Source organism: Thermosynechococcus sp. HY596, from assembly GCF_030518715.1.
Taxonomy (GTDB): Bacteria; Cyanobacteriota; Cyanobacteriia; order Thermosynechococcales; family Thermosynechococcaceae; genus Thermosynechococcus.
On record NZ_CP130346.1, the window covers coordinates 114,394 to 170,941 of the forward strand.

A 56,548-nucleotide genomic window follows, 5' to 3' on the forward strand; every position below is an offset into this window, starting at 1 on the left:
CTTTAGCACTTTTGAGAAAGGGCAACAGCCCCGGCAACAGTTCCAAATTGGGTGCCAGCAATTCCCGAAAGACAGCCTCTTTGCCGGCGCCCCAGCGTTCGACTTCCGCTTCAGTGACCGATCGCCCCAAGAGTTCTGGCAGGAGTTCGGCATTGCGTTTGCCCCCCATTTGCCGCAACTGTTCCAGATTGATCTGCTGCCGCAGTTCAGGGGTGCGATCGACATAGACCCGCCAAGCTTCAAGGTGGTAGGGCATGGTATGGCAGATCACCCCATCCATATCAAAAATCAGGGCACGCTGCGAGGGTTCAACGGCAAGAAACTGGGAAAAATTAGCCATTGGCGAAAAAGTTGGGCATCAGCAAGTGTAGTCTATCGTCTTTTGAGACTAAAGAGGCTGGCCAATCGATCAATGGAATTTTGCCGCAGGCTAGCCCCCAAAATCTCAATTAAAATACGGGCAACCACACCTGCAAAAAAATGAGTCAACATCTACAGTAGGAGTACAGCCCTTTATCTAAGCTATAGGGTACGTCAAGGGACGTTGATCCTGTTTAAGAGTGGATTTGACGGTTCTGGGTCTGTTCCATCTTTTGGGAAGAGGGCTGTAAATTGGCATACAAAAACACGCCAAAGTGGACGTGTTAAGATGAGTGTTACCAGCACGCAGGAGCCATTAGGGGAAGGGTCATGTTTGAACGGTTTACAGAAAAAGCCATTAAAGTCATCATGCTGGCACAGGAAGAGGCTCGCCGCCTCGGCCACAACTTTGTCGGTACCGAACAAATTCTCCTCGGATTGATTGGTGAAGGCACCGGTGTGGCTGCGAAGGTGCTACGTTCCATGGGCGTGAACCTCAAGGATGCCCGCATCGAAGTGGAAAAAATTATTGGCCGTGGGTCTGGTTTTGTAGCGGTGGAGATTCCCTTTACCCCCCGTGCCAAGCGAGTGTTGGAACTCTCCCTCGAAGAAGCCCGCCAACTGGGACACAACTATATTGGTACTGAGCACCTTCTTTTGGGTCTGATTCGCGAAGGGGAAGGGGTAGCAGCACGGGTTCTTGAAAATCTCGGCGTTGACCTGTCGAAAGTGCGCACTCAAGTGATTCGTATGCTGGGTGAAACCGCAGAAGTGGCTGCCGGTGCCAGCCAAGGGCGTACCAAAACACCAACGCTGGACGAATTTGGTGCCAACCTCACCCAGATGGCCATTGATGGCAAGCTAGATCCCGTGGTGGGTCGGCAAAAAGAAATTGAGCGGGTGATTCAAATCCTCGGCCGCCGCACCAAAAATAACCCTGTGCTGATCGGTGAACCGGGGGTAGGTAAAACCGCTATTGCTGAAGGCCTTGCCCAACGCATTGCCAATAAAGATGTCCCCGATATTCTAGAAGACAAGCGGGTGGTCACCCTCGATATTGGCCTGTTGGTGGCGGGCACGAAGTACCGAGGTGAGTTTGAAGAGCGGCTGAAGAAGATCATGGATGAGATCCGCCAAGCCGGTAACGTGATCTTGGTGATTGACGAGGTACACACGTTGATTGGGGCTGGGGCTGCTGAGGGTGCCATTGATGCGGCGAATATCCTCAAACCCGCCTTGGCTCGTGGTGAGTTGCAGTGCATTGGTGCCACCACGTTGGATGAGTACCGCAAACACATTGAGCGAGATGCCGCCTTGGAGCGCCGCTTCCAACCGGTGATGGTGGGTGAACCCTCCGTTGAGGAAACCATTGAGATCCTCTACGGCCTGCGGGAACGCTACGAGAAGCACCACAAGCTGAAAATTTCCGATGAAGCCCTTGAGGCGGCAGCGAAGCTGTCTGATCGCTACATTAGCGATCGCTATCTGCCCGACAAAGCCATTGACCTCATTGACGAAGCCGGCTCACGGGTGCGCCTGATTAACTCGCAACTACCGCCTGCGGCCAAGGAACTGGATCGCGAATTGCGGCAAGTGCTCAAAGAAAAAGACGATGCCGTGCGTGCCCAAAACTTTGACAAAGCGGGTGAGTTGCGCGATCGCGAGATGGAACTGAAAGCGCAAATCCGTGCCATTGCCCAGCAGAAAAAATCCGAAAGCGCCAATGGTGAAGAGGAAACCCCCGTCGTTACCGAAGAGGACATTGCCCACATTGTTGCCTCTTGGACGGGTGTGCCTGTCAGCAAGCTCACCGAAAGCGAATCGGAAAAACTGCTGCACATGGAGGAGACCCTGCACCAGCGGGTCATTGGCCAAGATGAAGCGGTGAAAGCCATCTCCCGTGCCATTCGCCGTGCCCGTGTCGGTCTAAAAAATCCCAACCGTCCCATTGCTAGCTTTATCTTCTCTGGGCCAACCGGTGTGGGTAAAACCGAGCTAACGAAAGCCTTGGCCGCCTACTTCTTTGGTTCTGAAGAGGCGATGATCCGCCTAGATATGTCCGAGTACATGGAGCGGCATACCGTCTCCAAGCTCATTGGTTCGCCCCCCGGCTATGTCGGCTACAACGAGGGCGGTCAACTGACCGAAGCCGTGCGGCGGCGTCCCTACACGGTGGTGCTCTTTGACGAAATCGAGAAAGCCCATCCCGATGTCTTTAACCTGCTGCTGCAAATCCTTGAGGATGGTCGCCTCACTGACTCTAAGGGGCGTACCGTTGACTTCAAGAACACCCTCTTGATCATGACCTCGAACATTGGCTCGAAGGTGATTGAGAAAGGCGCTGGCGGTCTTGGCTTTGAGTTTGGCACTGAGGATGCTGCTGAATCGCAATACAATCGCATTCGCTCCTTGGTGAATGAGGAACTGAAGCAGTACTTCCGTCCAGAGTTCCTCAACCGCGTGGATGAGATTATTGTCTTCCGCCAGCTGACCAAAGACGAGGTCAAGCAAATTGCTGACATCCTCTTGAGGGAGGTCTTCTCACGCCTGACCGAGAAAGGAATCACCCTAGAAGTGACGGATCGCTTCAAGGAGCGACTCATTGAAGAAGGCTACAATCCCAGCTACGGTGCGCGACCCCTGCGGCGAGCCATTATGCGCCTCCTAGAGGATACCTTGGCTGAGGAAATGCTCTCTGGCCGCATTCGTGAAGGGGATACTGCCCTCATTGATGTGGATGAATCGGGTCAAGTGAAGATCCAAGCTCAACCTCGGCGTGAGCTACTGCCCCAAGCGGTTGAGTAGGGTATTGACTTCCTATGCCAGACACACCGCAAGAGGTTTATGGGGACTCCCTCAGCTCCCGAGCGCTGGATCACGACTGGCGCACCATTTATCCCTTGGGTGCTTACCAAATCCACGGTCTGGCATGGGTCGATCCCCAAGCCCTGTGGCTACGTCAATTGCCCCGTTTGCCCTTTTGCCAAGCAACCCTTGGCGCCAGTTTTTTGGCCTTGGATCGGGTGCGGGGCTTTATTTTGCTCATCAATGGCGAAAATGACCACAGTGAGATTCTCAATCCCTACGATCTAGAGGCATTTCTCGATGCCGATGGCCTCTGTCTCCATCGCCAAACCCTCTGGTTTTGCCGGGACACATGGCTCTATCGCTGTCATCTGCCTGACTGGCATGTAGAAAAGGTGCTGGAGTGCCGCTATCCCATTTACGGTGTGGCGGTGGATGACACAGGCATCTATGTGGCCTGTCAAAAATCGGGTTACATCCACTGTTTTGATGAAACAGGTCGAGAGCAGTATCGCCTCAGCGCGCCGGGCATTGGCTGTGAAAATTTAGCCCTCAAGGATGGCTATCTGTGGGTGAGCGATCGCCTAGAGCAATCTATCTATTGTCTCGATCGCCAGAGTGGCCGTGTTGAATGGGTGGCCTTGACGCCCTTTGCCCAGCCAACGGCGTTTACCTTTGATGCAACGGGGCGACTGTGGGTGGCCTATGGCGGTGAAGAACCCTATTTGCGGGATAACCCCAACAACCGCGAAGCCCCCCTCGAAATTGATCATCGCGATATTTGCCTGATTCATCCTCTGCTCTATCAGACCCACAAAGAGCAGTATTACACGGTCTCCAATGGCTATCTGATTGAGATGGCCTACGTGGAGGAAATGTCTCCCCTCGATGCGCTGCACCTAGATAACCTAGAGTGGCGAATTGCTCTGCCCGCCAATTCCCTGCGCCAAAAATTGCTGCGGGTTGAACCCGTCGGTACCCCCTTTCGCTTGGAAACCGTGGGTGATCAGCAGGTGGCGGTGTTTGATTTTCCTGAAGTGCGTCCCTACGAAGCCCGTCTTTTTGGTTGGCGTGCTTGGCTAGAAGTGAGAGGTATCAAGTACCATCTCAGCTTTGACGACATTGATGAGACGCTACCGCTGCCGCCAGAATTTGCAGCACAGTATCTAGTGGATAACGATGAGTTGGCGATGGATCAACCCATTGTCCAGGAGGTGGCACGGCAAGCTGTGGGCACAGAGACCAATATCCTGCGCAAGATGCTCAAGATTCGTAACTATGTGTACGATCGCCTGAGCTATGCCATGCGACCCACGATTGAAACGCCCGATTTGGTTTTGAAACGGGGAACGGGGTCCTGTGGTGAGTACGTGGGGGTGCTCCTTGCCTTGGCGCGATTAAATGGCATTGCCTGCCGTACGGTGGGTCGCTACAAATGTCCCCCCCATCCCCAAAAGCGGGGCATCCCCCTTCAACCCACCTATAACCACGTTTGGTTGGAGTTTTATGTGCCGGGGGTTGGCTGGTTGCCCATGGAGTCCAATCCCGATGATGTCGTAGAGCGCGGCCCTTATCCAACACGGTTCTTTATGGCACTGCCTTGGTACCACGTGGAAGCGGGTAAAGGGATTCGCTTTGAGAGCACGAATTATCGCGATCGCGGGCTACGCCTTGGAGATTTAGCCCTCAATCATGTGCGCTTTACCATTCATGGTGAGCTGCCCCCAATTGCCTAAATAGTTCTAAAACAGGAGCACTCGCAGTAATCCCAAAGGAGCCGGCTGCCAATCGCCGCGCCAATCCAAAAGCTGTACTAACACCAAGTAGCCAATTCCCAATAACAGGGAAATGACACCGGTGACGATCGCCACCCATTTGCCCGATGACCGTTGAGACACCCTGAGCCTCCTATTCATTCTTGAGTCGCAATACCGCCATAAAGGCCTCTTGGGGGACATCCACCCGCCCGATCGCCTTCATCCGTTTTTTACCCGCTTTTTGTTTTTCGAGGAGCTTGCGTTTACGGGTCACATCGCCGCCGTAGCACTTGGCCAAGACATCTTTGCGTAAGGCGGGAATACTTTCACTGGCAATCACCCGTGAGCCAATGGCCGCTTGAATGGGAATTTTGAACTGGTGGCGTGGGATCAAATCCTTGAGTTTGCTGACAAGGGCACGTCCCACATAGTAGGCCTTATCGCGGTGAACAATCGCTGCCAAGGAATCCACCGGGTCGTTATTGATCAGGATATCCAGTTTCACCAGATCATTAGGACGGTAGCCAATCAGGTGGTATTCCATACTGGCATAGCCGCGCGATCGCGACTTCATTTCATCGAAAAAGTCCGTCACAATTTCCGCCAAGGGCATTTCATAGACCAATGTGGTGCGCCCTTGGGTGAGGTAGCGCATATCCTTAAAGATGCCCCGCCGCGACTGCGCCAATTCCATCAGCGTTCCCACATAGGTTTCGGGGGTAATCATTTCCAGTTGAACGTAGGGTTCCTCAATTTTTTCGCGGTATTGGGGTTCCGGTAGCAGGCTGGGGTTATCAATCGTCAGCACTTCCCCTTTGATGGTGGTGACGCGATAGACCACCGAAGGGGCGGTAATGATTAAGTCCAGATTGTATTCCCGCTCTAGCCGCTCTTGGATAATTTCCATGTGCAGCAGCCCCAAAAAACCACAGCGGAACCCAAAGCCCATGGCACTGGAGGTTTCCGGCTCGTAGTGGAGCGAAGCATCGTTGAGCTTCAATTTTTCAAGGGCCTCCCGCAGATCCTCAAACTGATCGGCATCCGTGGGAAAAAGACCACAAAAGACCATCGGTTTGGCCTCAGTATAACCCGGAAGAGGTTCCTTGGCTGGGTTTTGTGCCAATGTAATCGTGTCGCCGACACGGGCATCGCCAACGGCTTTAATGGCGGCTGCGAGGTAGCCCACTTCCCCAGCATGGAGACTGTCCACGGGTTTTTGGTTGGGCGCGAGAACGCCGAGTTCATCAATTTCGTACTCTTTGCCAGAGGCCATCAAGCGAATGCGATCGCCCTTGCGAACCACACCATCCATGACCCGAAAATAGACAATCACCCCTCGGTAGGCATCGTAGTAGCTATCAAAAATCAATGCCCGCAGGGGTTGATCTACCGTATCCCGAGGCGGCGGCACCAAATGCACAATCGATTCCAGAATTTCCTCAATGCCAATCCCTTCCTTGGCGGACGCTAGAACCGCTTGGGAGCAATCGAGACCAATAATCTCTTCAATTTCGGCCTTGACGCGATCGGGTTCAGCACCGGGTAGGTCAATTTTGTTGAGGACCGGAATAATCTCTAAATTATGCTCCAATGCCAGATAGACATTGGCCAGTGTTTGCGCTTCTACCCCTTGGGAGGCATCCACAACGAGGAGTGCCCCTTCACAGGCAGCCAGCGATCGCGACACCTCATAGGAAAAATCCACGTGGCCGGGGGTGTCAATCAAGTTCAAAATGTACGTTTGGCCATCGCGACTGGTGTAGGTCATGCGGGCCGCTTGCAGCTTAATCGTAATTCCCCGCTCCCGCTCCAGCTCCATATTGTCAAGAAACTGTTCCTTCATTTCACGGGGATCCACCGTGCCTGTAAATTGCAGCAGGCGATCGGCAAGGGTCGATTTGCCGTGATCAATGTGGGCAATGATCGAGAAATTGCGAATGTGGGAAACGGGGACGTCGGTCATACCAGCGAGGACAACCTTAACAAAATGAAAAACTCCTTTCTTGATTCTAAGCGTCCCTGTCCGATTGTGCTGAGAATTCGGTGGTAGGATAGAAATTAACTGCCGGGATGTAGCGCAGCTTGGTAGCGCATCTGCTTTGGGAGCAGAGGGTCGCAGGTTCAAATCCTGTCATCCCGATTCGGAACCGTAAACCTAGAACGATTGTTGCCCATACAATCCTGCGGTAGATTAGCCTCAGGCCTTTTGGATACGTATTCATTGATGCTGACGGTTCCACGGACAATTTGCCTTGGATTTTTGGCGGTGATTACGCTGGGGACGCTGCTGTTGTGGCTGCCTTGGTCCACTAGTAATGGGGAATGGAACCCCTTTATCGTTGCGCTATTTACCGCAACATCGGCCGTTTGTGTGACCGGCCACATTATTGTCGATACGGGAACCCACTTTTCTCCCTTTGGTCAACTGGTGATTCTGCTGTTGATCCAAGTGGGTGGTCTGGGGTACATGACGGCGACCACCTTTTTGATTATTTTGCTGGGACGCAAGTTTAACCTGCGGCAGAAGATAGCGGTACAGCAAGCCTTGGATCGGCGGGGCATGCAGGGGGCACGGCAATTGGTGCGCTCGATTTTGGGTCTCACGTTTCTCTTTGAACTGACGGGTGCCTTGTTGCTGTGGCTGATTTTTCGCCAAGACGTTAGTGATCCACGGGCACTGTGGCTGGCGGTGTTTCACAGTATCAGTGCTTGGAATAATGCCGGGTTTAGTCTGTTTAGTGACAGCTTGATGGGGTATCAAACCTCTGTGCCCCTGAATTTCGTGATTTCACTGCTGATTATTTTTGGCGGCATTGGCTATGAGGTGATCTTTGAATTTTATCTTTGGCTGCGGGAGCATCTGCGCCACTGGGGTAAACCCGCCTATCTAATCCGCAAGGCGAGCCAGATGACGTTTAGCCTCAATTTCAAAATTGTGACGAGTACAACGGCGATTCTCCTCATCTTGGGAACGGCGATGCTGTTTGCGACGGAGATGCGATCGCCAGAACGATTTGGTCTTTTTTCCTTTGATCAGAAGCTCCTCTTGGCCTGGTTTCAGTCGGTGACAGCGCGGACGGCGGGCTTTAATACCGTCAACATTGGTGAATTCAATAATGGCGGGCTATTTATTATGATTGCCCTGATGTTTATTGGCGGTAGCCCCGGTGGGACGGCAGGGGGCATTAAAACAACCACGTTGCGGATTTTGGCAGGGATTACCAAGTCAGCTCTGCAAGGGAAAGAGGTGGTGCTGCTCTACCGCCGTCAGGTGCCCCCCTCGCTGATCATGAAAGCGGTCGCTGTCGCCTTTGGCTCAATGTTTACGGTGCTGGTTTCCACTACCCTCATCGCGATCGCTGACCCCGAAGAGAATTTCATCAATATTCTCTTTGAAACCGTTTCCGCCTTTGCCACCGTTGGTCTTTCCACCGGTATTACCAGTGGGCTAAGCGTCTTTTCCAAGTTGGTCTTAATTGTAACAATGTATGCCGGACGGGTGGGTATCCTGCTGCTGATGGCGGCAATTATCGGCGACCCCCAGCCTTCTAGCGTCCAATATCCTGAGGAAAACCTGTTGGTGGGTTAGGGGGCGGCGTACTCGGCAATGGCGGCAGCCATCTCTTGGGTACCCACGGGTTCTTTGCCCGCTGCAGCCAAATCATAGGTGACAAAGCGCCCCTCAGCAATGACTTTTTCCACAGCTGCCTGAAGACGCCGTGCCGCTTCCATTTCACCCAAGTGTTGCAGCATCAACACACCAGAGAGAATCAATGCCGTAGGATTGGCTTTATTTTGGCCGGCATATTTAGGTGCTGAACCATGAATCGCCTCAAAAACGGCATATTCATCGCCAATATTGGCGCCGGGAGCCACCCCAAGGCCACCAATCATCCCTGCACAAAGGTCGGAAAGAATATCACCGTAGAGGTTGGGCATCACCATCACATCATAAAGTTCGGGCTTCTGCATCAACTGCATGCACATGTTATCGACGATGCGATCTTCAAAGGCAATGTCGGGGTAACGGGTAGCAATTTCGCGGGCACGTTCAAGGAAGAGGCCATCGGTAAATTTCATGATGTTGGCCTTGTGAACGGCAGTCACTTTCTGGCGATGGTTGGCCTTGGCATATTTGAAGGCAAACTCAATGATGCGATCGCTCCCCAGCACAGAAATCGGCTTGACACCAATGGCAGCATCCTCACGGATCGGCTTACCCGCTAGATCACTCAAAAAGGCACGGGCTTTGGCCGCCTCGGGACTGGTGTATTCAAACTCAATCCCGGCATAGAGGTCTTCGGTATTCTCGCGAACAATGACAAGGTCAATGTTTTGAAAATAGCTTTTCACCCCAACAATGGATTTAGCCGGCCGTAGGTTCGCATAGAGATTGAGCCGCTTGCGGATCTCGACATTCACAGAACGAAAGCCCGTACCTACGGGGGTGGTAATCGGCCCTTTGATGGCAGTTTTCGTGCTTTTGATCGCATCGAGAACGTGTTCGGGCAAGGGGGTACCGTAGCGTTCCATCATGTCCACACCGGCATCCACCACCACCCAATCAATTTTGACGCCCGTAGCATCAATGGCAGTGCGAGTGGCAGCGGCAACCTCAGGACCAATACCGTCGCCGCGAATTAAGGTAACAGCGTGGGACACGAGTTCTCTCTCCCTATGCAGAACTGAAAGACAAAGGTATTAGGAGGGTATGATGCCGCTAAATGAGCTTCACCGTACGTAGCGTGTGAAACAAAATTGTCGCCAAGGCGATCGCGCCCGCAACAATGACAAAGTACAAAACAATTCCCATCATGTTTCTCCTCAACAGGTAGTGATTTACCTCGGGATTCAGAATACCCTAGGCTGTGCCTACAAAACTAACATCACTAAAGCGCTTTTGTGCCTCGCTGACGGGACGATTTTTGCCTTCCTCTTGCCAGTAGTTAATGATTTCGGTGGCACGGTTGAGGAGTTCAATCCGCTCGGCTTCCGTAATCCAAGATTTCTTCTCTAACTCCGCCTTCAGGAGTTCCCAAGCATCGGTGCGCGGCCAAAAGAAGTAGGAGGTGAGGGGGCTTGTCCCTTTGCCAACAATTTGATCGACAGCGATCGCCACGTCTTTTTCTAACCAAAGTACTCTCAGGGTAAAGCGGGACAATTCTAACCTCCTAAAACTCGTTTTTCACAAAAAGCCATCCTTTATAATAACCAATCAGGCCAACTGCATACAAGTTTCTGGAGAGCTACGGTTGAGTACCCCCTGCGCCTGTGTCTTTTTTGATATTGATGGGGTGATTCGCGATGTCAGTCGTTCCTATCGCCGTGCCCTAGCGGATACCGTCGAGCATTTTACGGGGGGTGCCTATCGTCCCAGTCAAAAGGAAATTGACAACCTCAAGGCGGAAGGCTGCTGGAATAACGACTGGGAAGGGTCGCGTGAACTCATTTATCGCTACTTTGAACGCCAAGGGAAACCCCGCTGCCAAGTGCCCTTGGACTATGAACGCCTAGTGATCTTTTTTGAGGAGCGCTATAGTGGCGAAAATTGGTGCGGCTATATTCAAGATGAGCCACTGCTGGTGGATGTTGCCTATTTTCAGGCTTTTGATCAGGCACAAATCCGCTGGGGGTTTGTCAGTGGTGCGACGCGGGACTCGGCAGAATATGTTCTGAAACACCGCTTGGGTCTCGATCAGCCCCTTTTGATCGCCATGGAAGATGCCCCCGGCAAACCCGACCCCACAGGACTCCGCATGGCCTACCGTCAGGCCGCGGCTCAGGAAACCATTCCTGCCTTTTATGTGGGGGATACAGTGGCGGATATGCAGACCGTTGTCAATGCCCGCAAAGAACAAGCAACAACGCCGTGGATTGCCTTAGGGGTGATTCCTCCCCATGTCCAGCCCGAAGATCGGCAACGCTATGGCGATCGCTTGCGCTCAGCGGGAGCCAGTGCAGTTTTTGAACACACGCGCGACATTACCCCAGCGATGGTGGCAGCGTTCTTAGGGCAATTGGCTGCCCACGACTCAAACTGCGGGCAATAAGATCACAGCGTTCATTGCCGACATCGCCACTATGGCCACGCACATGGTGCCACTGGACTAAGGGATCATTGAGGGCATCTAGCTCCTGCCACAGGTCTTGGTTGAGAACAGGCTTTTTGGCGGCTGTTTTCCAGCCCCGCCGTTTCCAGTTGTGGATCCACTCCGTAATTCCCTTGAGGACATATTCGCTGTCGGTGTAAAGGGCGATCGCGCTCCCCGGAGCCAGTTGGCGCCATGCCTTGAGGGCTGCAATGGCCGCCTGCAATTCCATGCGATTATTTGTGGTCGCGGGGTGATGTCCCCCCAGTTCCTGCACAGAGCCGTCGGTAAAGTAAATGACCACGCCCCAGCCCCCCGGTCCCGGATTGCCTTCGCAGGCACCATCGGTATAAATGGCACGAATCTCGGTCATGAGTCTCTATGCCCTCCAAAGGTTGCAAATAAAAAAGGGGGGGCCACAAGACCACCCCCGAAACAAATGGATACCAAAGACTACTTGATGCTGACTTTGGCGCCGGCTTCCTCGAGTTCTTTCTTAGCGGCTTCGGCGTCTTCTTTGGTGGCACCTTCTTTCACGGGTTTGGGCGTGGATTCCACCACTTCCTTGGCTTCCTTGAGACCCAAGCCGGTCAAAGAGCGCACCACTTTGAGCACGGCAATCTTCTTGTCGGCGGGGACTTCTTCGAGAATGACATCGAAGGCGGTTTTCTCTTCGACTTCTTCTGCGGGAGCAGCAGCACCACCACCCACAGGAGCGGCGACCATCATGCCACCGACCGGCGCAGCGGCACTGACACCAAAGGCCTCTTCAATTTGCTTGACCAGCTCAGCGGCTTCCAGCAGGGTCAAGGATTTCAACTTTTCGAGAATTTCATCGGTTGCAGCAGACATTGTCAACTCCTATCGTTTCAAGGTTAGAAAACAAGAACAGGTGGCTTCCCAAGGGAAACCGAAAACAGGATCGATCTATGCCGCACCTTTGTCGGCGATCGCCTGTGTTGCCCGCGCCAAGGAAGCGGGAACCTCCTTGATGCCAATGGCAATCTTCGCTGTGACGGCATTGAGGGCACCGGCAATCTGCGCCATGAGTTGTTCTTTTGAGGGCAGATCACCAATAGCCTTCACTTGCGCTTCGTCAAGGGCCCGTCCCTCCATGACCCCACCGCGTAGGGTGGTTTTTTTCGTGGCCTTTTGGAATTCTTGGTAGGCCTTGATCGTGCCACCAATGTCATCCTTGACCAAGAGGAACGCCGAAGGTCCTTTGAGGAATTGGGTCATGGGTTGCCAAGTGTCACTTTCTTTAACCGCCAATTCCATCAGCGTATTTTTAGTGACCTTGCAACTGGCATTACACTTGCGCAAGCGTTGCCGCAAATCCTTCATCTCAGCATCGGTGAGACCTTGGTAGTCAATCACCAGTGCCATTTGTGACTCGCTCAGGCGTTCCTTTAGCTCCGCCACAATTTCTTTTTTGTTTGCTAGCGTGCGTCCCACGCGCATCACCTCCTGTAGTCAGTGCAAGAAAAACCCCAGCAGTGGTGCCGGGGCGATCGCCCAATCCCAACGGATGGACTTCGCAAACCTCGGCAGGAAGATTATGTCTGAGCCAGACCCCTGCGGTCTTCGGTTTCAGTCTTGAGTTGTCCAGTATTGGGCAATAGGCAAGTCCTCCTTAGGCGGCTTCGGCCAGTTTTAGCTCCCGCAGGGCGTTGATGTCCACTTGAATGCTCGGCCCCATCGTTGCGGCCACATAGACACTGCGCCAGTAGCGACCCTTGGCACCACTCGGGCGGTTGCGGTCAATACTCTCTTGTAGTGCCTTGAGGTTGACGAGCAAGTCTTCGGCGCTGAAGCTAGCTTTGCCAAAGAGCACATGGACAATCCCGGTGCGATCGGCGCGGAATTCCACTTTCCCCGCTTTGAACTCCTGAATCGCTTGGGGCAAGTCAAAGGTCACTGTACCGGCTTTGGGCGACGGCATTAGCCCCCGCGGACCCAAAATCCGACCCACTTTGGCTACTTGGGGCATCATATCGGGGGTGGCAATGAGGAGATCAAAGTCCATCCGCCCCTTTTGAATTTCGTCAATGAGTTCCTCTGAACCCACAACATCGGCACCGGCGGCACTGGCTTCAGTCACTTTTTCACCCCGGGCAATGACCGCCACGCGAATCGTTTGACCGGTGCCTTTGGGGAGCGCCACAGTGGTTCGCAATTGTTGGTCGGTATATTTGGGATCAATGCCCAAGCGGATGTGGGCTTCTGCCGATTCAGGAAATTTGGCTGTGGCCGTTTCCTTCAGCAGTTGCAAGGCCTCAAGGGGGGCGTAGGGACGATCCTCCACCTTGGCATAGAGTTCACGCAGTCGTCGCGAGAGTTTACGCATCAGAATTTACCTCCACGGGGTACTAACGAAACGCAGTTTCTCCCCCCAACACAACAACGGACTCAACAGGAACACACGAAGGAAAGCTTTAGTCAGCAATGGTCACGCCCATATTGCGAGCAGTACCTTCGATAATCCGCATGGCCGCTTCAATATCGTTGGCGTTGAGATCTGGCATTTTCTTCTCAGCAATTTCCCGCAGTTGGGCACGGGTGATGCTGCCCACTTTTTTCTTGTTGGGTTCGCCGGAGCCTTTTTCAATGCCCGCAGCTTTTTGAATCAGCACGGAAGCGGGCGGCGTTTTCAGAACAAAGGTGAAACTGCGATCTTCATAGACCGAAATTTCAACGGGAACCACCATCCCCACTTGATCGGCGGTGCGAGCATTGTACTCTTTGCAGAACATCATGATGTTCACACCGTGCTGACCAAGGGCTGGACCAATGGGGGGAGCAGGGTTGGCTTTACCCGCTTGAATGGCAAGTTTGATAACTGCGACGACCTTTTTCGCCATAGTGAGTTAGCGTCCTAATCTACTTTTTCCACTTGAGTCACTTCGAGTTCGACCGGCGTTTCGCGGCCAAAAATCGAGAGTAATGCTTTCAGTTTGCTGCGCTCAGCACTGACTTCAATCACCTCTCCCTCAAAGTCCTTAAAGGGACCATTGAGAACTTTGATCTTATCACCACTATTGAGATCAATGCGGTGCACCGGTTCTTGTTCTTGGGCTTTGCGGAAGATGCGATCCACTTCGGCCGGACTCAGGGGCATGGGCTTGACGTGACCGCGGCCGCGGCCTGTACTGCGGCGTTGCTCGGCACCCACAAAGTTAATCACATTGGGGGTGTTTTTAATCACCTGCCAAGCTTCATCATCAATTTGCCATTCACCTGTTTCGGGGGACTGCTGTGCCCGCACTTGGACAAGAACGTAACCCGGAAAAACTTTTTCCTCAATGGTTTGCCGCGAGCCATCTTTTTTAATTTTGATGACGGGGGTTTGGGGAATTTCAATGCGAAAGATGCGATCGGCCACATCCAGCGTATGGAGCCGCTGCTCGATGGTGCTTTTCACTTTTTTTTCGCAGCCAGAGGCCACCTGCACGGCATACCAAAACCGTTTGACCTTACCCGCTTGATCCCCTTCGGCCACTTCAACGGTGTCGTCAAGAGGATCGTTCAGATCAGAATGATCAGTAAATTCACTCACCATAGGCGCGTACTCGTAGGAATCTTTGGCTGTCTAGAAAATCAGTGTGGCCAGCCAACGAAAGAGTTCATCCACTAGGTAGATGACCGCAGCGGAAAGGGAAACGATGAGAATGACTGCCGCAGATTCGCCAATCAGACGCTGGCGATCAGGCCACACCACTTTGCTGAGTTCTTCCTTGGTTTCGCGGAAAAACTCGGTTAGATTAAAGCCACTAGTGGGCTTTTCGCCTTCGGTACTCTTGGTCACGGCGGCACTCCTTAGGGCGGGGGCAGCCCGTTGCTACCCGTTTAATTCAGCGCGATTTATTATCATAGCAGGTTTCTTCTTTTTAGGAAATCCCGATGTTTGATTGCTTGCAATCGCGCACCCTCACGACCGCCATGGGGGAGGTGGCCTACGTTACAAATGAGTTCAGCACTACGCCCTATGCCCGCCCGCCCCTGTTTTTTTGGCATGGCTTTGGGGGCGGCTCTAGTCGCTATGAATGGTCAGCGGTTTACCCAGCCTTTGCGGCGGCGTATCCCCTTTTTGCGTTGGATTTGCCCGGTTGGGGAGTCTCTGAGCATCGCGATCAATCCTATACGGTGGCGGCTTATGTGGATCACTTGCTGGAGTGCCTTGGCCAATTGACGGCAGAACCAGCAGTGGTAATCACGTCGTCACTGACGGCAGCCTTTGCTATTCAAGGGGCGATCGCCCATCCCCAACGCTTCTGTGGCCTGATTCTCACCTGTCCAACGGGGCTGAGTGATTTTGGTCAAGATTACCGCCAGACCCCCCTTGCCCAGATTGCCCGCCAGCCCTATGTGGATATCGCCTTTTATCGCCTCGGCGTGGCCAATGTCCTGAGTGTGCAGTCCTTTATGGCCAATCAACAGTTTGCCCGACCTAGCCGCATCAGCCCGGAAATGGTTGCCACCTATACCGAAGTAGCGCAGTCGGCGGGGGCAGAATTTGCTGCACTGGCTTTTGTGCGGGGTGATCTCTGCTGCGACCTCAGTCGCTTCTTGCCCCATTTGACGGTGCCGACCTATATCGTTTGGGGAGAGCAGGCAAAACTCCCTCCTGTGGCCGTGGGTCAACGCTTGGCACAGTTAAACCCCGAGGCGATTCGTGCCTTTGATGTGATGCCAGGGGTGGGACTAACGCCGCAGTTGGAGTGCCCTGCGGTGATGATTGGCTGGATTGATCGCTACCTTGGCCAGTTGCTGGCCTCCCCCTGAGGTGATCTAACGCTGGGCATTGGCAGTGGCGGGTAGGGTTGTGCCATAGACACGGGGGCGATCGCCCTGGGCCAATTGGGTGCTGCCTTGAGTATCCACTGCCCAGATCGTGGCCTTGGGATTTCCTAGGGTTTGGGTTTGAAACAGCACCCGCTGCGGATCCGTGGTGCTCCAGCCCAAAAGGGTGGCAAAGTCGTATTCATCAGCGGTGGGATAAACCGTGGCCACATGACCCATCCCCGCCTGCCAAATCCACGCGCTATCACTAATTAAATCGGTGGCAAACAAACCGCTAAGCTGGCGCACCAAGAGACGATTGCCCGTTTCTGACCAGCCGACCGGAACCAGTACTGCAATCAGACCTTGACCTTGGGGCACCTCTGCCAAAAATTCAGGCGGCATTTCCTTGAGGCTTTCAATGCGCTGCTGACTGCCGCTCTGGCGATCGCGAATTTCCAAAACACTCACCAGTTGTTGCCGATGGGCTTCTGGATGGGCCGTGAAGTAGAGGGTGGCCTGTGCCACATAGCGGCCATCGGGAGAGAGATATTGGGGCGTCTGCTGAGTCAAGCGGAGAGATTTCTTAGCCTTTAGAGCAGCGGCGTGGCCGTCGTCAATCCATTTCCAAGGGAGGGGGAAAGGACTCTGAAGCGGATCCGTGACTACTGTTTCTACGGGTTGATCGGGGGCTGAGGGTCGCTGGGCTTGGGCAGGCGTTACTGGGGCGATCGCAAGGGCTGTCAATATCCCACAGACTGAGGAGATCAAAAAGCCCCGCCACGGCGCAAATCGGGTTACCATGAGGTCACTCCTCTGAAATAAAGTTTGCTTATTTTATTGACAGTTTGGTTAAACGAATGATGACGGCTCCTCACACCTCCAGCATAGCAATTGGCCTAGGCCGATCGCAGGAAAATTAACGAAGTTTTATGATCTTGACAGAATTAGTTAAAAAATCTCGTGACTATTTGCAGTCATTGGCAGTCATTGAGATTCATTCCCAGTGGTTTCCCCTCAGTTCCCCCTCGCTCAAAGATGCGGCGACGACCCCCTATGCAGTGAATGCTAAAGGGCATTTGGCGTGGCCCAAGGGTCGGCACTCCCTCTGGTTGGGGCAGCGAATCACGGTACCCGCGACGGTTCAAGGCTATAGTGTGGCGGGTTTAACTCTACACCTTGATCTCACGTGGTGGGCGGATCAGGCAACGGTGTATGTCAATGGTCAGGCGGTGCATCAGGGGGATTTATTTGATCATTCGGTGAGTCTGTGCCTAGGGGAGGCAGTGACCCCCGGCCAAGCATGGGAGGTGGTGTTGCATCTTGTGAGTCCCGGCCACGATGACGGTGCTTTGGTGAGATCAGGCCTGCGGTTTGAATTGCCAACGGGAGTGAATCCGGACTTTGTTGCCACTGAGTTGGACATTTTGGCGATCTTTGGTGAAACCCTCAACCTGCAACCCCTTGAACCCCTGCTGAAGGACGTTTTAGAAAGTCATGGACAGCGCCCCATCTTAGATCCGTTGCTGGCGGAGATCCACGAGAAAATGCAGGCGATCGCCACCCCCTTGCGGGACTTCACCATGCACCTGTGTGGCCATGCCCATCTGGACTTGGCGTGGCTTTGGCCGATCGCCGAAACCTGGCAAGTGGCACAGTCCACTTTTCGATCCGTCTTGCAGCTAAAGGAACGCTATCCCGAACTCACCTTTACCCACTCCACCCCCGCCCTCTATGCCTATTTGCAAACCCATGCCCCGGCACTCTTTGGGCGGATTCAGGAAGCCGTGGCAGCGGGTTGGTGGGATGTAGCGGCAGGCCTTTGGGTCGAACCGGAACTGAATCTGATTAACGGTGAATCCATTGCCCGCCAGATTCTCTATGGCCAGCAGTACGTGCAGCAGGCCTTTGGTGGCATTAGCCCCATTGCTTGGTTGCCCGATACCTTTGGCTTTCCGGAACGGCTCCCCAGTTTCTTGGCTCAGGGGGGCATTCGCTACTTTGTCACTCAAAAATTGCGCTGGAATGACACCACGCGCTTTCCCCACGGTTGGTTTGTCTGGCGGGATGTGGCGGGGGCGGAGGTGAATGCCCTGATGTTGGCGCCCATTGGCGAGGGCATTGATGCGGTAAAAATGGCTGCCTATGCCCAAGAGTGGTGGCAACAAACGGGATCGCGGCGCAGTCTCTGGCTCCCCGGTGTCGGCGATCATGGCGGTGGACCAACGGCGGCAATGCTGGAACGGGTGCGACGCTGGCAACACCTCGGTGGTATTGGGCCGCAGTGGCAATGGACAACGGTGCAGCAGTATCTGGAACAATTAACCCAAGAAACACCCCCCACAACCGTCTGGCACGGGGAACTCTACTTGGAATTCCATCGCGGCTGCTACACCAGCCATGGCGATCAAAAGGCTGCCCACGATCGCGCCCAACGCCAACTGCAAGAGGCGGAACGCTGGTGTGCCCTCGCGGCAATCACAACTTCTTTTTCCTACCCCAGAGAAGAACTCAAAGCCTGTTGGCAACAACTTCTCTTTAATCAGTTTCATGATATTCTCCCCGGCTCCTCGATTCCAGAGGTTTATGCGGAGGTGAACCCAACATGGCAGCAACTCCTGACAACAACAGAAACGTTACTGGGTGCGGCGCAAACGGCTCTGTGTGCGTCTATAGACTACGGCGACCCCCCCGTGGCAGGGGCAATGCCTGTGGTTATTTTCAATAGTGGGGTGGGCGATCGCGCCGGGGTTGTCCACATTGACTTGGCACAGCTCCCTGAGGAGGTTTCCTCTTGGCGGGTTTATTGTCCACGGGGCGACTACGATTTACCAGCGCAGTTGAATGCTCCCCAAGGTTGCTTGACGTTTCGTACCCCTGAGGTGCCGGGAATTGGCTACACACTGCTGTGGCTCTGCCCGCGATCGCGCCCTGATACGTTACCAACCCCACCCTTGGGCTATGTCTTAGAAAATAACTATCTCCACGTTGAAATTGATCCGGCAACAGGGGAAATCACTAACCTGTATGACAAGTTGAATCATCGTCCCTGCTTGGGCGATCGCGGTAATCAACTGCAATTTTTCCGTGATCAGGGGCAATACTGGGATGCTTGGAACATTGACCCCAACTATGGGCAGCAGCGACTGCCGGGGGCGACCCTAGAGGCCATTGAATGGGTGACGTGGCATCAACTGGAGCAGCGACTACGGGTCAGATGGCGCTTTCAGTCCTCGCGGATGCAGCAGGAGTATGTGTTGCAGTATCAAACCCCGTGGCTGCGCATTGATACGGTGATTGACTGGCAGGAGGAACATATTCTCCTCAAGACGGCTTTTCCCTTGGCAATCAGGGCTGAGCAGATCACCTGTGAAACTCCCGGCGGCGTTACGCTGCGCCCGACCCTTCCCAATCCCCACCTCAGCGCCCATGAGCAAACAAAATGGGAGGTGCCCTTTTTAACGTGGGTGGATCTGAGTACCCCAGAGTATGGGGTGAGTCTTTTCAGCGACTGCAAGCATGGCCTTGATGCCCAAGCGAATCAATTGCGATTAACCCTGTTGCGATCGCCCACTTGGCCAGATCCGACGAGCGATCGCCGCCACCACCGCTTTAGTTATGGCGTGTTTCCCCACAGTGGCTCATGGCAAGCGGCTGCTGTCTCCCAATGGGCGGCTCAGTTTAATCATCCCCTCCGCAGCGCGATCGCCCCTGTCAACTTGTCAGGCACCTTACCCCCCCACGCTCACCTGCTCCATTGGTCGGATGCCCACATTCAATGTTTGGCCCTGAAACAAGCGGAGGATGGACAGGGTTGGCAATTGCGAGTCGCTGAAGTGGTTGGTGAAGGGGGCACCTTGGAGCTGCACTCAACGTTTATTCCATGGCAAGTCAAAGAGCAGCAAACGCTCCTAGAGACGCCCGCAGGGGACACAGACTCAGTAACCCTCAGCCCGTGGCAAATTCAAGCCTTTCGGCTGCACCCTTGACCTGCAATTGCGCCTTGAGGATTCTTGGCGATTCTGAGACAAATCTCGCTTAGCCAAGCAAATTGATCCCTCACTGCATGGCAGTTCACTACCCATACTCTATTGATGAGTGCTCATTTTTTGCCTTATAGCTATTCCAATAAAGAATGAGACATTATCCAGCACAATAATTGCGAATCACCTCATCAATAGAACTGTTTGACCCTGCATACATCCGCGCTCGCTTCAGCGCACTAAAGTCGTGCTCAATCACATTCAAATCACAAACCCTACCGCATTCAAATATCCGCAAAACAGCATTGGGGCGATGAAGTCTTTCTGGTGTCTATACCGTCCTGCTACTAATACCAATTCAATTTGAAGATAGGGTTAATAAAGGCTGTGTAATGAATGACCAGCCCGTCAAAGAACGAATCACCTCCGCCGTCAGTTGTGACAATACAGCTTGCAGCTTTTGACGCAGGGCTTCCAGCGTCTCGAAGGACTGCCATGCTCATGCTGCTCGCAGATGTTGCCACAACCGCTCAATGGGATTGACCTCGGGGGCAAACACAGGCACGACATTGCGCACAATGCGATGCACCGTCGGGTAGGCGACCTCAAGCTGATGCTCCTGTCGCAGCCACTGCACAATGGCCTTGTAACTGTGGGGTCTTGTAGGCGTTCCTGCAACTGTGCCATCACTGCTGGAGTCCTCCTTGGCGATAGGCGTTCAGCCAGCGAGTAATGGTGGACTCGTTGCCATGGAGCAATTGGGCAATTTGTGGACGGCTAATGTTACAAAGAGCTGGTATAATCTACAGCATGCAGCAATCTTTCTGTCATCTATCATCTAAAAAACCATATTATTTGCTTATTATGGCCAATACTACAACAGATAGTACAAACTCAGCCAATATGCTCCCATGAAACAGCCGTACCCCGCTCAATGGCTTGATTCACTCGCTTGCCTAGCAGTACCTCATAGTATTTAGGAGGCAACCCATACCCGGGGCGAATTGAACGAATACACTCTGGCGTAATCACTTCCCCTGCCGCCTCTTTAATAGCTTGTTTTACCCACTACCTGTGGTCTCTTTCAAGGTCTAGAGTGGTGCAATGCAAACCACCTAGCATTGTGTAGCAATGACGCATTCTGACAGGAATAACAGTAAACCTTTTGGTTTCGAGGGCTTTAATTAGGGGGAGTTGCTGGTCATGAACCAAGACTGTATCAGGAGCGATGGAAAACACATTCAATCCTGCCCAAGGAGAACTCATGGTATTTAAATGAGAAATAACACCCATGGATAATAATTCTTCATATATAGGAAGGCGCACCTCATTATGAAAGGAGACTTCAGTTTCAGGCACGGGTACAACCTCTGTAAAGTATATTTTTTCCCACTTACTAAATACTTCAGGACATGTAGACTCTTTTACTCTAAAACCATTCAAGAGAACCACTCCTTCACAAAGAGGTAATATAGTTGAATCTAAGTGAGAGGATCGATAGGTATACGTCAAATGAACTTTATACTCATTACCTAACACATCAGCAAGCCATTTGGCTCCTTTATGATTTCCAGTCGAAGAAACTAAGTATAAGATATCTTTTCCGAGTCTAATTATGTTAGCAGCATCAAAAATAATTTCATCCTCAGACAGGCGGTGAAATGTTTCATTTATTCCACCGCTTAGCTGCTGGTGTACTTGATCTTCCACGCTTTCTAGATCAGTTAAAGGACGTTGCAATAGCTGACGATATCCCCCTCTTAACTTTGGTGGTGGTGCAAATATCCATCTAAATCCTTCATCAAAACAATACTTGTAGAGTAGGTCTTGAAAGGCATAAAACTCAAATAATCTAAATCTAGATGATGGAGCGCTGACAATTAAAGTATTTCCAAAAACAATGTGAATGTCTCTAACATTATATATATCAAAACCAGATGCCGACCAATTCGGAGTGCTAAAGGTGTGGTATTCTTCATGCCATGAAGGACGTAAAACCAGAGCTCCAGCTTCTCGTAGGATACTACACAATACCTCTAAATCTTCAGCTACTTCATCTAAATACCATTGGGGGTAGGCTTTACGGGCAATAGTTTCAGCCTTTGTCAAAAGCTCAAATGATCTTGAACCATCTATAACTTCTAATCCCGGAGAGAAATTGTCAACTGTGCCAACGACGACTGTCCTAAGTTTATCCCATTCATTATTAGATTTTATTTTCATTGCTAATTCACTCCTTTACACCAAAGAAAGTATATCTCAACTCGCTCCCTTCTTCACGAAAGGAGTAGTCATAGTAATCTAGATACACAGGCCTAAACAAGGAAAATTTCTTCGCCATTTCTTCTTTATCTCTCACAAAGTTAAGGTAAAGATCATAGTCTAAACGGTCAGTCTTAAATTGGACATGCCACAAACCGTCCCCAACATAAGTTGCGTGATTTCTATAGTAGTGCGCCCATCCATTCATAGAAGCATAAATTTTGGAACCAACTTTCATATTGTCATAAAGACACCTAATTGCTAAATCAAAATCTGTATTCGACAAAAAGTCTAAGGTCTGAATCGATATAACTATATCAAAGTTACCTCCAAAGAAAATTTGCTCTGGATTAGGTTTAGGATCAATGACAGCAAAGTGGGAAGCAATATGTGGCATTCTGCTACGAGCAACGGCAATATCGTTAGCCGCAATATCAACTCCGAAACAATCAAATCCTAAATTATCGAAAAAGGCCAAGGCAGCACCTTGTCCACAACCAAAATCTAGTAAACGTTCATGTCCTGAGCCGTCAATACCGTAGTCAAACTTCAGGATTCTGCCATAAAACCTAAAAATAAAGCTCTCTACGTTTGGAGCGTTGTAAGTTCCTGACCAATAACGAGCATTTGTTTGAAGATAGTCGTTCATCGATATTTCCTCTTGAGAATTATTTATACTCTTAAGATTTAAACAGTTGGCTGAAGTTAGTCAATTATATCCCAAGATAGAGGAGTGCCTGCTTCCATCGTAACTTTGGCTTTTCTTCCGATTACTTGGTCGTAGAACTCAGGTAGTAATCCCCCTGAAGGTCGTATAATACGGACGTTTTCATGCGTAAATGTTTCTCCGCTTTTAATAGATTTCACAACATAGATCGAGGGACGTTCTTTCAGTGAAGTTTTTTCTGATGATAACGGCTCATAACAGACTTTGCCTAAACTTTCCCAAACCATCTCCGTACCTAGTCGAAGCTGGTGTAATTCTGCGGGCTCAATTGAAAAACTTGAATCCACTCCTCTTTCAGAACGGGATAAAGTAAAGTGCTTTTCAATCATCACTGCTCCATGAGCAACGGCAGCAAACGCAGCATAAGGACTCAAAGTGTGATCAGATAATCCTACATAACAATTATAGCGACTTCTCAAGTCTGGTATTGTTAAGATGTTAGCATCTTTTTCAGTTGAAGGATAGGCACTAGTGCATTTTAGTAGAATAAAGTTTTCACAGCCTCTTTTTCTGATTGTTTCTACAGCTTTTTGTATTTCATCTAATGTTGCCATGCCAATAGAAAGGAGCAATGGTTTACCGCAACAGGATGCTTCTGACAGTAGAGGGATGTGAATAAGCTCAAATGATGCAATTTTTATAGCATCGACTCCAATAGATAGGAGAAATTCTAATGAAGAAATATCGAATATAGTACTAATGCAAGCCAAACCTTTATTGCGAGCAAATTTAAATAACTCCTCCTGCCATTCCCAAGGCATGTAAGCCTCAGAGTATAAATCCCAGAGATACTTACCAAACCATGGACTCTCAGAATCATCTATAAGAAACTCATGACGTTTGCTATCAATAGTTAAAGTATCAGGTGTAAAAGTTTGTAACTTTATAGCATCTGCACCATTTTTAGCCGCAGCATCGACAATAGCAAATGCTCTATCTATATTACCATGATGATTACCAGACATTTCGGCAATAATTAAGGGACGATAACTTTGTCCAATAATTTTAGAACCGATTGAAATAGATGTGTTCATACTATTACTTCAAATTTTTATGGATTTACTTGCTCATGATTAACTGTAGCATATGGCTTACTCGGCTAGCCCCTAGATGATCGCATACCGGATTGTGGTTGATCTTAAAACCTGAATGATTTTTTATAGCCTTTAACAAGAAGTCACATATAATATGAGAATTTACCTTATTGTAATGACCTAAGTAGTTAATAAGGTTTTGTTTAAGTAAGCACATAACAGAGAGAATTTGATTTTCAGCTGTTGTTGTAATTAAACATTTTTTTTGCATAAATAAACCTTCTATCATAGAGTTGCCTCCCGAAGTTAAAAAAATATCAGCATTCTTAAGCAGATTTGCTAAGCTCTCGGGAGCATAATGAATTTTTACTTCATCTAAGTTCTTACTGATTTTTTTAATTGTTTTTAGCTGTGAATTGAAACAACCAACTACTACATCAGTACTAACTTCTTGTTTAAAGCTAGGATGACTTTTCATTAGCAACTTTATTGATTTTAGCACTTTAATTGTCTCTCCTGTAGGATCACTTCCACCATAGGAAATCAGAATTTTCTTTCTATTATCTTGTACAGTACAGTCTTGATCACTATTCTTTACAGCAATAAAATGTGAATCAATTAATGCATATCTTAAGCCTACTAATTGATGACAATTAGTTGATTTCTTTAGCAGATTTTTATCAAAAGGGATATCAATATCACTCAATACTATATCTGCATAATGTTCTCTATTACGAAAATCATCAATCACCAGTATTTTATATCCAGATTCAGCAACTCGTTGTTCCCACCAAATCCCCAAATTATAGCTATCTAGTACTACCCAATCAATTGACAAGTTTCTAATTGCTATTAATGTACATTCAGCATCAAGTAATTCTTTATTAAAGTTATTAGCAAATATATTACTTTGGGCCAGATTCCTATAAATGTTTCTCATGCAAATATGATGAAAACCCTGTAAAAGATCGTGGCTAATTGACGAAAGAGAAACAATGTAGACACAAAAGCCATCTTCAAATAACTGTTTTGCTAAGGTTAAACAACGTCGTAAGTGTCCTAGGCCGATCTCTGAATTAGCCTCTACCCTAATCGCAATATTACCTAATCTTCGCATATAAATAATGTTTCCTGAACAATGGTATTAGTTCTGTTTTTCAAACAGCCTAGATAAGAAAAGCCCCAGTAGAAAATGACTACCATGAATCCTGCACCACTTCAGTAGAGTACAGTACTTTATACAGAAGTTCGGCACGCTGCCAATCCTCAAGGGTATCGACATCCACAACCCGCCACTGGGGAATGACAAGACCAATACCTTGCTGATGAATACTGATGTCTGCAAGCCATGCTTCAGTTCTGCCCCAGTAGAACTGACCTGCATCATAATAAGCAGGCTCTAAATCCTGAGTGCGTTCTTGCTCATACTCTGGATAAAAAGGCTCCATCTGACCAGATGGATGTCGTCGTAAAGCTCGCTGTATGGAGGAAGGAAAGTTCGTTACGGGAAAAACATAGGAAGCATTAGAACTAAGTAGCATGTCGAAGGCAGCTTTGAGATCATCAACCTGTAGCAGCGGCACGGCGGGGTAAATACAGCACACTAGTTCAGGATGACAACCCTGCTCTTGCAATACTTGAATACCATGAGCAATGACTTGTGTGGTGCCTGCATAGTCGTCAGCTAGGGAAGCTGGCCGCACAAAAGGAACCTCTGCACCCCATTGAGAAGCAATAATAGCAATCTCTGGGTCTTCAGTAGAAACAACGATGCGATCAAATAAGCAGGAGTCTTGAGCGATCGCGATCGCGTAAGCAATCATCGGCTTTCCACAGAAGTTACGGATGTTTTTACGAGGAATTCGCTTGCTTCCTCCCCGCGCAGGAATAATCGCGACTTTCATTATGTTAGGGTTGCAGTATAGTTCGTCAGTAGTTTACTGGTTCTCTTTATGAGTCATCCTGCGCTCTACAATACCGATTTTTATGCGTGGACGCAAGAGCAGTGTCAAGCTCTTGTCAATAAGGCATGGGCAGATCTGGATGGATTAAATTATGTTTTCCCCTGTCTTTATCTATAGCGATCGCTTCCTCGAACACCGCTGCCGCCAATTTCACTTTGAGCGACCCGAACGGTTAGTGGCCATCCGTCAGCACTTACAGGCAGCATTTCCAGCAGCAGAATGGCGTGAACCTACGCCTGTCGGAGAAGGATTAACTCCTTGGTTGGAAAAGGTACATAGTCGGGTGTATTTAGACCAATTAAGGCGGATTGCAGCAGAAGGGGGCGGCTGGCTAGATCCCGATACCTACCTCAATGACCAGAGCGATCGCGTGGCGCGGTTAGCAGTACAGGCGTGGCTCGATGGGGTAGATTTAGCTGTACAGCGGCAGCAACCGATTTTTGTTTTGGCACGCCCCCCCGGCCACCATGCGTTGCGGGAGCGGGGAATGGGCTTTTGCCTACTAGCGAATGCAGCCATTGCTGCCCACTATGCCCTCAATCTGCCAAGGATAAGACGAGTCGCAATTCTCGATTGGGATGTCCACCACGGCAATGGTACCCAAGCACTGGTTCAAGACCATCCTCAGATTGCCTATTGTTCGCTCCATGAGTTTCCTGCCTATCCCTATACGGGGGATGGGGGCGATCGCGGCCCCTACAATAACGTCCTCAACTTACCCATGCCCACAGGCTCCACTGGAGCGGCCTATCGCACTGCTTTTCAAGATCAAGTCATGCCCTTTTTGCAGCAATTTGGCGCAGATGTGCTTATCATCAGTGCGGGCTACGATGCCCACCGCGATGATCCCCTTTCTAGCATTGAATTACAGGAGGCAGACTATGGCTGGATGATGCACCAGTGCTTGCAGATCACTCACTGTATTGTCATTGGCTTGGAGGGAGGGTACAACCTTAATGCCTTGGGGCGATCGCTGGTTGCTACTGTACAGGCGACGGTTGTTGACGATGCCGCTCGAGAACTTCCTCATAAACCGCAAGGTATTGCTTAGCCACCACAGGATAGGCAAATTTCCTCACTGCGTCCGCACGAGCTTGGTCACATAATTCAGCATGACGCTGAGAATCCGCTAACACCCATTGAATACCATCAGCAAGATCAGTTGCATCAAAGGGCTGAGCCAAGTACCCTGTTTGTTGATGAGTAATAATATCGGGTAGTCCGCCAATACGAAAGGCAACTACTGGTGTTCCACAGGCCTGCGCTTCAATAGCAGTATTGGGAAGATTATCCTGCCGAGAGGACACAATCATCACATCTGCTGCGCTGTACAGCTTACAAAGATGCTCTTCATTATCAATATGACCCGTGTATTGAACTGGAAATTTCAAATCTAGTTTCTTACGAGGCTCAGATTCACCAAAAACAACTATTTGAAACTGTTGACCTCTATTTTTGAGATAACCCAAGGCTTCTTTGAGTAAGTCAAACCCTTTGCGCACATCTCGGCCACCCCCCATTGCACCAAACAGAACAATTGGCACTTCTGTTGGTAGGCCTAGGTTTTGGCGTGTTTGTTTTTTATGATAGGGGTACCACTGCTCAGTATTAATTGGATTAGGAATCACGCTAACAGGCCAATTATGCATCAGTGCACTTTGTCGAACACAGTCTGCTAACCAGTGACTCGGTGCAACGATATGTATAGGTTTTTGCCAATATCTTCGCTTACGGTTCCATGTCCAGCGATTAAGATCAAACCCCCTTTCATAGGAAGGACGATTATGGGGGTAATAGCCCTCTTGCCAGCGCAAGTCTTCCGTGTAGTGTTCTGCACCACAAAATGCCCACATATCATGCAGTGTCCAAACAAGTGGCTGCGTTAACTTGGCAACTTCCTCAATACTTAACAGATTCGCTGCGATCCAGTGAAAATGGATAATATCAGGTAGCAGTGATTCGAGAAATGCCGTGGAATAGCAGGAAAATAGATTAGGGCTATGAAGAATTTTATTCTCTGTTCTAAAACCAGATAGCTTAATAAAAATTTTGGACAAATCATTAAGGAAACTATATTTAATCGAGCCAAGTGGATTCTTATCAGAGAAGATGTAAGTCTCTTTCATTTGAGAGGAAGCAACAACCATCGAGGCATTACAATCAATACCTCGCAGAGATTGACAAATTCTTAAAGCAGCTTTTGCAGCGCCACCTGTATCCGCGTACGTATTTAAGTGAAGCGCTTTCATCATGCCTTTTTAGTTAAGACAGCTAGTAAAGTATGCCCTGGAAGCATTTTACTTATTCCTAACTTCAAGAGAAGACTAATTGGACTTAGAGTAACATAGTTTGCAAGTAATCGGCATCCTAGATTGGGTAGTCTCAGTTTAGTTTTAAGAAAATTTCGACAATAACCAACAACAAATCCTTCCACATGATAACTTTGTAGAGGCTCTTCTAATAGGTTAGTAACCTCTAGGGGCAGAATGTTAGGTAAGTAATTAAAAACACTTTTACACCAGTGAGACATATGATGAGGAGGCTGATCAAGGAGGTTTTCATAGCTTGGATCAATTTTACGTAAGACTTCAGAATTAGGTACAGAGAGAATTAACTTGCCGTTTGGCCGCAAAATATTGATTAATTTAGTTAGAAATGAGATAGAGTCGGGGATATGTTCAATCACCTGAAAAGCACAAATAGCGTCATACTTTTGATCTGGATATTGGTTTAGAAATTCATCGATTGAGACTGGGTAAATTATAAAACCTAGTTTCTGGGCATTTTGAATTGCTTCAGGATTAATTTCCATTCCTTCAATATCAACACCCTTTCGGCGTGCTAGTTGTAAAAAGCCTGCACCACCAATACCTACTTCAAGAACTTTTGATGATGGTTGAATATAGTCTAGAGCAGCATGAAACTCCCACTTATCAGACATATAGTACCATGGAAATTTTTGTAGTTGCTGATAAAGAGAACCATCACCAGCGGCTTCAGCAGGAGTGTACCATTCAAAACCAGTATCCAAACATTTCCAATGCATAATCTCTTTTATAGAAAGAAATTTATCAAACAACTTGATACCAAAAATATCGTACCATCTCTGGTAAATTTTCTCCGTAGAAATTGACCTGAGACATACTGTATTTTCTTGATTTGTCAAAGGTGACTTAGGGTGTACTAAGCTCATTTTAGTGTCTCCTTGTTAACAAAAAAACCTTTGCTAGTCACTTGGATTCAGAAGTGTTGAAAGATAGTTTGAGAGGCTAGAAAAAAGGAAGAAATGTCATATTCTTCCCTTAAAAGAAGAAAAAAACAATCAATTGGCTTTACTGAGGAACTAGTTTCGATACTATGCTTCTAATTAGTGAAGAAGGAAAACGCATACGCTTGCCACCAAAGTGCTCATTGAAGGTATACTTATCTGCTTCTACATCAACAGCCACTTCACTTGGATGTTGAATTTCTCCTATTGGAAAAACGGGCAAGTTTGCATGAATATGACCTGCAGTCTTTGTATGAGTTGCATCAGAACCAAAACCAATATTGCTTACAAGATTAACGTTGGGTGTTGCCGTCAAGGCTCCATGATACCAGACACAGGCCGTCCATTGATAGTCCCATGTATTAATCTCACTTGAATACACTCGATTAAAAATCTTACGCCAGTATCCCTCCTCAACAGAGTTAAAGTGAAGATTTTGCCACGCTGATGATTTGCTCCACGCCGGCCAAAATGAGATGTCTACGTCGTATTTAGACCATGCCCGTTTCCACGTAGCCCAACCCCAGCAGTGATTATATTTAGAGAAATAATAGCTAGCTTTTCCACGCCACTGCCCATCCTGAAAGTTGTTTCCCGTGATAACCCAAACCCGTTCGTCTTGTTCGTAGTATTCAAGCAATTCATCACAAAACCTAAAAAAGTCAGGATGGGGCAAACAGTCATCTTCTAGAATAATCCCCTTTTCTTCATGCTCAAAAAACCAAGTAATGGCACTACTGACGGCTACCTTACATCCTAGGTTCTTCTCTCTAAAAAGAGTTTTAACTTCACAAGGCCAATCTACTTGCGTAACAATCTCCCTGACTTGTCTAACTTTCTCTGCTTCGCCCTCATAGTCAGGTCTAGGACCATCTGCAGCTATATAGAACCTTCTGGGTTTGACTTGACAAATCGCTTCAAGCACTTTTGCAGTAGTTTTGGGGCGATTAAACACTAGAAGTAATACCGGGCTACTTACCATAGGTCAAGATTCGTAAATTCCGAATAAATTTTAAGATAAATCGAAATAAAATCAAATCAATGTAGCTTATCACGACTGCTAAACGAAATGTCAGCCTTTGCTTTGTAAGGTCATTGACACCCTTTATATCTACTAGAGATAGACCAGAACGGATAACACTCTTAATTTGGTTTCGGTAATTCTTAGTTTCTTCTATAAGGATAAAGATTTTTTTAAGGTAATGAATATAAGTACTTGTAGTTCTTTTGTCATAATCAATAGATATATTAGTGCAAATAGTAATAGCCTTCATGTAGTCAGTGTACAGCCGCTTTGTCCTTTCGTAATCTGTTGTTCCCCACGCTTCCCAGTGACACCTATTAAGAACTGTATGAACAAACCAGTTTCTATTAATGAAGAAGCAATCATATTTTAATAGTAAATCAAAAAAATAAATAAGTGGGAAAAAAGCATTTTCAATATTTTCATTCCACAAACTAAAGTTTATCAGTTTGGGCTTGAAGAAAAGCCCAGTTAATATAAATCCGTTATGTAAATAGCGAATTGAGTTTATGGTTCCACGCGGTATTAAGGTATCTTGCTCAAATGGCTTACACACTACACAATGAAGAGAACCATCTTCTAAGTATGAATATCTTGGCACAAAAAATGAACCTATTTGTACATTTGTGTTATTTTCGTAGCTAGTTAAGTTATCTATGAAATTAATTATATCAATTAAGATGTTCGGCTGTAAGTAGTCATCATCAGTTAAGATGCAGGCGAAGTCAGCAGAAGATTCAAAAACCATATCACGAATATTTAGGCTCATACCTTTGTTATAAGTATTAGTCCTTATATCAACTATTTCTGGTAATATATTGATTTGCTTTCTTATGTCATCACAGCTAAAGTTTGGAGTACAGTCATCAACAACTACAATACTTACTTTGTCAGCTAATTCAAATTGTTTGACTTGAGTTGTTATAGACTGTATCGCTCTTACTAGTGTTTGTGGTCTTTTATATGATGGAATAAGAAACTCAAGTTTTTTCATTGGATACATGGCTACTATAGATAAACTTACAGTTAACATTTAAGAATCAAAATAGGGATTTTATCCTAAAAAATAACTTAGATTTCAGCCTGAGTAGGATATTTAGATATGCTATCGGTAGAAGCCTGATCATCTCAACAACAAATATTGTCCTTAGTGTTTTAGCGATTGCTGGCAAGTCCAATTCTAACCCTAATACATCACTTACAAATTGCTTTTTCTCGTAACTGTTTTCTGGAGGTAAGCTAGAGAATAATTCTTTCTTGATTTGATGCGATATCATTGCCACTTCATCTCTTGGCTTAAGCACACCAAATGGATTTTGATGATGAGAAAAATTGTAGTAGACTGGCTCTTTACCAAGTATAAAGTATTTAATTCCTATTTCTTCACAATAAAACAACTCACTACCACCTGTTGGCGATGTTGCATAAAGAAAATTGCAGACTAAGTCATAAAACCTATCTACAAACAGCGGACTTAGTGCTTCGCCTGCGCTGACTATTGGTATATTGTACTTTCTAAGCTTCTTATGGTAACCCTTTTTCACATCATGCATATGCATACATATAACAAATGGTTTATAGCGATCTTCTAATGATTCCAGATTGTGGAAGTACTCATCCCAATCATAATCTATGATCTCAATTCCATCATTGGAATGTGGATAAAAAATCAAAGTGCCTTTTGCTTTTTCCTTTAGATTATAACCAGCTATTTTTCTATAGATCACCCATGGATGTGTTATATGAACCACCTTCTTAATTTGGTATCTTTCAATACTAATAACTCTCTGTTTATACCAAGATAGGTAGTAAGCAGCTTTATTATTTATCTCATGTTCCTGAAGCTCCCCTGAAAGTGCTACACCATGATCTCCGTAGACCGGTATTGGTAATATATCAGGCCACTTTAACCATAAACGATAGCAACGACCAAAACTATAAAGCTCTGTAGGCCAAAATAAAGCAGGAAGTCTTGCAAAATTACTCTTAATTCCAGTATCTACTTTTTCCGAACAGATATATTCGAGATATGCATCATCAAAACCCTCGAAAGGATTTATATCCTCATAGTTTGGCCAAATTTTTTGAGGTTTGATAGGCTTCTTCATGCTTTATTTACGTTATGATAATTAAAATACCTCGATTTAACCGATTTTCAAGGCAGTTGTCAAGAGCAAGCTCGCCGTGGTCGCTCGATGGGATTTTTTGCGATTGATGGATTGAAGCATAGAAGTAGTGGAGAGGATCTACAAGAATGCCTCAAGGATTAACGAAAGAGAGTGGCGTACTTGTGACGGGGGGTACAGGGTCGTTTGGCCGTGCCTTTGTTAAGGAGGTGTTGCGGCAGTTCCCTGATATTCGACGTCTCGTCATTTTTAGCCGTGACGAGCTAAAGCAGTTCGAGATGGCTCAGGAGTTCCCCTACCAAAAGTATCCAGGTATCCGCTACTTCATTGGCGATGTTAGGGATCGCGATCGCCTACGCCGGGCTCTGAACAAGGTCGATATTGTGGTTCATGCGGCTGCCCTGAAGCAAGTGCCTGCGGCGGAATACAACCCCATTGAGTTTATTCGCACCAATGTCATGGGGGCCGAAAACGTCATTCAAGCCTGCCTCGACACCGGTGTCAAGCAAGTCATTGCCCTCTCCACCGACAAGGCGGCTGCCCCCATCAACCTCTACGGGGCAACAAAGCTCTGTAGTGACAAACTCTTCATTGCTGCCAATAACTTTGCGGGTCGTGATCTGCGGTTCAGTGTGGTTCGCTACGGCAACGTCATGGGGTCACGAGGCTCCGTGATTCCTTTTTTCTTGAAAAAGCGCTGTGAGGGCTGCCTACCAATTACGGATCCAGCCATGACTCGCTTCAATATCTCCCTCCAAGAGGGGGTAGAAATGGTACTGTGGGCACTGCAGCACAGTTGGGGGGGCGAAATCTTTGTGCCGAAAATTCCCTCCTACCGCATTCTCGATGTTGCAGAGGCGATTTGCCCGGAATGTGAGCAACAGTTTGTGGGTATCCGTCCAGGGGAAAAGATCCACGAAGAGATGATTACCACTTCCGATTCTTATACCACGGTTGATTTGGGTCAATACTATGCCATTTTGCCAACTCAGGGACGCTTCACGCTAGAAGAGTACTGTGCCCAAACAGGGGCAACACGGGTTAAACCGGGCTTCAGCTATAATTCTGGCACCAACGATCGCTTCCTTAGTGTCGAGGAGCTACGCGCCCTGATTCGCCAACACGTTGACCCGAACTTTGTTCCAGGCAGGGGCTAAATGGGCACAATTCCCTACGGTCGCCAAGACATTACGCCAGAGGATATTGCGGCTGTCGTTGACGTCCTGCAATCGGACTGGCTGACCCAAGGCCCCAAGGTTCCCGAGTTTGAAGCAGCACTGGCCAGTTATTGTGGTGCACGGTATGCCGTTGTGGTTAGTAGTGCTACAGCGGCACTTCACCTCGCCTGTATTGCAGCGGGGCTACAGGGGGGCGATCGCCTGTGGACATCGCCGATTACTTTTGTGGCCTCCGCCAATTGTGGCCTTTACTGTGGTGCCACGGTGGATTTTGTTGATATTGACCCCCACACCTATAACCTGAGTGTTTCTGCCCTTGCCGACAAGCTAGCAATGGCCAAAAAGCAAGGGACGCTTCCCAAGGTCGTCATTCCTGTTCATTTGGCAGGGCAATCCTGTGAGATGGCTGCCCTTGCTGAATTGGCGCAGACCTATGGCTTTATGCTTATTGAAGATGCCTCCCATGCCCTTGGGGGTCAGTACCGTGGCCGACCCATTGGCTGCTGTGAATTCTCGACGATGGCGGTTTTTAGCTTTCATCCCGTCAAGATTATCACCACGGGTGAAGGCGGTGCCGTTCTCACCAATGATCCAGACCTCTACCAGTGCCTTATCCGTCTGCGCAGCCACGGCATTACCCGCGATCCCCAACAAATGGTGAGCGACTCCCACGGCCCTTGGTACTACCAACAACTGGAACTGGGCTTTAACTACCGCATGACCGACCTCCAAGCCGCCCTCGGCCTACGGCAACTGCAACGCCTCGATCTATTTGTCGAGCGGCGGCGTTTTTTAGCCCAACGCTACCATCAATACCTTGCTGATTTGCCCCTCACGCTCCCCTTTCAGCATCCTGACACCCGCTCCAGTTGGCATCTGTACATCATTCGCCTGAAGCGAGACCAGATTCAAACTTCCCATCGCGAAGTCTTTGAAGCCCTGCGCGCCCTTGGGATTGGGGTGAATCTGCACTATATTCCTGTACATACCCAACCCTACTATCAGCAATTGGGCTTTCAATGGGGAGACTTTCCCAACGCCGAAGCCTACTACCAAGAAGCGATTAGCTTGCCACTGTATTATGGACTGACCCTTGCTCAACAGGATCAAGTGATTCAGGCACTCAAGCAAGTCTTGGCTTAAGGCCGTGACGCCAACAGTCCCTCCCCTAGAATTGAAAATAGCTCAGGTAAAAGCATGTCATGGAGCAGGCAGAGATTATTGCCCTCATTCAACAGGAGCTACCTCGGCTCGTGGCTCAAGATCCCAGCCTGAGGGACTTTGTCCTGCGCACAGTCTCAGAATTATCCCTTCCCCGTCGTGAGGCAGATATTAAGTTCGATCGCATCCTAGAGGAACTGCGGCGCGATCGCGAGGAACAAGCCCGTCGTTGGGAGGAAGAAAATCGTAAATGGGAAGCACAAGTCCGCAGATGGGAGGAACAGGATCGCCGCTGGCATGAGCAACTTGCAGAAATTCGGCGTCTGGATAAACGGTTTGAGAGTACGATAGGTGCCCTAGGTGCTCGCTGGGGCATTGCCTCTAAAACAAGTTTTCGGAAGGCACTTGCTGGGATCTTGACGGAATCCTTTGGGGTTGAAGCCTCTGGGACCATGAGCGCGAGGTCTTTGGTCGTCCGGATCAGGTGGAACTAGACTTGATCATCAAGAATGGTCTCACGATCGCCTGTGAAATTAAATCTTCAATTGACAAGGCAGGGATGTATATCTTTGATCGCAAGGTGAATTTTTATGCACGGCACCACCAACGCCAAATTGACCGTAAAATCGTGATTTTGCCAATGGTAGATGATCGAGCACGACCGGTTGCCGCAGCATTGGGAATAGAAATTTATCGCTATGCCGATGCTGTAGAGGGTCTATAGGCTCTCCCGGACACTAACAAGGGGAAGAGGGGGGCACAGAGTCATCGTGGGGATCGGGTACAGGGTCATAGCCGCCGGCAGCAAAGGGGTGGCAGCGCAAAATACGACGAATGGCTAAATAGGTTCCCTTGACTGCTCCAAATCGGGCGATCGCCTCAACCGCATAGGCAGAACAAGTGGGCGTATAGCGACAGGTGGGCAAAAATAAGGGCGAAATCCAATGCTGATAAGCGCGAATCAAAAAGATCAGTGCTTTGCTTAGCCAGTTGTCCACAGCCTTTGCCTACAAGGTATCCCAATTATACCCAGGTTAATGGGGGCGAAATAGATGGTGATGTTCTGGACTATAGAGGCAGGAGCGCAATGAGCCATGGCCTTGATGTTGTACTGCCAGTGCTGGACTGATCAGGTAAAGGGTGGTGCGCGTCAAGCGCTGCTGCTGACTGAATGATGCCATTTCAGCCAAGGGAACCAGCCACAACTGCTCATCGGGCCATCCCAAGCGGTAGCCCACAGCAACTGGGGTTTCGGGTGGATAGTGCTGAAGCAAATCTCGCTGAGCACGGTGGACACAATTCGCACTCAGGTAGAGGCAAAGGCTGGCTTTGTGGGCGGCTAGACTGGCCAATTCTTCTGTTGGTGGGACGCGTGTACGGCCACTGGCACGGGTGAGGATAATTGTCTGTACCAATTCGGGTAGGGTGAGTTCGGCATTGAGGCGGGCGGCAGCCAATTGATAGGCACTGATGCCGGGGACAACTTCAACGGTAATGCCTGCTTCGGCGAGGCGGGCAATCTGCTCGTGAATGGCACTGTAGAGGCTAGGGTCTCCCGATTGCAACCGTACCACTTTTTTACCCGCTTGGACTGCTTCAACCATCAGCGGAATCATTTCTTCAAGAGTCATTGCGGCTGTGGGAATACAGGTGGCACTCGGCGGTGCAAACTGCAAAATCCCCGTCGGCACAAGAGAATCGGCATAGAGAATCACATCGGCCTCTTGGATCAGCCGTTGTCCCTTGAGGGTGAGTAATTCTGGATCACCGGGGCCAGCACCCACAAAGTAAACCCCAGCCGAGGTCTGTCTTTTTAGCACTACACTGCACCTGATTATTCCCCTTACTAAGATTAACTTTTGCCGGTAACACAGTTATGTCAGGATCAAGACAGGTCAGTTTAAGAGGCAGCGAATCATGAGCGGCAAACGGATTCTCATGCTTGTGGGTGACTATGTGGAAGATTACGAAGTGATGGTGCCCTTCCAAGCCCTCCAAATGGTGGGTCATACCGTGCATGCTGTCTGCCCTGATAAAGTCGCTGGGGACATTGTTCGCACGGCAGTTCACGATTTTGAGGGGGATCAAACCTATAGTGAAAAGCGGGGACATAACTTTACCCTCAATGCCACCTTTGCAGAGATTGACCCCGTTACCTACGATGCACTAGTGGTGCCGGGGGGTCGTGCCCCAGAGTATTTGCGCCTCAATCCACGGGTACTGGAAATCACCAAGCACTTCGGCGAGACCCAAAAACCGATTGCAGCCATTTGTCACGGCCTCCAACTGTTGGCGGCAGCAGGCGTTCTTGCGGGCAAAACCTGTACGGCCTATCCGGCCTGTGGCCCTGAGGTCGTGAGTGCTGGGGGTAACTTTACCAGTGTGGCAGTGGATGCAGTCGTAGTGGATGGCAATCTGGTCACGGCGCCCGCTTGGCCTGCCCATCCCCAGTGGTTGGCGACATTTTTAGAGATTTTGGGAACAACGATTAGCCACCGACCCTTGGCAGCAGTGTAGGATCACCGTGGCATGGCGATCGCCCTCAGCCAAATTGCCCAATATCTCCAACGGCACCAACTGAACTATCGGTTGAATGCGGCCAACCACCAAATTATTACGGGCGTCAACGGTGATCACCTTGAGCGATTTATCGTCGTCATTGAGCTAGATGAGGGGGGCGAGTTTTTTAAGCTCTATGCCCCCAATCTTTTGCCGGGGATTAAAACCCACCGCTTTCGGGATGCCATTTTGCAAACGCTACTGTGCATTTCGTGGCAGACAAAAATGTTGCAGTGGGAGTACGACCCCAATGAGGGTGAAGTGCGTGCCATGATTGAATTCCCCATTGAGGATAGCACCCTCACCGAACGGCAATTTTTTCGCTGCTTGGGGGCACTCGTGGAAATCGTTGACAATACAGTGCCTCGGCTGCGGCAGTTGGTTCAAAAAGAACCGCCCGCTCCAGATACAGATTTGGCCATGGGGGAACGTCTCCTGCTGACGATTCAGGAAGAAGCACCGGGGCTATTGGATCTCATTGCCCAAGCTCTTGAAGCCCGCCGCCAACGGGGTCGGGTCAGTTTGAATTTAGAGAATTTAGACACCTAAGTTAGACATCTAGAGTTCTGTTTAGATTCAGATTCAAGACGAGGGGGGTGCAGGGGGCGTTTGCCGCGCGTAGAAGCGGCCATTCTTCATTTCAATCAACCCTTGACACTTTTCACAACTAAAGCGCCACAGCTTACCGACCGGAACTTTCAGCGGGTGATGACAATGGGGACACTCGCCACTCCATACCTCCTCATCCCCAAGCATCCACATACTGCCCACGACCATCGGCAGACCGATGATGGTGCCTAGCCCCGTGGCACAAAAGCCCAGACCCATGACTATGCCGGCAAGACCTGCCACCTTTGATTGATGATCGCGGGGGACTTTTTCAATCGTTGGAATGGTGTAAATCTCGGATTCAGAGGGGGGTAGTGGGGGTTCTGTGGCGGTTTCAGGGGGAGGCGTCTCATCTGCCTTCACTTGCGGCACAGGCTCGGCCTCTAACCAAGGATCCCGTAGGGGAGGATAGTTGGCGGCTTCTTGGTCTTGGGGAAGGGCAGAAGATTCTGAAGGGACTGGGGGTGCAGTGGGCAACGTGTCTGAGACTGCCCAAGGATCCTCAACAACAGGGGCAGCGTCTGGGGCGATCGCCCCCTCAGGCGAGGATTCAGCTTTAGCAATCATCTCAGGGGTTATCGCGGTGGGTGGGCGAACCTCAGCTTCTAGGGCGGCAATGTCCTCAGTCGTCGGTTCAGGGAAGTCGTATGCCTCAAGGGTCAGTTGGTCTAGGGCAGCTTCAGAGAATTCGGCTGCTGGTTCAGGGATCTCAGCAATACTGTCTTGGGCTTCTGGTGTTGCAATGCTCTCTTCTATGGACTCAGAAGCTTCTGGAGGTGGTTCAGCAGCGACCTCGAAGACTGGCAATTCTCCTGAGAACCCAGCAAGGGTGTCGGATTCAATACGCTCTTCTTGAAGGGGGGGCGACTCAAATGGAGATTCTCCACGGTCAGTATTGGGTTCTGGTGAGGGTGGGTTGGGGTCAAAGGCGGCAGCTAAATCTGCCAAACTAATGTCCTCATCAGGATCGATTTCTGGAATTTCATCTAGGAAACTCTCTTGCGGCTCACTGATGGGTTCTGCCCCTGTTCCATTCTCAGTGACTTGCTCTAGGGGAAAAGCTACATCCCCATATTCAGGTGTGCTCTCTACTGGAATCGGGTGTTCCTTCTCTTCGGGCGATCGCGCCACAACATCCTGACTTTCAGATATGGCAGGTGCCTCGGAGGTCATAAAAGCAGACATTAAATCCAGCAGCGTGGGTTCAGGGGGGGATGGCTCAGTCGCTGCCGTTTCGGTGCCCCATGGATCCTCGACCACGTCTCGATGGGGTTGGGTGGGTGGCAGGACTTGGAGCTGAAAATGACTTTCCCAGAGGGGGACGCCCAACACCCGTGACTCAATGAAAACCCGTTGAATCGCTGGCAAGTGCAATTTTTCTAAGGCAGTGCGGATCAGGGTTACGGCTGCCCCTTGATTGAGCATTTTTTCTGAATGCAGCGTGATCATTAACTCCTCGGCCTGACGTACCACAGTGGCCTTTACCCGCTTTGGCAGGAGGACAGCATTCAGCAGCGTACCAATGGCACGGGGGTCGCCCTGCCGCGCAATATCGAGCAAACGGGAATCACTCATAAACCGATGAATGGAACGGGGTGCCGCTAGTTCTAGCCTACTGCAATTTCCAGAGAGGGGTGAGGGACTGGGGGCGATCGTCCACTATCCTACCTAATCAAAGGGCAAGTTCATCTACACCCTGAGCTGAGAGCGGTTGAGAAGCTTGGAAAAAATCCCTTCGGCATCAAGGACATCCATACCATTTTCTGAAGCGGCGGCTATAGGATCCTTGATTTGTGCGTTACCCTTTCGGCGTAACTTACCCTTTCGGGGATTTCAGTGGGGCTATGCGGGGGATTAATAGCCCGAACTACCTTTAGTTTAGCTAAGGGATGGCCAGATGACAACTGCCTAAAGCGTGTAAATTGTTACAAACAATTACAAGCACCCACTAGACTGGGAAAAAGGATGTTCACAAGTTTCAGCAGGGCATGACAGCGGCAACACGTTCCACGGATTGGCAACTTTTGCAACGACTGATTCCTTACCTCAAGCCCTATCGCTGGGGACTGGTGGGAAGTGGCTTGCTCTTGATTCCCTTGGCGGCAGCAGCAGCATTACAACCGATCATCATTGGTCAGGCGATCGCCTTCCTCAAGGGGGAAGAGAGTACCTATAGCTTTTTGAAACCTTTGACCCTGACCCAAGGGATTGATCTACTGAGCATTGCACTGCTGATTACCGTGGTGCTGCGTTTTGGGGTGCAGGCGGTGCAGGGGTACTGGATTCAAAAAATTGGCCAAAACATTACTGCCGATATTCGCCATGACTTATTTGACCACGTGCTCCGGTTATCGTCGCGCTTTTTTGACCGCACCCCCGTCGGTAAGCTCATTACCCGCTTGACCAGTGATGTGGATGCTCTGGGGGATGTGTTTGCCACTGGCGCCGTCGGGGTTCTCAGCGATGTCTTCTCAATGCTGGTGGTCGTCCTGACGATGTTTTTCATTGACCGCCTCCTAGCAACGCTGCTGCTGGCCTTGGTACTGCCCATCACCGCCCTGATTATCTATTTTCAACATCGCTACCGCGTGGCCAACTACAAATCCCGCGAGGAGCTGTCGCTACTGAATGCCGATCTTCAGGAAAACATCGTTGGCATTACCGTGGTGCAACTGTTTCGCCGTGAGGCCTTTAATAGCCAACTGTTTCGGCGGCGCAATCAACGCTACATCAAAGAGGTGGATCGGACGATTTTCTACGATTCGGCAGTATCAGCAACGTTGGAGTGGATTGCCTTTGTGGCGATCGCGGGGGTTCTCTGGCTGGGCGGTGCCTTGGTGGAGCAGCGCACGATTGACTTTGGCACTTTGGCCACGTTTATTCTCTTTTCCCAGCGCGTTTTTGATCCGTTGCGGCAGTTGGCGGAGAAATTTACCACGGTGCAAGCGGGCTTAACGGCCATTGAGCGCATCCATGATCTGCTCTCAGAACCGATTGAAATTCAGGATCCCGATCGCACCTTTTTGCGTTTGCCCAAGCCAGAAAATACAGCCGCTGCCGTTGAGTTTCGCGATGTCTGGCTGGCCTACAAAGACGATGACTATGTCCTCAAGCAACTTTCCTTTCAGATCCATGCTGGCGAAAAGGTGGCGATTGTTGGCCCTACGGGTGCAGGCAAAAGTTCAATTATTCGCTTGCTCTGTCGCCTCTATGATCCAACGCGCGGTGAAGTCCTTGTTAGTGGTCGCAATGTTCGCGACTTTACCCAAGCAGAACTGCGGCAGCACATTGGCGTGATTTTGCAGGATAGCTTTCTCTTTTCCGGCGATGTCAAAAGCAACATTGCCCTTGGCGACAACTACACCCTTGCCGAAATTCAGCGGGTGGCCGCCGAAATGAACATTGCCGACTTCATTGAGCAGTTGCCCCAAGGCTATGACACTCCCCTGCGGCAGCGGGGCACGAATCTATCAGCGGGACAGCGACAACTTTTGGCCTTTGCGCGGGTGGCGATCCGCAATCCAGAAATCCTTATCCTTGATGAGGCAACCGCCAATTTGGATGTGGGCACGGAGGCAATGATTCAGGAGGCCTTGAACCGCCTGTTGGTGAATCGAACCGCCATTATTATTGCCCACCGCCTCGCCACGATTCGCCATGTGAATCGCATTTTTGTGCTCAAACGGGGACAACTAGTGGAGCAGGGCACCCACAGTGAACTCTTGGCTCGCAACGGGGTGTATGCCCATCTCTACCGATTGCAAGCACTCGCTGAAGAAGCAGCCCCTAAGCAGGATGCCTCGCCCCTTGCCTAATCCACAATAACAGCGGCAGCCCCAGCAGTTGCAGCACCACTGACACCAGTACCAACAACCCCAAGGAGCGATCGTAGAGCACTCCCATGAGCAAACTGCCGAGAAACCACGCTAAGCCATAACCAGTGCTGAAGATGCCATAGGCTGACCCCCGCCGCTCTGGGGGGACGAGGTTGGCGACGATCGCCCGCACAATGGATTCTTGGGCACCCATGCCAATGCCCCACAGCACCATGCCCCAAATCACCGCAGAACTGAGGAAGACCAAGGGAGCAAAGCCTACCGACAGCACAACCGCAAGGATCAAGGCCATGATGCCAATGCGATCCAGTAAGTACCCAAAGAGCAGGGCAGCCACGGCATCAACCCCCATCGCCAAGGCGTAGAGCAGCGGAATTTGACTCGTTTGCAGACTATCCCCCTGCTGTAAATGAAAGGCAATCAAGGGGAAATCCACATAACCGGCGCCCAGAAAGGCCATGGCCAATAGATAAATCCAAAACAGTGTTGGTAGTCTTTTGGTATCCAGATCCTGCACCACCGTTTCAAAGTCCCGTGGCTCTGGGTACCGCCACTGCGTCACCAATAAAACGACCAGCCCCATCAGGGCAGGGATGGCGAGGACGGCAAAACTCCATTGATAGTGCCGGGTGAGGGCAAAGACGCCGGCCACCATCAGCGGCCCAACAACGGCACCAATTTGATCCATCGCCTCATGGAGACCAAAGCCAAAGCCGCGACCCACTTGACGAGCACCGTAGGAAAGCAACACATCGCGGGGGGGTGTACGAATCGCTTTACCGGTGCGCTCAGCAATCATCAATCCCGCTAGGACTTCCCAACGATGGGCCAAGGCCATGAGGGGCACAGCCAAGGTATTGATGGCATAACCAAGGGTGGTAATGCGCCAATAGGCACGGGTGCGATCGCTGAGATAGCCAATCCCAAGGCGTAGACCATAGCCGATGAATTCCCCCAAACCCGCTACGAGGCCGACAACGGTACCACTGGCACCCAATACTCCTAAATAGACCCCCGTAAGGCTGCGGGCGCCTTCATAGGTGGCATCGGCACAGAGGGAAACCACCCCTAGGAGCACGACAAACCTGAGGGCGGAGCCTTTTTGGCAAACCATGACTCAACTCCTGTATTTAGGAATGTCCACAGTATATTGAGTGGAGAATCGTTAAGGGCGATCGCGATGGTGGGTGCACTCAGCGCAGCTAGTCCCTTAGTCATTTGGACAAGTCTGGGGTTCATCTGTGGCCGTTGGTTGCCAGCAGTGATTCCCCAATGGTTGGGGCGCAGCCTCTATTGGGTCGGAGTGCCCATTCAAATTTTTGCTTTGGTGCGGCAAACCAACTTCGCGGGGTTAATTTGGTTGGCACCGCTGCTGGCCTTTGTGGCGCTCATTGTCGGCTATACCCTTGCCCAAGGACTTTACTATTGGCAGCAACGCTACTTTCAACCCCAGTGGCTGCAATACACCCCCCCCTTCCTGACAAGTACAGTTCCCGAAGGAGAAAGTCGCCGCTTTCAGGGGAGCTATCTGATTGCCAGCATTCTCGGCAATACGGGCTTTGTCGGTTTGGGGGTCACGATTCCTCTCCTGAGTGCCACGGCATTGCCCTGGGCGGCCTTCTATGCCATTACCCAAAATGCCCTCGGCACCTATGGATTGGGTTCATTTCTCGGTCAGTACTACGGTAAGGGCAATGATCAACCTTGGTGGCGCGCCCTCGGGGTGATTCCAACGGTACCGACGCTTTGGGCCTCCATGGCCGGCTTTGCTACCCATGATCTTTCCTTGCCAGATGCAATCGAAAGGTTGTGTGAGATAGATATTCACTTGGTGATTCCCTTTGCCTTTGTTCTCACTGGAATTCGTTTGAGTCGGCTCCCCGGCTGGCAAAGTTTTCGTATGGGGTTGCTGCCTATGTTAGTGAAGACGTTGTTGCTGCCATTGACGATGATGGCGATCGCCTATGGTTTGGGCTTGCGGGGCGATACGTTGCTGGCGATCGCGATTATGACTGGTACGCCCACCGCCTTTGCCGCGCTAATTTTGGCAGAGGAATACGAACTCAATACCGAACTGCCACCGGCGGTGATTGCCCTGAGTACCCTGAGCTTTGTGGTGGTGTTACCGCTGTGGGTGTTCCTGTGCCGCCAAGTTTTAACATAACGCTAACGACTGCTCTCCTTTTCCAAGAACAGTGGCACACTGAAAATACCTGATCCATTGCTAGCCCTTTCACGAGTCTCCCTATGACGAATCCCCAAAGTCCTCCGCCGCCACCGCCGCGTGTTCCCAATTCACCCCCGATGCCGCCGCCCCGGCCGCCAATGGGTGGGGGTGTTCCGCCGCTGCCTCCCCAACCGGGAATGGCGCCTCCCCGTCCTGCTGCCCCCCCACCGCCTCCCCAAGGGATGCCCCCACAGCCCGGCATGCCGCCTCGACCCATGCCACCACAACCGGGGATGCCGCCACGACCAATGCCGCCGCAGCCGGGAATGCCCCAACAGGGGGTACCGACCCAACCGATGCCGACACCAGCCGCGCGGATCTCTGGCCCAACAATGGAACAACTGGTGCGGGAGGCCTTTGATCACGGCTATTCTGATATTCATGTTGGAGTGGGAGAAGCGCCCCGTTTTCGCGATCGCGGACGTTTAGAAATTACCAACTATCCCGTTACTGATGAGGAAACCTTTAACTACTGGCTGAATGAACTGCTGACCCCCCAACAAATTGAGCAGTTTCGCACCCACCTTGAATACGATGGTGCCTATCAGTACGAGGGTCTGTGCCGTGTGCGGATCAACATCTTTGTCGCCCTCAAAGGCCCCGCCATGGTGCTGCGCTTGATTCCGGTGAAGATTCTGACCCTAGAGCAGTTGAATTTGCCGCCGGTCTTCAAGGATCTCTGCCACTACCACAAGGGTCTGATTCTGGTGACAGGGCCAACGGGTTCCGGGAAATCCACCACCCTTGCGGCAATGGTGGACTATATCAATACCGAAATGCCGAAGCACATTATCTCCATTGAAGACCCGATTGAGTTTGTGCACCAAAGTCGCCGTGCCCTGATCCGCCAGCGGGAGGTGGGTATCCATACGCTGAAGTTTGACAATGCTCTGAAGGCGTCGTTGCGGGAAGACCCCGATATTATTCTGATTGGGGAGATGCGCGATCGCGAGACAGTGAATACAGCCCTAAAAGCAGCGCAAACGGGTCACTTGGTCTTTGGTACGTTGCACACCAACAGTGCCGTGAAAACGATTGAGCGGATCCTCAACCTCTACAACCCCGATGAACAGGGACCGATGCGGATGCAGGTGGCGGAGTCGCTGGTGGCGGTCATTGCCCAAGCCCTTGTGCGTACGACGGATGGTAAGCGGGCGGCAATTCACGAGATCATGATCAACACCGATGCCATCAAGGACTACATTTTGCGGGGTGAAGTGGAGGAAATTGAGGCAATTATTCCGCAGTGTACCTACGACGGTATGTGCACGATGAACCAATGCCTCTACGAACTCTATGAGGCGGGGCGCATTGATGAGGAAACCGCCATCGAAAACTCCCCCAAACCCAACGAAATGGCGCAAATTCTACGGGGTCGTGTCTAGGGCAATGGTTGGCCTCAAGCCTGTCTTATACAAGGGGTTGGCCCTCTTTACACCGGGGGAGGATGTGGTCTTTTGCCGTGACCCATCAAAACAGGGGCATTGGCATCAGTCGCTTTGTCAAGCCCTGCAACAACTGTTGGATTTGGAGGAGCCGCCCCTTTTCCTATCCCCCTGCTACACAGCGGCGGTAGATTACTGGTTTGATGAGGAGCAGCAATGCCTGCGAGTGGCGGCGGAGGTCTATCCCTTGGCATGGCCCCATCGTCCCCTATTGAATGCCCTCTTTGCCCCTGCTCATCAGCCCACATTGCCGTGGCAGTTGGTACAGGATCCGCAGCATCCCTGCGATGTCCAAGCCCTAGAGGCCTACCGCAGCAGCTTTCCCCAACTGTGGGAGCCTCACCAACTGATCTATGATTTGCAGGAAGCCACCCCCCTGAGCAGTTTTGCACCGCGTCCTTCGGAACCCGATCGCTATGTCTTTCGCCTCTATGTGCGTGGAGAAACCCATGCCACGGAAGTTGCCCTCAAAAACCTCCATGACTTGCTGAGTCGCTCCCTCAAGGTGCCCTATACGCTCAAAGTGGTGGATGTCACCAAGCAACCCGATCTGGCGGAGGAGGATCAAGTCCAGGCCACGCCAACCTTAGTGCGGGTCTATCCCCAGCCGGTGCGCCGCCTTGTGGGACACTTGGATAATCGCGATCGCCTGCAACGTTTATTAAGCCCTTAGACCGATGACAAATTTTGCTAAAGATCTGCTCGCGGCTGCTGCTGTGGAGCGAATGGCGGGAACTCGTGATGCCTATGTGCCCTATCTGCGCCAAGTCTTTGCCGATGTGGTGGGGGCGGATGACGCGGTCAGTGAAACCCGTGGTGGCTTAGGAGCAGCCCAAGAGCGTTTGGCCAAGATACAGCCTCTACGGTATGGCAAGAGTCGCAACTTTTTGGCGGGGGCAGTAACGGGGCTTTCGGCCTATTTGCGCCATGGGGTGATTAGTTTGGCAACTGTGCGCGATCGCCTGCGGGAAGTGGTAGCTCATCCCCATCAAGCGGAAGCCTTACTCCAACAACTGGCGTGGCGAGACTATTGGCAGCGCCTCTATGCCCGCTGGGGCGATCGCCTGTGGCAGGACATCGAACCCTATAAAACGGGTTGGCAAGCAGCCGATTATCAAACCGACTTACCTCCTGCACTCATCGCAGCGGAAACGGGACTGGCCTGTATGGATGCCTTTAGTGACGACCTACAACGAATGGGCTACTTGCATAACCATGCGCGGTTATGGTTGGCGGCCTATGTGGTGCATTGGTGTCGGGTGCGCTGGCAGGCGGGAGCCACTTGGTTTTTGCAGCATCTCCTCGATGGCGATCCGGCAAGTAATAACCTCTCGTGGCAGTGGGTGGCCAGTACCTTTAGCCACAAGCCCTACTTTTTTAACCGCCAAAACCTCGAACGCTATAGCGATGGCAGATACTGTCGCCAGTGTGCGATGGGCGATCGCTGTCCCTTTGATGCCACCTACGAGGAATTGGCAGCCCGCCTTTTCCCCCACAAGGAATAGGGTTATTGGGGAGTCGGCTTCACGGTTTTGCGCAGAATCAAACAGTTACCCGTATTGCCCACGCGCTGATAGTCCAATTCATCCATGATGGTTGCCAAGAGGCGTAGGCCGCGTCCCCCTTCGGCATCGAGGGCAATTTGGCTGGGGAGTGTTGCCAGTTTGGCCATCAAATCAAAGGGATCCCCTTGATCCCAAATGCGCAATTCAATCACAGTGTCTGCAAGGGAGAGATCAATGCGAATGGGGGTATCGCTGGCGCGATCGCGATGGGCATGGCGCACAGCATTGGTAAACCCCTCGGCAAGGGCGAGTTCCAATTTCAACCACTCTTCGATGGGCAGTGTCGTGGGGCGATATTGATTGAACCATGCCAAGAGAGCCTCCAGTTGGGTCAGGTCACTGGTTAGGGTTAGGGAAACCGTGGTGAAGGGAGGCGTCATAGGCTGAGTTGTCCTTGCTGGGGTGGAATCAGTTGCAGAGCCTTAGGATCGGATACCAAGAGGTCAAAAACAGCTCCGCAGCTCGCCCTGCCCACTGAATGTAAAGGATGCAAATGGAGCCATGACGAATAGACGTTTCGCCGCTGGAGGGCTGCTGAGATGGGCTGCAGGAGAAAGAGAGTTCAATGGCGCAACGCAGATGGGACATGAAGCAGCCAAATGCAGGAGGACTGATTACATTTTCCTCGTTTTGTTGCCCAATAGGGTGCACCAGAGCGATCGCCAGTTGGGAGACTGGCACAACCCCTGGGGAAAGAACCGTGTGCCGAGGATAATCAGCAACCCATAGAGCATCAGACGCCCATCGCGGAAAAAAGTGGCCACTGCCACTGGCAAATAGGGTTGATCGGCGAGTCCCCGCAGGAGTTCGGGCAGAGCCGTAAAGAGCATACCGCCAGCGATCGCCCCCACAAACGTCCGATTGCCCCCCACCAGCACTGCTGTCAGTGCCAGCACCCCCGTATCAAACGTGCCCTGACGCGGATTCCAAGTATTCAAAAGATGGGCCGCCAAAACTCCCGCCACCCCCGCTAGAATCGCCCCCAAGACAAACCCCAAAACCTTGTAGCGAGTGGTATCAATACCGAGGGTCTGTGCCACCAGTTCATCGGCACGAATGGCCTGCATCGCCTTGCCCGCACGGGTCTGTTCCAAGCGACCGATGGCGATCGCCACCATGATCAGCAAGGGCAGCGTCAGCCACAAATAGCCCAAGGGTGTACTAAAGGGTTGGGGAATGCCAAAGATGCCGATCGCTCCCCCAGTCACCTCCAGATTGAGTGCCAACACCCGCAGCACCTCAGAGAAAGCAATCGTCGCAATGGCAAAATAAATGCCCCGCAACCGCAGCACCGGCACCCCCAAGCCCCAGCCCACCAGACCACAGACAATAGCCGCCAACACCATTTCCCCCAGCACCAAAGGCACCGGATAGGGGTTCAGTCCTGCAAAAACACGGGTGGAGAGCAGTGCAGCAATATAGCCACCCATGGCATAAAAGGCTGGACTGGCAAGGGAGAGTTGACCACTCATCAGAGGCAAATAGAGCGACAAGGCCAACATTGCCCCCAAGGTCATTGAAACAATCAAGAAATCGTAGGTGCCAAGCCAACCCGCCATAGCTAGCGCTAGAGATCCACCGTACAGGCCGGCACGCTTCCCTCCACAAGCTGCTGCAACTCGGTAATCATCGCCGCTTCGAGGGTCTTATCCCCCAAGCGAATCGTCAGACGCGACAGCCGCAGTGAAGCCGTAATCCGACCGCTAGGAAGATCTAACCACACCAACTGTTGAAATTGGCGACAGCGACCACCATGGCGCTGGGCAAGGGTAGTGAGTTCCTCGTTGGTGGGCGATCGCCCCAGATCCACATCAACCACCCATGTGCCCCCACATTCCCGCCGTTTAGAGAGTTGAATTGGCATTCTCAGAACTTAACTTATAGGCGTTGAGCATAAAATTCACACCAAGGATCGCCCTTTTCCCGCGCCTTCACCTCTGCCCCTTGAAACACACCGCCCCGTTGAAAGAGACGATTGTAAAACGCCTCATCTAAGACAGGCTTCTGTTGAATGCGCCCGTTATAGACAATGTTCATCATTGCCGGTACCGCCCCTTGGGCAAAATAGCAGGCCGGTTGGGCAGCATGGGGATAAGAGGCTAAGAAGTAGTTGGTTTCGTAGTTGCCATCAATGGCCACCCGACAGGATTCATTCCTGACCACCTCTAGGGCTTGCCAACGCCCCCACCCCAAACTACTGGCAACGGCATACCCCCCGTGAATCCAATCGGTATCGGTTTTCAACATGGGGCCAATGACCGTTTCCCACTCCAAGGATTCCATGATATTGCCAAAGGTATAAAAGACACAAACATGGCCCGATTCACGAATCAACGCCTGTCCCACCTCTAAAAGCTGTGGATCCACCTTTTGCAGCTCATCAAGGAAACGGTACTGAATGCGGTTGTAGTAGTTGGCAGGCATCCGCGTCAGCAGCACATTAAAGGCACGAATTTGACCATTCGCATCCCCTTCCAGGGGCAGTCCCCACAGAGCTTCGTTCACCGCATCGTAGTCCACACTGGTTTCTGCTTTTGGCAGCGGGACGGGTTGATCAATGAGCTTGCCCATTTGCGGACTCGGTGTTAGGGAGCGGCGCACCGGTGCTTTGGTCACATGGATCATGCAGTGATCCTGCCGCGTCACCGCCATACAACTGGTTTCTTCAGCCACATAGGTACCCAACGCCGCAAAGGTGGCATCTAGGGCTGCCGCCACATAACCCACCGCCAAGTGATCAATGGGTTTCGTGCGGCTCACCTGCTCACCGTATTTTCCAAGCCAGCCCTCTGCATAGTGGGAGTGGGTTAATTCCACCTCACCCCCCTCTTCTGTCACCTCAAAGTTGAGGCGGCCAAAGCCCAAAAAGCTAAAAATCTGGGCGGCGGTGGCAAGGCGTTCCGCTGGCGTTTGCACTCCCAACGTATTAAAGGCATTGGCGAGCAAGCTATAGAAAATCTCTTGGGCTGAGGTCTGTAGGATACTGACGCCATCAATCCAGTCGGGGTCTTCAATGGTTTGCTGGAGAAATAGGTTGTAGTGGTGGCAGTGGAAAATCACTGGTTCGTCAAAAAAAGCCACCAGCTTGCGGGGGCGATCGATGCGGAGATGCTCAAACATGGGTACAAATCTTTTCTTAAGTTTCTAATTAGGGGCAGTTCAACAACACTAGGGAAGCGCAACGGGGAGACGTTCCACGCCCAAAATATCGGCCACACCCTTATAGAGAATCCGCACTTCCCGCTCATCCAATTGGCCTTGTTCCAGCCGCTCGCGGTGCAAGCCCGTTTTCAACGAGAGCCGCAGCGTCACAAAGTTGGGATCCGGGGCATAGCGACGGGCATAACTAAGCAGCAGTTGAGCGACGGAGGTCGTGTTATCCTGCACGGGGGGCAGCAGTGGCTTGCCATCCGCCAAGATCGCCTTAATACGCTCAAAGACCAGCTTCAGGTTCGTGCTACCCTTGGTGAGAAACAGGACAAAGTAGGGAGTTTTGCTGAAGGCTTTGATGACCAGTCGTACCTCTGCCGAACCCGCTAGCAGATAGTCTGCCTCCGAGGCCGGATCCACCACTTGGCACACGCGATTGTTGGCTCGCAGCAGATCGCTGGCATAGGCACCCAAAAAACTCAAGGACTCATTTTCAAGGCTGTTGCCACTGTAGTTAATTTCGGCAATGGTTGCTCCATCCGTCATGCGGCCAATCAACACGGCCAAAACGCCCGGCACCCCAGCAATGTGTTGTTCTAAAACACTCTTGAGTGTACGCACCAGCATTGCGAGTTTCCTAATCAAGATTAAGCTTTGACTAACTCTACTTTATAGAGGGAATCAATTGTTGCGCATCCGTAGAATTTCTGATATTCTAGATTTTTATTAAAAATTAACAATTGTATCCGCAAATACTTTATTACACTATTTTGCAGCGGGTCTGCAGCGGAGCCCTTGCCTATGGCGCCGATCACAGAACTGCCCATCCCTGAATTTTTTGATGCCACTAAGGTTGCTCAAGTGTGGCGCGTTCCCTACCAAGAGCGGGCAGCGCAGGCGCGGCAATGGGCACAGCGGTATCAAATTCCCCCTGCCGCTGAGGATCAGCAGCGTACGATCCTTTTGCTCATTGATGTCCAAAACACGTTTTGCTTACCCGACTTTGAGCTATTTGTCCACGGTGCCGTTGCGGATAATCAACGCCTCTGCCGCTTTATCTATACCCACCTTACTCACATTAGCGAGATTATCGTTACCCTCGATACCCATACCGCCAGTCAAATTTTTCATCCCCTCTTTTGGAGAGATGCTACCGGGGAACCGCCGCCACCCCTAACCACGATTACCGTTGAGGACGTTGAGCGCGGGCGCTGGCAACCCAATCCCCATTTGCTGACCTCCCTCGGCATGACTGATCAAGAAAGTTTGCAGGCCTATGCCCGGCACTATGTTGCCCAGTTAGCCGCCAAAGGCAAATTTCCGTTGACGATTTGGCCTTACCACTCGATGCTGGGGGGAATTGGTCATGCACTGGTGTCTGCTGTGGAGGAGGCCTGTTTCTTTCACACCGTGGCGCGACAGCAGCAAACCCGCATCGAACTCAAGGGGAGCCATCCCCTGACCGAAAATTATTCGGTGCTGCGGCCAGAGGTGAGCCATGACCCCCAAGGGCGTCCCTTAGTGGCGGTGAATCGGGCTTTGATTGAGCATCTACTGGCGGGCGATCGCCTGATCATTGCCGGTCAAGCCAAAAGTCACTGTGTTGCTTGGACGGTGGCTGACCTGCTCGGTGAAATTCAGCAGCGAGATCCCCAACTCGCCCAGCGGGTCTATCTCCTTGAGGATTGTATGTCCCCTGTGGTGGTGCCGGGGGTCGTGGACTTTAGTGAAACTGCCAATGCAACCTTTGCCGAGTTTGCTGCTGCCGGCATGCACCGGATCACCACTAGCAGTGCTCCTTGGAATCTTTAGTTGATCTAAAGACTTACCACTTCTGAAAAGAGACAGTTTAGGATCGGGGCTAGATGCATCCTCACTAGGGAGGGGCAATGACTGACTACGCAGCCCATGAACAGGCTCTCGATCGCGATTGTTTGACCCTATCTCGGCACGTTCTCCAGCAACTCCAAAGCTTTGACGCCGCTGCCCAAGACCTCAGTGCCCTAATGAATCGCATTGCCCTTGCTGGCAAGCTCATTGCCCGCCGTTTGAGTCGAGCGGGTCTCATGGAGGGGGTGTTGGGCTTTACGGGGGCAGTGAACATCCAAGGGGAAGACGTCAAAAAAATGGATGTCTATGCCAATGAAGTCTTTATTGCGGCCTTCAAGCAAAGTGGCCTAGTGTGTCGCCTCGCCTCCGAGGAAATGGAGAAGCCCTACTACATTCCAGAAAATTGCCCCATTGGTCGCTATACCCTCCTCTACGACCCCCTCGATGGTTCCTCCAATGTGGACATTAACCTGAACGTGGGATCAATTTTTGCGATTCGCCAGCAGGAGGGCACTGATCTAGACGGCACCGCTGCTGATCTTCTACAAGATGGCCACAAGCAAATTGCCGCTGGCTACATTCTCTATGGCCCTAGTACGATGCTGGTCTATTCCCTGGGCAGGGGCACCCATGTTTTTGTCCTTGACCCTAGCCTCGGAGAATTTATTCTGGCGATCGAGAACCTGCAAATTCCCGCTAGTGGCCCGATCTACAGTGTCAACGAAGGCAACTTCTGGGCATGGGAAGAATCCATTCGTAACTATGTCCGCCATGTCCATCGCCAGCCCGGCTACAGTGCCCGCTACAGTGGTGCCCTTGTCGGCGATATTCACCGCATCCTCATGCAGGGGGGGGTCTTTCTCTATCCGGGCACCCAAAAAAATCCGGCGGGTAAGTTGCGTCTACTCTACGAAGCGGCACCGATCGCCTTCCTCGTGGAACAGGCCGGTGGCAAAGCCAGTACCGGCACCCAACCCCTCCTCGATGTCGTGCCTGATCATCTGCACATGCGCACACCGCTGATCATTGGCAGTCCTGAGAATGTTGCTCTCGTTGAATCCTTCATCCGGCAAGCCCCTGCCAATCCAACCGTGACTTAGGTGTAAACCCATGGTGACCTTATTTGAAAATCCCCTACGGGTCGGATTACGCCAAGAGCGGACGCCAGAGCCGCTCATTTTAGTTATTTTTGGTGCGAGTGGCGACCTTACCCAGCGCAAGCTCATTCCCTCCATTTATCAACTGAAACTGGAACGCCGTCTGCCCCCAGAACTCACGATTGTTGGTGTGGCGCGTCGCGACTGGAGTGATGACTATTTTCGCGAGCATCTGCGCCAAGGGGTCGAGGAATTTGGCGGCGGCATTCAGGCGGAACCCCTGTGGCAGGAATTTGCCCAAGGCCTGTTTTACTGCTCTGGCAATATGGATGATCCCGCCGCCTACACCAAACTGAAAACCCTCTTGGCCGAGCTGGATGAAAAACGCCAAACTCGCGGCAATCGCGTCTTTTACCTTGCGGTCTCACCGAGCTTTTTCGTTGAAGCGATTCAACAACTAGGGGCAGCCGGTCTATTGAGTGATCCCCAAAAGCATCGCCTCGTCATTGAAAAGCCCTTTGGCCGCGATCTCACCTCTGCCCAAGCCCTCAATGAAGTGGTGCAGTCGGTGTGCAAAGAGGAGCAGGTTTACCGTATTGACCACTACCTCGGCAAAGAAACCGTTCAAAACCTGATGGTGTTTCGCTTTGCTAATGCTATTTTTGAACCCCTCTGGAACCGCCAGTACGTAGATCATGTGCAGATTACCGTTGCCGAAACCGTGGGGGTTGAAGACCGCGCGGGCTACTATGAAACTTCGGGTGCTCTGCGGGACATGGTGCAAAACCACATCCTTCAGTTATTGGCCTTGACCGCCATGGAACCCCCCAATGCCCTCGATGCCGATAGTCTGCGCAACGAAAAGGTGAAGGTGCTCCAAGCCACCCGTTTAGCAGATTTGGATAATCTCGATGCCTGTGCTGTCCGCGGCCAATACCGAGCCGGCTGGATGAAGGGCAAACCTGTGGTGGGTTACCGCGAAGAACCGGGGGTGAGTCCCACCTCCACCACCCCCACCTATGTGGCACTCAAACTGGTGATTGATAACTGGCGCTGGCAGGGGGTGCCCTTTTATTTGCGCACGGGTAAACGCTTGGCAAAAAAAGTGACGGAAATCTCGATTCAGTTTCGCGATGTGCCCCTGCTGATTTTCCAGTCGGCCGCCCGCCAAACTAACCCCAATATTCTAACAATGCGTATCCAGCCGAATGAGGGGATTGCCCTGCGCTTTGAGGCAAAGATGCCCGGTGCAGATCTGCGCACGCGCACGGTGGAAATGGACTTTAGCTACGGCTCCTCCTTTGGAATGGCAACGGCAGATGCCTATGCGCGGCTCTTACTGGACTGCATGCTCGGGGATCAAACCCTGTTTACCCGGGCAGATGAGGTGGAAGCGGCTTGGCGGGTGGTGATGCCAGTGCTCAGTGCTTGGGATGCCCCTACAGATCCAGACACGATTCCCACTTATGAAGCGGGGACATGGGATCCCGATGCCGCAGAAGCGATGATTAATGCCGATGGTCGGCGGTGGCGGCGACTGTGATCTTTATCCATCATGGGAAGAGATGGGAATCAAGGCCGAACTTCATTCACAGATAGGTACCTAGGTATGGCAACTGAATCAACTCCCCTCGTAGCGCTCCAAGATCCCGTGGATGTCTCGTTAGATGATATTGAGCAAAGTTTGCGGCAAATTTGGCTCAGCCATGGCGGAGATGGTACGGCGCCAGCAGCAGTGCGGGCAACCACCTTTACCCTAGTTGTCTATGAGGCGGATGATACCCAACAATTGCTAGCGGCCTTGGGCTACTACACAGGCCCCATTGATGGTATCCTTGGCCCCCGCATGCAGTCGGCGATTCGTGCTGCTGAAAAGAATCACAACTTGCCCTTGACGGGTCGAGTCACGCCCCAACTGCGGCAGGCCTTGCAGGCAGAATATGCTCAGGGAACCCCTCGGGGCGATCGCTATGCGGTAGATATGCGCGGTAGTGGCATTGCTGACGCGATCGCCAGCCAAAATCCCTGTCGGGTGATTGCCCTGTGTCCTACCCTTGGCGAAGATACGGGAATTACTGCTCAGGTGGCGGCCTACTGCCCGATTAACAAAAAGATGCGCAGTTCCCTCGTTTGCTGTGAATACATTACCCTCAAGGGCACCCATAGCGCCTTCCAGCGGGTGGAACCCCTGTTGCAGTCTTTAATCATTCGCGAACTCCCCCGCTTTTTGTGGTGGAAGGGGGACTTGTTCAATAACTTTGAGTTGTTTCAAACCCTTGCGCCCCAATTTAGCCGCGTGATTGTGGATTCCAGTGAATTTCTCGATCCGCTGCGGGGCTTGCGGGCGATCGCGCCTTTGCTGGAGCAGAACCTTCCCCTCGCAGATTTGAACTGGCGCCGTCTGGGGGCATGGCAAGAACTGGCCGCCGAAGCCTTTGATCCCCCCGAACGCCGTTTGGCCATTCAGGAAATTGATCAGGTGGTCATTGACTACGAAAAGGGCAATCCTGCCCAAGCTTTAATGTACCTTGGCTGGTTAGCTTCCCGGCTTCAGTGGCAGCCGCGCCAGATCCGCCACGAGTGCGGTGACTATGATGTCTATCACGTGGAATTGGTGGCCTCCGATCAACGGTTGATTAAGGCAGAATTAGCAGGTATTCCCACGGGTGATGCTGGCCTCGTGCTGGGGGATTTAATTGACCTCAAACTCACCTCCTCCAATCTCCAAGCCGATTGCTGTACAATCATTTGCTCAGAAACCCGTGGCTGTATGCGCATGGAGGCCGGGGGCAGTGCTCAAATGTGCCGTACTTATCATGTGTCTCCCCTGAGTGATCTCACGGCTGAGGTGCTCTTGAGTCAGGAACTTCAGCGCTGGGGACAAGACTTCCTCTACAGTGAGAGTTTTGCCGTTGTGGCTCAGATGCTAGCCTTGATGCCCTAGCATTAGATCCCATGACTGAAGATTTTCGCCTTGTCATTGACCTCAGTGTGGTACTGGGGGCAGCGGCAGTGGGGGGTGTGTTGGCGGCTTTGCTGCGACAACCGATCCTGCTGGGCTACCTTTTGGCCGGTATGTTGGTCGGGCCAACGGGCTTGGGACTCCTCAAGGAAGTACCCCAGGTGGAAGGTTTGGCACAACTGGGGGTGGCCTTTTTGCTCTTTGCCCTAGGGGTGAGCTTCTCCCTCGGTGAAATTCGCAAAGTTCAAGGGGTTAGCTTGGGGGGCAGTGCCCTGCAAATTCTCCTGACCATTGCAGTTACAACGCTCATTTCCGTTGGGGTTGGCTGGGTAAGTTCCCCCAATCAGGGGATTTTCCTCGGTGCTGTCCTCTCCCTCTCGTCAACAGCAGTGGTGCTGCGCAGCCTCATGGATCGCAATGAGCTGGAGTCGATCCAAGGGCAAATTATGCTGGGCATCTTGGTGGTGCAGGATCTGGCGGTGGGCTTGATGATTGCCGTCTTACCCGCCCTGAACAAACCCCCAGAGGAGTTGGGACTTGCCCTCGGCCAAGCAGTCTTGACCATTGCTTTGATTGCCGTGGGGGCGATCGCCGCTGGGATGTGGTTGCTGCCGCCTCTGCTACGGCTACTGGCCAAAACAGAAAGTCGTGAGCTTTTCCTTTTAGGCGTCGTTGCCCTCTGTTTGGGAATTGCCCTGCTGACCCAGTATTTGGGGCTTTCGATTGAGATTGGTGCCTTTATTGCCGGTCT

General features: G+C 51.0%; 57 protein-coding genes, 1 tRNA gene, 2 pseudogenes and 1 other annotated feature (2 of these 61 running past the window's edge). Of the genes and pseudogenes, 24 read left to right on the plus strand and 36 right to left on the minus strand.

All coding sequences use genetic code 11. The annotated features are described in order from the left end of the window. Window positions 1–340, minus strand: the beginning of a protein-coding gene (locus tag QYC28_RS00550) for an HAD family phosphatase (RefSeq protein WP_149817186.1). The gene continues 353 nt to the left of window position 1, outside the view; 340 of the gene's 693 nt are visible here — the first part of the coding sequence; the start codon lies at window positions 338–340; the stop codon falls past the left edge of the window. A 350-nt stretch (window positions 341–690) separates the two neighbouring features. Here QYC28_RS00550 and QYC28_RS00555 point away from each other — a divergent pair, with 350 nt between their 5' ends. Together QYC28_RS00555 and QYC28_RS00560 are read left to right on the plus strand one after the other, a co-directional pair. Further along, on the plus strand, window positions 691–3,165 hold the full coding sequence (locus QYC28_RS00555) for an ATP-dependent Clp protease ATP-binding subunit (RefSeq protein ID WP_302679677.1): 2,475 nt from the start codon (window positions 691–693) through the stop codon (window positions 3,163–3,165). A 14-nt stretch (window positions 3,166–3,179) separates the two neighbouring features. Next, complete coding sequence (locus QYC28_RS00560; RefSeq protein WP_149817191.1) at window positions 3,180–4,901, plus strand: transglutaminase domain-containing protein; 1,722 nt, start codon at window positions 3,180–3,182, stop codon at window positions 4,899–4,901. A gap of 6 nt (window positions 4,902–4,907) precedes the next feature. Here the strand turns inward: QYC28_RS00560 and QYC28_RS00565 are convergent, their stop codons facing one another. Then, on the minus strand, window positions 4,908–5,063 hold the full coding sequence (locus QYC28_RS00565; protein WP_149817193.1) for a hypothetical protein: 156 nt from the start codon (window positions 5,061–5,063) through the stop codon (window positions 4,908–4,910). 10 nt (window positions 5,064–5,073) lie between these two features. Then, window positions 5,074–6,885, minus strand: a complete 1,812-nt coding sequence (lepA, locus tag QYC28_RS00570) for a translation elongation factor 4 (protein ID WP_149817195.1) — start codon at window positions 6,883–6,885, stop codon at window positions 5,074–5,076. Window positions 6,886–6,988: 103 nt separating this feature from the next. Here lepA and QYC28_RS00575 point away from each other — a divergent pair. Together QYC28_RS00575 and QYC28_RS00580 are read left to right on the plus strand one after the other, a co-directional pair. After that, window positions 6,989–7,062, plus strand: a tRNA-Pro gene (locus QYC28_RS00575). A gap of 87 nt (window positions 7,063–7,149) precedes the next feature. Continuing rightward, entirely contained in the window at window positions 7,150–8,511 is a 1,362-nt protein-coding gene (locus QYC28_RS00580; protein WP_315863215.1) for a TrkH family potassium uptake protein, read from the plus strand. On the opposite strand, the gene QYC28_RS00585 is transcribed toward QYC28_RS00580, so the two are convergent. Together QYC28_RS00585 and QYC28_RS00590 are read right to left on the minus strand one after the other, a co-directional pair. Beyond that, entirely contained in the window at window positions 8,508–9,584 is a 1,077-nt protein-coding gene (locus QYC28_RS00585) for an isocitrate/isopropylmalate dehydrogenase family protein (RefSeq protein WP_302679679.1), read from the minus strand. The genes QYC28_RS00580 and QYC28_RS00585 overlap by 4 nt on opposite strands. Before the next feature lie 199 nt (window positions 9,585–9,783). Beyond that, entirely contained in the window at window positions 9,784–10,083 is a 300-nt protein-coding gene (locus QYC28_RS00590) for a 30S ribosomal protein PSRP-3 (protein ID WP_149817201.1), read from the minus strand. A gap of 91 nt (window positions 10,084–10,174) precedes the next feature. On the opposite strand from QYC28_RS00590, the gene QYC28_RS00595 reads away from it, so the two are divergent. Further along, window positions 10,175–10,972 carry a TIGR01548 family HAD-type hydrolase gene (locus tag QYC28_RS00595; RefSeq protein ID WP_286668835.1) on the plus strand — a complete coding sequence of 266 codons (798 nt, stop codon included), beginning with the start codon at window positions 10,175–10,177 and terminating at the stop codon, window positions 10,970–10,972. Here the strand turns inward: QYC28_RS00595 and rnhA are convergent. From rnhA to secE, 7 genes are all read right to left on the minus strand, one after another. After that, window positions 10,905–11,384, minus strand: a complete 480-nt coding sequence (rnhA, locus tag QYC28_RS00600) for a ribonuclease HI (protein ID WP_149817203.1) — start codon at window positions 11,382–11,384, stop codon at window positions 10,905–10,907. The genes QYC28_RS00595 and rnhA overlap by 68 nt on opposite strands. 80 nt (window positions 11,385–11,464) lie before the next feature. Beyond that, window positions 11,465–11,863 (minus strand): 50S ribosomal protein L7/L12, encoded by a 399-nt coding sequence (rplL, locus tag QYC28_RS00605; RefSeq protein ID WP_149817205.1) that lies wholly within the window; start codon window positions 11,861–11,863, stop codon window positions 11,465–11,467. A gap of 75 nt (window positions 11,864–11,938) precedes the next feature. After that, window positions 11,939–12,466, minus strand: coding sequence for a 50S ribosomal protein L10 (gene rplJ / locus QYC28_RS00610; RefSeq protein ID WP_149817208.1), 528 nt, complete (start codon window positions 12,464–12,466; stop codon window positions 11,939–11,941). Between the two features lie 18 nt (window positions 12,467–12,484). Next, window positions 12,485–12,617, minus strand: a sequence feature (ribosomal protein L10 leader region). Window positions 12,618–12,644: 27 nt separating this feature from the next. Beyond that, window positions 12,645–13,361, minus strand: coding sequence for a 50S ribosomal protein L1 (rplA, locus tag QYC28_RS00615; RefSeq protein WP_190278287.1), 717 nt, complete (start codon window positions 13,359–13,361; stop codon window positions 12,645–12,647). Between the two features lie 85 nt (window positions 13,362–13,446). Beyond that, window positions 13,447–13,872 carry a 50S ribosomal protein L11 gene (rplK, locus tag QYC28_RS00620; RefSeq protein WP_149817213.1) on the minus strand — a complete coding sequence of 142 codons (426 nt, stop codon included), beginning with the start codon at window positions 13,870–13,872 and terminating at the stop codon, window positions 13,447–13,449. Between the two features lie 14 nt (window positions 13,873–13,886). After that, a complete protein-coding gene (gene nusG, locus QYC28_RS00625) occupies window positions 13,887–14,570 on the minus strand; it encodes a transcription termination/antitermination protein NusG (protein WP_149817215.1) in 684 nt (227 codons plus the stop codon). A 30-nt stretch (window positions 14,571–14,600) separates the two neighbouring features. Beyond that, window positions 14,601–14,816, minus strand: a complete 216-nt coding sequence (gene secE, locus QYC28_RS00630) for a preprotein translocase subunit SecE (protein WP_149817217.1) — start codon at window positions 14,814–14,816, stop codon at window positions 14,601–14,603. A 95-nt stretch (window positions 14,817–14,911) separates the two neighbouring features. Between secE and QYC28_RS00635 the strand changes: the two genes are divergently transcribed. Continuing rightward, complete coding sequence (locus QYC28_RS00635) at window positions 14,912–15,793, plus strand: alpha/beta fold hydrolase (protein WP_302679680.1); 882 nt, start codon at window positions 14,912–14,914, stop codon at window positions 15,791–15,793. A gap of 6 nt (window positions 15,794–15,799) precedes the next feature. Here the strand turns inward: QYC28_RS00635 and QYC28_RS00640 are convergent, their stop codons facing one another. Continuing rightward, window positions 15,800–16,594, minus strand: coding sequence for a hypothetical protein (locus QYC28_RS00640; RefSeq protein ID WP_302679681.1), 795 nt, complete (start codon window positions 16,592–16,594; stop codon window positions 15,800–15,802). 128 nt (window positions 16,595–16,722) lie between these two features. Here QYC28_RS00640 and QYC28_RS00645 point away from each other — a divergent pair, with 128 nt between their 5' ends. Further along, the gene (locus QYC28_RS00645; protein ID WP_302679682.1) at window positions 16,723–19,779 is read left to right on the plus strand and encodes a glycoside hydrolase family 38 C-terminal domain-containing protein; all 3,057 of its coding nucleotides are present in this window, start codon (window positions 16,723–16,725) and stop codon (window positions 19,777–19,779) included. A gap of 154 nt (window positions 19,780–19,933) precedes the next feature. Here the strand turns inward: QYC28_RS00645 and QYC28_RS00650 are convergent. The 9 genes and pseudogenes from QYC28_RS00650 to pseF all read right to left on the minus strand — a co-directional run. Then, a pseudogene (locus QYC28_RS00650) lies at window positions 19,934–20,124 on the minus strand (IS630 family transposase); the annotation flags it as partial. 148 nt (window positions 20,125–20,272) lie between these two features. Further along, the gene (locus tag QYC28_RS00655; protein WP_190278136.1) at window positions 20,273–20,410 is read right to left on the minus strand and encodes a hypothetical protein; all 138 of its coding nucleotides are present in this window, start codon (window positions 20,408–20,410) and stop codon (window positions 20,273–20,275) included. A gap of 49 nt (window positions 20,411–20,459) precedes the next feature. Beyond that, window positions 20,460–20,531 (minus strand): hypothetical protein, encoded by a 72-nt coding sequence (locus QYC28_RS13225; protein ID WP_399363159.1) that lies wholly within the window; start codon window positions 20,529–20,531, stop codon window positions 20,460–20,462. 136 nt (window positions 20,532–20,667) lie between these two features. Continuing rightward, on the minus strand, window positions 20,668–20,805 hold the full coding sequence (locus QYC28_RS13140) for an SAF domain-containing protein (protein WP_310828674.1): 138 nt from the start codon (window positions 20,803–20,805) through the stop codon (window positions 20,668–20,670). Window positions 20,806–20,841: 36 nt separating this feature from the next. Then, window positions 20,842–21,996 (minus strand): hypothetical protein, encoded by a 1,155-nt coding sequence (locus QYC28_RS00660; protein WP_149817226.1) that lies wholly within the window; start codon window positions 21,994–21,996, stop codon window positions 20,842–20,844. 7 nt (window positions 21,997–22,003) lie between these two features. Then, window positions 22,004–22,684: a bifunctional 2-polyprenyl-6-hydroxyphenol methylase/3-demethylubiquinol 3-O-methyltransferase UbiG gene (locus QYC28_RS00665; protein WP_149817228.1), complete on the minus strand. Its 681-nt coding sequence runs from the start codon at window positions 22,682–22,684 to the stop codon at window positions 22,004–22,006. Between the two features lie 56 nt (window positions 22,685–22,740). Next, entirely contained in the window at window positions 22,741–23,796 is a 1,056-nt protein-coding gene (gene pseI, locus QYC28_RS00670) for a pseudaminic acid synthase (RefSeq protein ID WP_149817230.1), read from the minus strand. A gap of 25 nt (window positions 23,797–23,821) precedes the next feature. After that, entirely contained in the window at window positions 23,822–24,913 is a 1,092-nt protein-coding gene (gene pseG, locus QYC28_RS00675; RefSeq protein ID WP_286626151.1) for a UDP-2,4-diacetamido-2,4,6-trideoxy-beta-L-altropyranose hydrolase, read from the minus strand. 79 nt (window positions 24,914–24,992) lie between these two features. Further along, entirely contained in the window at window positions 24,993–25,700 is a 708-nt protein-coding gene (pseF, locus tag QYC28_RS00680) for a pseudaminic acid cytidylyltransferase (RefSeq protein ID WP_149817234.1), read from the minus strand. Window positions 25,701–25,748: 48 nt separating this feature from the next. On the opposite strand from pseF, the gene QYC28_RS13230 reads away from it, so the two are divergent. Together QYC28_RS13230 and QYC28_RS00685 are read left to right on the plus strand one after the other, a co-directional pair. Continuing rightward, complete coding sequence (locus QYC28_RS13230) at window positions 25,749–25,877, plus strand: DUF29 family protein (RefSeq protein ID WP_149817236.1); 129 nt, start codon at window positions 25,749–25,751, stop codon at window positions 25,875–25,877. Further along, window positions 25,852–26,811 (plus strand): histone deacetylase, encoded by a 960-nt coding sequence (locus QYC28_RS00685; protein ID WP_302679683.1) that lies wholly within the window; start codon window positions 25,852–25,854, stop codon window positions 26,809–26,811. Before QYC28_RS13230 ends, QYC28_RS00685 begins: the two co-directional genes overlap by 26 nt. Here the strand turns inward: QYC28_RS00685 and QYC28_RS00690 are convergent. From QYC28_RS00690 to QYC28_RS00710, 5 genes are all read right to left on the minus strand, one after another. Then, complete coding sequence (locus QYC28_RS00690) at window positions 26,741–28,012, minus strand: glycosyltransferase family 4 protein (protein WP_302679684.1); 1,272 nt, start codon at window positions 28,010–28,012, stop codon at window positions 26,741–26,743. The genes QYC28_RS00685 and QYC28_RS00690 overlap by 71 nt on opposite strands. Further along, on the minus strand, window positions 28,009–28,953 hold the full coding sequence (locus QYC28_RS00695; RefSeq protein WP_302679685.1) for a bifunctional 2-polyprenyl-6-hydroxyphenol methylase/3-demethylubiquinol 3-O-methyltransferase UbiG: 945 nt from the start codon (window positions 28,951–28,953) through the stop codon (window positions 28,009–28,011). The genes QYC28_RS00690 and QYC28_RS00695 overlap by 4 nt, the downstream gene beginning before the upstream one ends. Window positions 28,954–29,092: 139 nt before the next feature. After that, window positions 29,093–30,010, minus strand: coding sequence for a glycosyltransferase family A protein (locus tag QYC28_RS00700; protein WP_302679686.1), 918 nt, complete (start codon window positions 30,008–30,010; stop codon window positions 29,093–29,095). Next, on the minus strand, window positions 30,000–31,085 hold the full coding sequence (locus QYC28_RS00705) for a glycosyltransferase family 2 protein (RefSeq protein WP_302679687.1): 1,086 nt from the start codon (window positions 31,083–31,085) through the stop codon (window positions 30,000–30,002). The genes QYC28_RS00700 and QYC28_RS00705 overlap by 11 nt, the downstream gene beginning before the upstream one ends. 7 nt (window positions 31,086–31,092) lie before the next feature. Beyond that, a complete protein-coding gene (locus QYC28_RS00710) occupies window positions 31,093–32,160 on the minus strand; it encodes a hypothetical protein (RefSeq protein ID WP_302679688.1) in 1,068 nt (355 codons plus the stop codon). Window positions 32,161–32,306: 146 nt separating this feature from the next. Between QYC28_RS00710 and pseB the strand changes: the two genes are divergently transcribed. The 3 genes and pseudogenes from pseB to QYC28_RS00725 all read left to right on the plus strand — a co-directional run bounded on the left by pseB (window position 32,307) and on the right by QYC28_RS00725 (window position 35,241). Next, window positions 32,307–33,335 (plus strand): UDP-N-acetylglucosamine 4,6-dehydratase (inverting), encoded by a 1,029-nt coding sequence (gene pseB, locus QYC28_RS00715; protein ID WP_286668845.1) that lies wholly within the window; start codon window positions 32,307–32,309, stop codon window positions 33,333–33,335. Then, complete coding sequence (pseC, locus tag QYC28_RS00720) at window positions 33,336–34,499, plus strand: UDP-4-amino-4,6-dideoxy-N-acetyl-beta-L-altrosamine transaminase (RefSeq protein WP_302679689.1); 1,164 nt, start codon at window positions 33,336–33,338, stop codon at window positions 34,497–34,499. 59 nt (window positions 34,500–34,558) lie between these two features. Then, window positions 34,559–35,241 (plus strand): annotated as a pseudogene (locus tag QYC28_RS00725) (PD-(D/E)XK nuclease family protein). 13 nt (window positions 35,242–35,254) lie between these two features. On the opposite strand, the gene yidD reads toward QYC28_RS00725, so the two are convergent. Further along, window positions 35,255–35,515 carry a membrane protein insertion efficiency factor YidD gene (gene yidD / locus QYC28_RS00735; RefSeq protein ID WP_302679690.1) on the minus strand — a complete coding sequence of 87 codons (261 nt, stop codon included), beginning with the start codon at window positions 35,513–35,515 and terminating at the stop codon, window positions 35,255–35,257. A 36-nt stretch (window positions 35,516–35,551) separates the two neighbouring features. Beyond that, a complete protein-coding gene (gene cobM / locus QYC28_RS00740) occupies window positions 35,552–36,337 on the minus strand; it encodes a precorrin-4 C(11)-methyltransferase (protein WP_302679691.1) in 786 nt (261 codons plus the stop codon). Window positions 36,338–36,434: 97 nt separating this feature from the next. Here cobM and QYC28_RS00745 point away from each other — a divergent pair, with 97 nt between their 5' ends. Further along, on the plus strand, window positions 36,435–37,034 hold the full coding sequence (locus QYC28_RS00745) for a DJ-1/PfpI family protein (RefSeq protein ID WP_149817253.1): 600 nt from the start codon (window positions 36,435–36,437) through the stop codon (window positions 37,032–37,034). A gap of 12 nt (window positions 37,035–37,046) precedes the next feature. After that, on the plus strand, window positions 37,047–37,625 hold the full coding sequence (locus QYC28_RS00750) for a hypothetical protein (protein WP_149817255.1): 579 nt from the start codon (window positions 37,047–37,049) through the stop codon (window positions 37,623–37,625). Window positions 37,626–37,658: 33 nt separating this feature from the next. Here the strand turns inward: QYC28_RS00750 and QYC28_RS00755 are convergent, their stop codons facing one another. Beyond that, window positions 37,659–39,260, minus strand: coding sequence for a hypothetical protein (locus QYC28_RS00755; RefSeq protein ID WP_302679692.1), 1,602 nt, complete (start codon window positions 39,258–39,260; stop codon window positions 37,659–37,661). 413 nt (window positions 39,261–39,673) lie between these two features. On the opposite strand from QYC28_RS00755, the gene QYC28_RS00760 reads away from it, so the two are divergent. Beyond that, window positions 39,674–41,500, plus strand: coding sequence for an ABC transporter ATP-binding protein (locus QYC28_RS00760; RefSeq protein ID WP_149817260.1), 1,827 nt, complete (start codon window positions 39,674–39,676; stop codon window positions 41,498–41,500). Here the strand turns inward: QYC28_RS00760 and QYC28_RS00765 are convergent. Further along, a complete protein-coding gene (locus QYC28_RS00765) occupies window positions 41,472–42,635 on the minus strand; it encodes an MFS transporter (protein ID WP_286626176.1) in 1,164 nt (387 codons plus the stop codon). The genes QYC28_RS00760 and QYC28_RS00765 overlap by 29 nt on opposite strands. A gap of 66 nt (window positions 42,636–42,701) precedes the next feature. Here QYC28_RS00765 and QYC28_RS00770 point away from each other — a divergent pair, with 66 nt between their 5' ends. The 4 genes from QYC28_RS00770 to QYC28_RS00785 all read left to right on the plus strand — a co-directional run bounded on the left by QYC28_RS00770 (window position 42,702) and on the right by QYC28_RS00785 (window position 46,698). Continuing rightward, complete coding sequence (locus tag QYC28_RS00770; RefSeq protein ID WP_286626178.1) at window positions 42,702–43,685, plus strand: AEC family transporter; 984 nt, start codon at window positions 42,702–42,704, stop codon at window positions 43,683–43,685. Between the two features lie 83 nt (window positions 43,686–43,768). Then, window positions 43,769–45,133 (plus strand): type IV pilus twitching motility protein PilT, encoded by a 1,365-nt coding sequence (locus QYC28_RS00775; protein WP_286668850.1) that lies wholly within the window; start codon window positions 43,769–43,771, stop codon window positions 45,131–45,133. Between the two features lie 4 nt (window positions 45,134–45,137). After that, the gene (locus QYC28_RS00780; RefSeq protein WP_190278139.1) at window positions 45,138–45,866 is read left to right on the plus strand and encodes a circadian clock KaiB family protein; all 729 of its coding nucleotides are present in this window, start codon (window positions 45,138–45,140) and stop codon (window positions 45,864–45,866) included. A gap of 4 nt (window positions 45,867–45,870) precedes the next feature. Next, the gene (locus QYC28_RS00785; RefSeq protein ID WP_302679693.1) at window positions 45,871–46,698 is read left to right on the plus strand and encodes an FAD-binding domain-containing protein; all 828 of its coding nucleotides are present in this window, start codon (window positions 45,871–45,873) and stop codon (window positions 46,696–46,698) included. Between the two features lie 2 nt (window positions 46,699–46,700). Here QYC28_RS00785 and QYC28_RS00790 read toward each other — a convergent pair whose 3' ends face one another. The 5 genes from QYC28_RS00790 to QYC28_RS00810 all read right to left on the minus strand — a co-directional run bounded on the left by QYC28_RS00790 (window position 46,701) and on the right by QYC28_RS00810 (window position 50,535). Next, complete coding sequence (locus tag QYC28_RS00790) at window positions 46,701–47,138, minus strand: ATP-binding protein (RefSeq protein ID WP_149817272.1); 438 nt, start codon at window positions 47,136–47,138, stop codon at window positions 46,701–46,703. A gap of 234 nt (window positions 47,139–47,372) precedes the next feature. After that, a complete protein-coding gene (locus QYC28_RS00795) occupies window positions 47,373–48,317 on the minus strand; it encodes a branched-chain amino acid ABC transporter permease (RefSeq protein WP_286626182.1) in 945 nt (314 codons plus the stop codon). Between the two features lie 8 nt (window positions 48,318–48,325). Further along, window positions 48,326–48,622 carry a hypothetical protein gene (locus QYC28_RS00800; protein WP_302679694.1) on the minus strand — a complete coding sequence of 99 codons (297 nt, stop codon included), beginning with the start codon at window positions 48,620–48,622 and terminating at the stop codon, window positions 48,326–48,328. 14 nt (window positions 48,623–48,636) lie between these two features. Then, window positions 48,637–49,878 carry a hypothetical protein gene (locus QYC28_RS00805; RefSeq protein ID WP_286668852.1) on the minus strand — a complete coding sequence of 414 codons (1,242 nt, stop codon included), beginning with the start codon at window positions 49,876–49,878 and terminating at the stop codon, window positions 48,637–48,639. Between the two features lie 48 nt (window positions 49,879–49,926). Next, the gene (locus QYC28_RS00810) at window positions 49,927–50,535 is read right to left on the minus strand and encodes a hypothetical protein (protein ID WP_302679695.1); all 609 of its coding nucleotides are present in this window, start codon (window positions 50,533–50,535) and stop codon (window positions 49,927–49,929) included. A gap of 174 nt (window positions 50,536–50,709) precedes the next feature. On the opposite strand from QYC28_RS00810, the gene QYC28_RS00815 reads away from it, so the two are divergent. From QYC28_RS00815 to QYC28_RS00835, 5 genes are all read left to right on the plus strand, one after another. After that, a complete protein-coding gene (locus QYC28_RS00815; protein ID WP_149817282.1) occupies window positions 50,710–51,720 on the plus strand; it encodes an isochorismatase in 1,011 nt (336 codons plus the stop codon). A gap of 77 nt (window positions 51,721–51,797) precedes the next feature. Next, window positions 51,798–52,838, plus strand: a complete 1,041-nt coding sequence (gene fbp / locus QYC28_RS00820; protein ID WP_149817284.1) for a class 1 fructose-bisphosphatase — start codon at window positions 51,798–51,800, stop codon at window positions 52,836–52,838. Between the two features lie 10 nt (window positions 52,839–52,848). Beyond that, window positions 52,849–54,378 (plus strand): glucose-6-phosphate dehydrogenase, encoded by a 1,530-nt coding sequence (gene zwf, locus QYC28_RS00825; RefSeq protein WP_149817286.1) that lies wholly within the window; start codon window positions 52,849–52,851, stop codon window positions 54,376–54,378. Between the two features lie 66 nt (window positions 54,379–54,444). After that, window positions 54,445–55,779, plus strand: coding sequence for a glucose-6-phosphate dehydrogenase assembly protein OpcA (gene opcA, locus QYC28_RS00830; RefSeq protein WP_149817288.1), 1,335 nt, complete (start codon window positions 54,445–54,447; stop codon window positions 55,777–55,779). A gap of 11 nt (window positions 55,780–55,790) precedes the next feature. Beyond that, window positions 55,791–56,548 carry the start of a cation:proton antiporter gene (locus tag QYC28_RS00835; protein WP_149817290.1) on the plus strand. Its footprint extends 1,492 nt past the window's final position, so 758 of the gene's 2,250 nt are visible here — the first part of the coding sequence; the start codon lies at window positions 55,791–55,793; its stop codon lies off the right edge, out of view.

Excerpts from the sequence above, each read along its gene's own strand:
- QYC28_RS00555 (WP_302679677.1), top strand. The coding sequence starts at position 691 with ATGTTTGAACGGTTTACAGAAAAAGCCATTAAAGTCATCATGCTGGCA.
- QYC28_RS00560 (WP_149817191.1), top strand. The coding sequence starts at position 3,180 with ATGCCAGACACACCGCAAGAGGTTTATGGGGACTCCCTCAGCTCCCGA.
- lepA (WP_149817195.1), bottom strand. The coding sequence starts at position 6,885 with ATGACCGACGTCCCCGTTTCCCACATTCGCAATTTCTCGATCATTGCC.
- rnhA (WP_149817203.1), bottom strand. The coding sequence starts at position 11,384 with ATGACCGAGATTCGTGCCATTTATACCGATGGTGCCTGCGAAGGCAAT.
- rplL (WP_149817205.1), bottom strand. The coding sequence starts at position 11,863 with ATGTCTGCTGCAACCGATGAAATTCTCGAAAAGTTGAAATCCTTGACC.
- rplK (WP_149817213.1), bottom strand. The coding sequence starts at position 13,872 with ATGGCGAAAAAGGTCGTCGCAGTTATCAAACTTGCCATTCAAGCGGGT.
- nusG (WP_149817215.1), bottom strand. The coding sequence starts at position 14,570 with ATGGTGAGTGAATTTACTGATCATTCTGATCTGAACGATCCTCTTGAC.
- QYC28_RS00635 (WP_302679680.1), top strand. The coding sequence starts at position 14,912 with ATGTTTGATTGCTTGCAATCGCGCACCCTCACGACCGCCATGGGGGAG.
- QYC28_RS00640 (WP_302679681.1), bottom strand. The coding sequence starts at position 16,594 with ATGGTAACCCGATTTGCGCCGTGGCGGGGCTTTTTGATCTCCTCAGTC.
- QYC28_RS00645 (WP_302679682.1), top strand. The coding sequence starts at position 16,723 with ATGATCTTGACAGAATTAGTTAAAAAATCTCGTGACTATTTGCAGTCA.
- QYC28_RS00660 (WP_149817226.1), bottom strand. The coding sequence starts at position 21,996 with ATGAAAATAAAATCTAATAATGAATGGGATAAACTTAGGACAGTCGTC.
- QYC28_RS00665 (WP_149817228.1), bottom strand. The coding sequence starts at position 22,684 with ATGAACGACTATCTTCAAACAAATGCTCGTTATTGGTCAGGAACTTAC.
- pseI (WP_149817230.1), bottom strand. The coding sequence starts at position 23,796 with ATGAACACATCTATTTCAATCGGTTCTAAAATTATTGGACAAAGTTAT.
- pseG (WP_286626151.1), bottom strand. The coding sequence starts at position 24,913 with ATGCGAAGATTAGGTAATATTGCGATTAGGGTAGAGGCTAATTCAGAG.
- pseF (WP_149817234.1), bottom strand. The coding sequence starts at position 25,700 with ATGAAAGTCGCGATTATTCCTGCGCGGGGAGGAAGCAAGCGAATTCCT.
- QYC28_RS13230 (WP_149817236.1), top strand. The coding sequence starts at position 25,749 with ATGAGTCATCCTGCGCTCTACAATACCGATTTTTATGCGTGGACGCAA.
- QYC28_RS00685 (WP_302679683.1), top strand. The coding sequence starts at position 25,852 with ATGTTTTCCCCTGTCTTTATCTATAGCGATCGCTTCCTCGAACACCGC.
- QYC28_RS00690 (WP_302679684.1), bottom strand. The coding sequence starts at position 28,012 with ATGATGAAAGCGCTTCACTTAAATACGTACGCGGATACAGGTGGCGCT.
- QYC28_RS00695 (WP_302679685.1), bottom strand. The coding sequence starts at position 28,953 with ATGAGCTTAGTACACCCTAAGTCACCTTTGACAAATCAAGAAAATACA.
- QYC28_RS00700 (WP_302679686.1), bottom strand. The coding sequence starts at position 30,010 with ATGGTAAGTAGCCCGGTATTACTTCTAGTGTTTAATCGCCCCAAAACT.
- QYC28_RS00705 (WP_302679687.1), bottom strand. The coding sequence starts at position 31,085 with ATGTTAACTGTAAGTTTATCTATAGTAGCCATGTATCCAATGAAAAAA.
- QYC28_RS00710 (WP_302679688.1), bottom strand. The coding sequence starts at position 32,160 with ATGAAGAAGCCTATCAAACCTCAAAAAATTTGGCCAAACTATGAGGAT.
- pseB (WP_286668845.1), top strand. The coding sequence starts at position 32,307 with ATGCCTCAAGGATTAACGAAAGAGAGTGGCGTACTTGTGACGGGGGGT.
- pseC (WP_302679689.1), top strand. The coding sequence starts at position 33,336 with ATGGGCACAATTCCCTACGGTCGCCAAGACATTACGCCAGAGGATATT.
- QYC28_RS00745 (WP_149817253.1), top strand. The coding sequence starts at position 36,435 with ATGAGCGGCAAACGGATTCTCATGCTTGTGGGTGACTATGTGGAAGAT.
- QYC28_RS00750 (WP_149817255.1), top strand. The coding sequence starts at position 37,047 with ATGGCGATCGCCCTCAGCCAAATTGCCCAATATCTCCAACGGCACCAA.
- QYC28_RS00755 (WP_302679692.1), bottom strand. The coding sequence starts at position 39,260 with ATGAGTGATTCCCGTTTGCTCGATATTGCGCGGCAGGGCGACCCCCGT.
- QYC28_RS00760 (WP_149817260.1), top strand. The coding sequence starts at position 39,674 with ATGACAGCGGCAACACGTTCCACGGATTGGCAACTTTTGCAACGACTG.
- QYC28_RS00765 (WP_286626176.1), bottom strand. The coding sequence starts at position 42,635 with ATGGTTTGCCAAAAAGGCTCCGCCCTCAGGTTTGTCGTGCTCCTAGGG.
- QYC28_RS00770 (WP_286626178.1), top strand. The coding sequence starts at position 42,702 with ATGGTGGGTGCACTCAGCGCAGCTAGTCCCTTAGTCATTTGGACAAGT.
- QYC28_RS00775 (WP_286668850.1), top strand. The coding sequence starts at position 43,769 with ATGACGAATCCCCAAAGTCCTCCGCCGCCACCGCCGCGTGTTCCCAAT.
- QYC28_RS00780 (WP_190278139.1), top strand. The coding sequence starts at position 45,138 with ATGGTTGGCCTCAAGCCTGTCTTATACAAGGGGTTGGCCCTCTTTACA.
- QYC28_RS00785 (WP_302679693.1), top strand. The coding sequence starts at position 45,871 with ATGACAAATTTTGCTAAAGATCTGCTCGCGGCTGCTGCTGTGGAGCGA.
- QYC28_RS00790 (WP_149817272.1), bottom strand. The coding sequence starts at position 47,138 with ATGACGCCTCCCTTCACCACGGTTTCCCTAACCCTAACCAGTGACCTG.
- QYC28_RS00795 (WP_286626182.1), bottom strand. The coding sequence starts at position 48,317 with ATGGCGGGTTGGCTTGGCACCTACGATTTCTTGATTGTTTCAATGACC.
- QYC28_RS00800 (WP_302679694.1), bottom strand. The coding sequence starts at position 48,622 with ATGCCAATTCAACTCTCTAAACGGCGGGAATGTGGGGGCACATGGGTG.
- QYC28_RS00805 (WP_286668852.1), bottom strand. The coding sequence starts at position 49,878 with ATGTTTGAGCATCTCCGCATCGATCGCCCCCGCAAGCTGGTGGCTTTT.
- QYC28_RS00810 (WP_302679695.1), bottom strand. The coding sequence starts at position 50,535 with ATGCTGGTGCGTACACTCAAGAGTGTTTTAGAACAACACATTGCTGGG.
- QYC28_RS00815 (WP_149817282.1), top strand. The coding sequence starts at position 50,710 with ATGGCGCCGATCACAGAACTGCCCATCCCTGAATTTTTTGATGCCACT.
- fbp (WP_149817284.1), top strand. The coding sequence starts at position 51,798 with ATGACTGACTACGCAGCCCATGAACAGGCTCTCGATCGCGATTGTTTG.
- zwf (WP_149817286.1), top strand. The coding sequence starts at position 52,849 with ATGGTGACCTTATTTGAAAATCCCCTACGGGTCGGATTACGCCAAGAG.
- opcA (WP_149817288.1), top strand. The coding sequence starts at position 54,445 with ATGGCAACTGAATCAACTCCCCTCGTAGCGCTCCAAGATCCCGTGGAT.